We start from the raw sequence: 49,251 nt of genomic DNA on the forward strand, positions 1-49,251 counted from the left end.
CCGATCTCGCCGAATGAAATATGCCGGAACAGTTCGCCGAACCCCTCCACGGTTTTGTCGAACAGTGGCAGCAGTGCCTCCGGGGTGGAGTCGCGATCGGTAAACCCGGTGCCGCCGGTGACCAGCACCACCTGGATCTGCGGCTCGGCGATCCAGCGCGAGATCACCGCGCGCAGCTGGTACACATCGTCGGGGGCGATCAGTTTTTCCATCAGCCGGTGGCCCGCGTGCTGCAGCGCATCCACCAGATAGGCGCCGGAGGTGTCGTTGTCGCTGGTGCGGGTGTCGGACACGGTCAACACCGCGATATTGAGGGGCTCGAAAGTTTGTTCAGCGTGTCCAGCCATAATGCGTCCGTCCGTTCAGTCTGATTCAGGTAAAAGTTGTTGCGGGTAGTTCGCCGCGTATTCGGCGGGGGTATTCATGTTGCTGAAGCTCTGCGCACGCACAGGCATCGTCAGCTGGCGCGCGCCACAACTGGTGAACTGCCGGGACACCGTTCAGCCTCCCAGCATCGCCAGGTTGCGGGTGGCACCGGTAAAGCCGCTGGCCAGCTGGTGACTGGCATTCTTGCCACACACGGCGGCGCGGATCTGCTCCGCCAGCGCCTGGTGATCGCCGCCGCCGATGGCATCGCGCAGATCGATGCCCTGCTCTGCAAACAGGCACAGGTGCAGCGCGCCCTGGGCAGACATGCGCAGCCGGTTGCAACTGACACAGAAATCTTTGCTATAGGGCATGATCAGGCCAATGCGACCGGCATAGTCCGGATGGGCGTATTCTTTCGCCGGCCCGGCATCGCGGGGACGCACCACCTGCTCCCAGCCGGTGCGCAGCAGCAGCTTTTCGATATCGCTGCCGGCTACATGGTTGCTGGCAAAGAAATCGCGGTTGTCGCCGGTGCGCATCAGCTCGATAAAGCGAAGGCTCACCGGTGTGACCCGGATCCACTCGAGAAAGTGATTGAACTCGGCGAAGTTGTGCTCGCGCAGTAACACCGCATTGACTTTGGTGGGAATGCCCAGTGCCAGCGCGCGGTCGATACCACACAGGATTGTATCCAGCTTGTCGTGGCCGGTAATTGCCCGGAATTGCTGCGGGTCCAGGCTGTCGATACTGACGTTGAGTTGATCCAGCCCGGCGCGCTGCCAGGCGTCGATTTCCATGGGGAGTCTGTAGCCGTTGGTAGTGATGGCCACACGACCGATGCCGTCGACGCTTTTGACGGTTTCGATCAGCTGCTCCAGATCTTTACGCAGCGACGGTTCTCCGCCGGTAAGGCGTACCTTTTCCGTGCCGAGGGAAGCAAAGGCTCCTACCACCGTGCCCACCTCGACAACGCTGAGCGGATTTTCCCGCGCACTCGACTGGCCGCACTGATAGCCATCCGGCAGGCAGTAATTGCAGCGGAAATTGCAGATGTCGGTCACGGACAGGCGCAGGTAGTAGAACCTGCGCCCAAAACTGTCTTGTAACATTAAACGCCTTTCCAGATTCAGGAGGCCGCGCGGTTTCCCGCGCAACCCTGGTGGCCGGTATGGCCACGGTCCCGGCACCCTGCGGCAGTGGCCGTGTAGGTAAAGGGACTCGGTGTTTAAACCGCAGTCAGTGTATCAACACCGTATTATTCCGCTCGGGGCAATGGTGGTACTCCCGGGGGAGGAGTGTATGTCGCGAGCAGGAGAGCCCCGTTTTAGCGGCTTGTTGAAAAACGTCATCCACAACCTTTTACAACCCGGGTTTGCGCTTCAGAAATTCGCAGTGAACATCAGCCACACTTTGTCGGTATCCACGCTGAAGGTGTCGGCACGGTAACTGGCGTACTTGATTTCGCCACTCAACTGCTCGGTCAGTTTGCGTGCAAAGCTGAGGTCCCACTCACCGCCGTAATCCGCCCCACCCTCGCTGGCGCTGAAGCTGTGATAGGTTATGTCGAGGTTGCCTCCTGCAACCTTCATGGCGACACCGACATACAGATCCTCGACGCCATCTGCCGGTGTTGCCAGGAACTTGTCGGCGAAGCCCTGATATTTGTGCAATGTGGCGAGCGGCGTGGCAAAGCCGCTGCCGTTGTCGGCCCCCAGCACTTCGCCGCCAACCCACATGTTTACCGTGCCCAGCGCCGCACCAAGTTCCGCCAGATAGTAGGGGGCACTGTACGCCAGGGCGCTGTCGCCGGTTTCGGTTTGTCTGGCGTAGCTTAGCCTGGCCTTGAGCGGGCCGAAGCCACCCTTGTAGTCGACGCCCAGAGTTCGGCTGGATGCGTTTGCCGCGCGGTCGAAGTCCAGCTCGTAGACAAACGCGCTGAGCCTGTGGCGCTCTGTCACCGGGTAACTTCCATGGAACAGCTGGATATCGCCGCTGAGGTCGGCATTGACGCTGTCTTCGCCGAAAATCCGGTTGACGTTGTATACGTAGCTGTAATCCAGCTGCAGGCTCTTTTCCGAGCCGTACTGGTAGCGGTATCCGTCATAGGTCTGCTCGTTCTGGCGCCAGCCCACACCGCCGACAAAGCGCTGACCGTCGAGATTGATACGCTGGCGACCGGCGGTTGCCACGGAGTTTTCCCCGCGGTATCGGATATAGGCCTGATTGACTTCGGTCCCCACTGGGTCCGCTACCACCGGGTAGGTGCTGTTGTCGTTGATGGTGGAGTTGTAGTGTTGATTGCCGATGGCGCTGACATCATCCAGTTCCAGCACGCCGGTGAAGCCGCGGTAGTCGCCGCTCGTCCAGGTGAGACGCGAGCGCAGGCTGGAGGCGCTCGCGTCCTCGCTGAAATTGTCCTGATCCACGCCTTCGAAGCGGTAGCGGAGCCCCAGGCACACGTCGCCGCCCATCAGGGCATCGGTGACAGTGTTCACGGTCTCCGCGACGGCGGGCAGGGTAACGACACTGCCGGCGGCGATGAACAGGGTGTGGCGGACGGCATGGGCAAGACGGCATGTTTTCATGGGGTTTCCTCAGCGGCGATGACAGTTCCGGGTAGGGAAACTATCGCGACCGCGCCGTGCGGGAAATTCACCCGAAAGTGGCACAGCGCTGCGCCGCTACTCCCCCGGTCGCGCCACGCTACTCCCGAAGGGGCAGATCCGGCAGCGTATCGGCGTCGTGCAGAAAGTTATGCGCACGGGCAAACATCAGCCGCTCCCGCGTGCGCTCGCGTTTAAGCGCCAGATACATCACCAGCATGCAGCAGGCCAGTATGCCGTAAAGCACCATGAACGCGGCGCTGTGAATACCCACAATGTCCTGTGCCATACCGAACAACACCGGCAGGCTGAAACCGCCGAGTGCGCCGATGGAAGACACCAGCCCGCTGACACTGCCCATCTGCCGCGGATACTTGTCGAACACGATGCGGTACACCGAAGCGCGCCCGAAGCCCTGGGCAATACCGATTACCAGAATCAACAGGGTAAACAGTTCAATGCCCACCTCGATATTCAGCTGCACGTCGCGCTCGACACCGTGGATGGTCATGCTGGTGGGCGGGTAACTGAGGAAGAACAGGCACACCAGACAGGTCCAGAACACGCTCCAGTTCACCGCGCGCGCGCCAAAACGGTCGGCAAACCAGCCGCCCACCGCGCGCACCGAACTCGACAGGGTGGCGAACAGCAGCGTCAGCAAAAAGGCGGTTTTGGTGTCCGCGCCGTAGGCGGACACGTAATAGCGCGGCAGCCACAATAGCAGCGCGAGAAAACTGCCGAAGACAAAAAAATAATACAGCCCGAAGCGCAACACCCGCAGATCGGTAAGCGGCTCGAGATGGAACGACAGCGACGGCTGCCGGCGGCTGCGCATATAGGGTGTTTCCTCCGGCGCCCACAGCGCGAACAGCAACGTCACCAGCAGTAAACCGGTGGCGAATACCGGCCCAACCATCGCGTCGCCCAGCCAGTTGGCCACCGCCGGCGCGCAGGCGAGCGCAATGGCCGCCCCCACATTGCCGGCACCAAATACGCCGAGCGCAAAACCCTGATTGCGCGACTCGAACCAGGAGCTCAGGTAGCGAACCCCCAACACAAAGCTCACCCCCGCAATCCCCAGCCACAGCCCGAGCCACAACAACGCTACATAACCATGCACCCGCGGCAGCAACAGCAGCGCGGGTACCAGCAGCAGCGATTGCCACACCAGCAGCCGGCGCGCGGAACAGCGTTCACTGAGCAGACCCGCCGGGTAGCGCAGCAGTGCGCCGCTCAGCATCGGCGCCGCCAACAGCACACCGAACTCGGTGGCGGACAACGCGAGGTGCGTGGCGAAATCCAGCCCGATCACCGCGTACAGAATCCACACGGAGAAATTGGCAGTGAACAGGGCAGTGGCGGCGATCAGGGCGCGGCCGGCCAGCTGTTGCGTGTAGTGCATGGGGCGTATTCCTCGGGAATAAAGCAGGTCGGGAATATGTTACGCAGCCGTGCGGTTGGCGACCCCACTTTACCCCCAATGACACCGCACCCACCTCTCCGGCCTACCTCCTTCAGGGTAGGCGCCTACGTTTTTGCGGTATTTTTCCCGCGATTTGCCCCCACGCCACCTCTCCCCAAGTGGGTAGTTCCACCCCAGCCGCCACCAGAGTTACCACTCCCGCGCGCTTTTCCTCCGCCGCCAACGCTCTAGCATCGGCGCGAACCTGCTGATTTTTTTCTTCCAGAATTCACAAGGAGCTGCGCGGTGATGAAGACAGACGATGGCCACTTTCAATTTTTTTCGTTGCGAGACCCGAAGATAAAAACGCTGCACATCACCTGGTTTGCATTTTTCCTGACATTTCTGGTGTGGTTCAGCCACGCGCCGCTGATGGTGTTCATCAAGGAGGCCTTCGAGCTCAGCAGCCAGCAGATCAAGGCGCTGCTGATCCTGAACGTGGCGCTGACGATTCCCGCGCGCATCGTGATCGGCATTCTCGTCGACCGCTTCGGGCCGCGGCACATCTTCAGTATGCTGCTGATCATTTCCTCCTTCCTGTGCATGGGATTCGCATTTGCCAGCAGCTATGAGGCGCTGGCACTGTTCCGCTTCCTGCTGGGGTTTGTGGGCGCGGGCTTCGTGATCGGCATCCGCATGGTGGGCGAGTGGTTCCCAGCCAAACAGGTGGGCCTCGCCGAAGGCATCTACGGTGGCTGGGGCAATTTCGGTTCCGCCGCCGGCGCCATGACCCTGCCGACCCTGGCGCTGCTGTTTGGTGGCGACGATGGCTGGCGCTACGCGCTGGCCTCTACCGGCGTGCTGACCTTCTTCTACGGTATCGTCTACTTCCGTATCGCGCGCAACACCCCCAAGGGCTCCACCTACTTCAAGCCGAAGAAAAGCGGCGGCCTCGAAGTCACCAGCAAGCGGGACTTCCATTTTTACCTGCTGATGAACATCCCCATGTACCTGGCGCTGGCACTGCTTGTCTACAAACTGTCACCGGTCGGGGTGGCACTGCTCAGCCAGCAGACGACCTATCTGTTGTGGACAGTGCTGGCCCTGCTGTTCGCGTTCCAGACCCAGCAGATCTGGCGGGTGAACAAGGACAACCTCAGACACGGCGTGCCGGAGCTGGAGAAGTACCAATTCAAGCAGGTAGCGATTCTCAACCTTGCCTACTTCGTCACCTTCGGTTCCGAGCTCGCGGTGGTGTCCATGCTACCGCTGTTTTTCCTAGATACCTTTGAAGGGCTGTCTGCGGTGAGCGCCGGCCTGCTGGCCTCCGGCTTCGCGTTCATGAACCTGGTATCTCGCCCCACCGGCGGCTACTTCAGTGACAAGCTCGGCCGCCGCCGCAGCCTGATGGTGCTGATCTGCGGGCTCGCCGCGGGCTACCTTGTGCTGAGTCAGATCACCGGCACCTGGTGGATCTGGATCGCGGTGCTCGCCACCATGAGCTGCTCTTTCTTCGTACAGGCCGGCGAGGGCGCGGTGTTCGCGATCGTGCCGCTGGTGAAGCGCCGCATGACCGGCCAGATCGCCGGCATGACCGGAGCCTATGGCAACGTGGGCGGCGTGGTGTACCTGGCCGCGCTGTCCTACGTCGACTACAGCAACTTCTTCCTGATTATCGCCGCGTCCGCCGCGGTCATCGCCGGGATCTGCTGGTTCCTCGACGAGCCCGCCGGCACCATCGCCGAGACCCTGCCGGACGGCAGTGTGCAACTGATCAATGTGGAATAAACCGGAGACGGAGCATGACGCAGGGCGTGGTGCGAAAAGGGGTCGTGAACAGTATGCAGGGAGCGAAACCCGCTCCGTCAAAAGACAGCGGCGGCAGCGCGCCACTGCTCGAAAGTGGCCTCGCCACACTCGCCGGGCGCAAGCCCGACAATGAGGATGCGGCGATATTCCACTGGCCGGACGATCCACACCTGCGCGAATACCTGGGCGCGGTGGCGGCGGTAGCCGACGGCGTGAGCTCCGCCGAGGCCGGCGCCCACGCCAGCAAAACCGCCACCCGCCAGTTCGTCAGCGACTACTTCAACGTGCCCGATACCTGGCCGGTGGCGCGCGCCGGCGAGAAGGCGCTCACCAGTATCAACAGCAAGCTCTACCGCCTGAGCCACGCCTTCACCCAGCAGGAGAAGGGTTACCTGTGCACCTTTTCCGCACTGGTGATCAAGAGCCGCACCGCGCACTATTTCCACGTCGGCGACAGCCGCATCTACCACATGCGCGGCGCCGAGCTGCGCCAGGCCAGTCGCGACCACACCGTGATACTCGGGCGCCAGCGCCAGATGCTGGTGCGCGCCCTCGGTATGGATACCGCACTGCAGGTGGATTACGGCCGTATAGATCTCGCCCCCGGTGACCGGTTACTGCTCACCAGCGACGGCGTGCACGATTTCCTGCCCGAGGAAACTCTGCGCGGTATTCTCAGCGCGCCCGATGCCAGCGCCCAGCACATGGCGAACGCCTTAGTGCAGCAGGCGCTGCTCGCCGGCAGCGACGACAACCTGAGTGCGGTGGTGCTGGAGATCATTGCACTGCCCGCCACCACACTCGACGAGTACAGCCGCCAGCTCACCCGCCTGCCGTTCCCGCCCCCCCTGGAACCCGGCATGCGCCTGGACGGCTTCCTGGTCGAGCGCGAACTTTACGCCTCCCCGCGCAGCCAGCTTTACCTGGTGCGCGATACCGCCAGCGGCGAGCAACTGGTGATGAAGACTCCGTCGGCGAACTATGCCGACGACTTGCACTACATCGACCGTTTCGTGCAGGAGGAGTGGGTGGGACTGCGTATCCAGCACCCGCGGGTGGCGCGCGTGCTCCGCCAGCAGCGGCCGCGCACCGCGCTCTACTACCTGATGGAATACATCCAAGGCGAAACCCTGGCACAGTGGATGCAACACAACCGCTTCCCCAAACCGACGCGCGCCTTCCGTCTGCTGCAGGAGATCGCCGCTGGCCTGCAGGCATTCCACGACCAGGAGACGGTGCACCAGGACCTGCGCCCCGCCAATATCCTGATCGACCGCGACGACCACGCCCGCATCGTCGACTTCGGCTCGGTGTACATAGCCGGCTCCGCGGAGATCTTCCGCCCGCTGCAGCACAGCAGCGCACTCGGCACGGCGAGTTATTCCGACCCGCACACCCTGCTTGGCCGCAATACCGGCATCCGCGGCGATCTCTACGCGCTCGCCACCATCGCCTACGAACTGTTCACCGGCCAGCTGCCCTACGGCGAAGAAATCAACGACTGCCGCGCGCGCGGTGACTACGAGCGCCTGCGTTACCGCGATGCGCGCCAATTCAACCCGGTGATCCCGCTGTGGTTCGACCGCGCCCTGGCGCGCGGCTGCGCCATTGATCTGGAACAGCGCTACCACACGCTCGACGACTTCATGGCGGACCTGGCAAACCCCAACCCGCGGTATCTGCGGGACGACCCCTCCGACCTGCACCACCAGCATGCCTCCCTGTTCTGGAAACTGCTGTGTGCCCTATGGGGCGTGACCCTGTTGGCGCTGCTGGCACTGTTCTCTTCGCCCTGACGCCACGCATTCAAAAATCACAACATGTTGTGTTCGAAAAACAAAAAAACACCATATATGGTGACCCAGATCAATCCTCGCCGCAAGCGCGCCGCTAACATGGCCAAAAACAGTGAGAGAGAGTTCCCCATGCCCGACCCCACGCCTGCTTCCGCCAACGCTCCCACCCCTGCCGCAGGATCACCCGGCGGCGCACCGCGCACGGGCGGCACCGGCAAATACCTGGTGCGCAAACGCGATGGCCGCACCCTGGCGTTTGACCGCCATCGCATCACCCGCGCCATTCTCGCCGCCGGCCAGGCCGCCGGTGCTTTCGGGCAGGATGAGGCGGAGCTGCTGTCGGCCCAGGTGGTCAAGGTCATCGGCCACCGCTACGACGGCGACACGCCGGTGGATATCGAGGCCATCCAGAACATCGTCGAGCAGGTGTTGATCAGCAACAACCATCTGGACACCGCACGCGGCTACATCGCCCATCGCAGCCGCCACCAGCAACTGCGCGCCGACCGCCAGACCCTGGTGGACGTAGGGGCCTCCATCGACGAATACCTGCAGCAGGCGGACTGGCGCGTGGCTGCCAATGCCAACCAGGGTTACTCCCTCGGCGGCCTGATCCTGAACAGCGCAGGCAAGATGATCGCCAACTACTGGCTCAACCACGTCTACACCCCGGAGATCGGCGCCGCCCACCGCGACGGCGACCTGCACATCCACGATCTCGACATGCTCGCCGGCTACTGCGCCGGCTGGTCCCTGCGCACCCTGTTGAACGAGGGCCTGAACGGCGTGCCCGGCAAAGTGGAGTCCGCACCGCCCAGGCACCTGTCCAGCGCCGTGGGCCAGATCGTCAACTTCCTCGGCACCCTGCAGAACGAGTGGGCCGGCGCCCAGGCGTTCAGCTCCTTCGATACCTACATGGCGCCGTTCGTGCGCAAGGATCAGCTGAGTTATGCACAAGTGCGCCAGTGCATGCAGGAGCTGATCTTCAATCTCAACGTACCCTCGCGCTGGGGTACCCAGACTCCATTTACCAACCTCACCTTCGACTGGGTGTGCCCGGAAGACCTGCGCCAACAGGTGCCGGTGATTGGCGGCAAGGAAATGCCATTCACTTACGGCGAGCTCCAGCAGGAAATGGATCTCATCAACCGCGCCTACATCGAAGTGATGAGCGAGGGCGACGCCCGCGGCCGCGTGTTCACTTTCCCCATTCCCACCTACAACATCGCCCCGGACTTTCCCTGGCACAGCGAAAATGCCGAGCGCTTGTTCGAGATGACCGCGCGCTACGGACTGCCCTATTTCCAGAACTTTTTGAACTCCGACCTGAGTCCGAACATGGTGCGCTCCATGTGTTGCCGCCTGCAGCTCGACCTGCGGGAACTGCTGAAACGCGGCAACGGCCTGTTCGGCTCTGCCGAGCAGACCGGCTCCCTCGGCGTAGTGACCATCAACTGCGCGCGCCTCGGCTACCGGCACGCCGGCGACGAAGCCGCCCTGATAAAAGCCCTCGACCAACTGATGGCACTCGCGCGCGATTCCCTCGAAGTCAAACGCAAGGTCATTCAACGCCACATGGACGCCGGCCTCTTCCCCTACAGCAAGCGCTATCTGGGCACATTGCGCAATCACTTCAGCACCATTGGCGTCAACGGCATCAACGAAATGATCCGCAACTTCAGCGCCGGTCGCGACGACATCACAAGCCCAGAAGGCCACGCCTTCGCCGAGCGGCTGCTGCAACATATCCGCACGCGCATGACCGAATTCCAGGAAGCCACTGGCCACCTCTACAACCTCGAAGCCACTCCCGCCGAAGGCACCACCTACCGCTTCGCCCGCGAGGACAAAAAGCGCTACCCGGATATCCTGCAGGCCGGCAGCGAACAGGCGCCCTACTACACCAACTCCTCCCAGTTGCCCGTCGGCTTCACCGACGACCCGTTTGAGGCCCTCCGCCGCCAGGAATCCCTGCAGGTCCTCTACACCGGCGGCACCGTGTTGCACCTGTACCTGGGCGAACGCCTGCCCGACGCCAACAGCTGCCGCACCCTCGTGCGCCGCGCCCTGGAAAACTTCCGCCTGCCGTACATCACCGTCACGCCGACCTTTTCCATCTGCCCCAAACACGGCTACCTGAGCGGCGAACACCCATTTTGCCCGCTGTGCGACGAAGAGCTGATCGCACAGAAACGCAAATGCGGCGAACACTGATGGACCCCACGCTGACCCCAACCACAGCAAACAAAAGAGGAAAAACCATGGAAACCAAAACGATCACGCTCCGCGATGAAGAGCGCACCCCCTGCGAAGTATGGAGCCGCGTAATGGGCTACCACCGCCCGGTGTCATTCTGGAATCCGGGCAAGCAGTCGGAGCATGCGGAGCGACAGTATTTTGTCGCGGAAAAGAAAGCCGGCTGACACACGCGATTGAACGGGCTGTGGAAAAACAGCCCGTTCAACCGGGTCAAGGATGGCCCGGCTGCAGCACACCATAGAACGCGCGATAGAACCGCCACCGGATTGACGCCCATACGATGAAAGAACAACTACGCGTAGGCGGATTCACTCCCTTCACCGCCATCGACTTCCCCGGCGCGCTGTCGGCCGTCGTCTTCTGCCAGGGCTGCCCCTGGCGCTGCCGCTACTGCCACAACGGCGGCCTGCTACCGGCAAAAAACGACGACCTCTACCAGTGGCCACAACTGCTGCAACACCTGGAACAAAAACGCGGCCTGCTCGACGCTGTGGTCTTCTCCGGCGGTGAACCCACCGCACAAGGCGCCCTCGAAACCGCCATTGACCAGGTCGCCGCCATGGGCTTCAAAATCGGCCTGCACACCGCCGGCATCTACCCGCGACGACTGCAAACACTCATTCCCAAACTCCACTGGGTAGGCCTCGATATCAAAGCCCTGCCACAGAACTACGCCGCCATCACCAGGGTGCGCAACAGCGGCCAAGCCGCCTGGCAAAGCGCCAGACTCCTGGCGGATGCACGGGTCCCCCTGCAGATCCGCTTGACCCGCCACCCGTCCCTCACCACTGAGAAAGAAATCGCACAGATACGGTACGAACTGAAAAAAATCGGAATTGATGAACTGGTCGTGCAGAAGTGCAACACCGAAAACTGTCTCGACCCCGCACTGCACCGCGCACTTATCCACCGCCAGTAAACCCACCGGCGCTTACTTGTCCTCGAGCTCCGCCAGCCGCGGCGAGATCACCGTTTGCAGTATCCGCTCGATTTCTTCCGGGGCGGGATCGGTGTGCATTTTTTTGCGCACACCTTCCTGCGACAGGTCTATGTGTACGTCGGGCACGATGCCCTGGCGGCTGAGACAGCTGCTGGCGCAGTGCAGGGGGCAGCCGTCCAGTACCAGTTTGCGACGGCCGGATCTGGCAATCCGCAACAGTGCCGGCACTTCGCCGCCGACGCCGGAAATGCAGGACATTTCCGCAAGTTTCATGCGGTCCAGCTTGACCGCCAGTGCGTTGGTGAGTTGTGCGGCGCTGGAGCAGCCGGAACAGGCATAGACCAGTGGCAACTCGCGATAACTCTTTTTGTCGGTCATAGGCAACCTCCCCCGGTGGCGGGCGCTATCACCCAGCGCACGCGCTCGAATCAACAGGGCCGAATCATGGATTCGACCCCGGCTGTGTTTACTCTGGATTGGAGATCTGACTCAGTTCGGTATTCCCGCCTCCGCCAGCATATCAATCCCCCCAATCTCCGCCGCGGCCACCAGGCCGTGCATATAGGCATCCAGCGCCGCGCGGCGACGGCGTTCGGCCAGATACTCGCGGATTTTTTCTTCCACATAGTCGAATTCCAGCTGACGGCCGAGCTGGACCTGCTCCACGTAAATCAGGTGCCAACCGTATTCGGTGCGCACCGGATGGGGGACCAGGCCGGTATTGCCGGTGAAGACGGCCTGGTCGAAGGCACGCACCATTTGGCCGCCGCTGACCTGCCCGAGGCTGCCGCCGGTTTTGGCGGACTCGCAGGCGGAATCCGCGCGCGCGCGATTGCAGAAAGTCACCAGCGGATCGTCGGCGAGGGTGATTTCCTGCAACAGCTTTTGCGCCAGCGTCTCTTGTGCATCGACCGCCGCATCGTCACCGGGGGTGACCGGGAGCAGGATATGCCGGACTTCCGCCAGTGGGGACGACAGGAAGTGGTGGCGGTTGTTGGTGTAGAAATCTTCGCGCTCGGCGCGGCTGCTTTCCGCGATATCCAGTGACTGTGCCAGCAGTTGCTCCACGACGGACTCGAAAGCTTCGCCGTTGATGTCTTCGTTTTCGGCACACAATCCCTGTGCGGCGGCCTCGGCGCGCAGCAGGTGGCCGAGTACCAGCGCGCGGGCGGCGCGGTACGCTGCCTCCTGCAGGGTGGGTGCGGGGTAGTACTGCATTTCCGCATAAATGTGCGCGTGTGGAATCTCGATTCCATTGACGGTGACCGGGGCGAAGAACAGTTGCTGCTCCGCGGTTTTGTCGCTTGCCAATAGTGGGCTCATAAGAATCTCCAGTAGTGTGTCCGGAAACGGAGAGCGAACGCTCAGCCCGATGCAATCAGGTCAAAGCCGCACTGGCCGCGCCAGTAACCATCGACGCCGAGGAGTAACAATGTCAGATCGGTGTCGCCATTTCGGGCGCGGTCGAAGGCATCGATCACCGCCCGCATGTCGTGTACCTGCGGCGACAGGCGCAGCAGGTCGACGCCAGTGGTGCGCAGGCTGTCCATCTGTCTCAGCAGGTTTACGGGTTCGCCAGACAGGGTCTGGATGCCGTTCATTACAAACAGCGATTGATCCTCCTGCGAGGTGAGCGGGATACCACTGGCGAATTCGATGCAGCGGCGGCCGCAGTTGTCTTTGCTGAGCCCGAGATGGCGGGCGGTAAAGCAGCGCGCAGAATAGGCCAGGGGCAGCAGGCCGTGGGCGAGCACTTCGACCTCGGGTTTGTGCGTGAGCCGGGTCAATACTTCACCCAGTTGGTGACCGCTCATTTCCACCGGCGCGGTCCAGCGCTGCATGCCCATAGTCATCAGTTGCGCCACCGCACGGTGGTTGTACAGATTGATCGCCGGGCCACAGGTAAATGGCAGGCCGGCCTCCGCCAGCAGTTCCACCGCGGCCATATCGTTGGCCTCCACCAGCAGGCGACCGTTGTCGCAGACCTTGCGCACCCAGCTGAAGTCCGCACCGGATTCCAGCAGCGCGAGGGTGGACAGCACCACCTGTTTGTCCGAGTTGTCGGCGAGTGCACAGGCCAATTCGATCCAGTCGGCCGCGCGCAGTTCATCGCGCTTGCCGCACACCACTTCGCCGAGATAGATCACATCCAGCGGAGTTTCGAGCATCTGTTCATAGAACAGGTTGATATCGGTACGACGCCAGTAAAATTGGTTGGGTCCCAGGGACAGGCGCATAAAAAACTTCTCCGCAATCCGGTTACCGCCAGGGGCGTTCGATTATTGCCAGGGGCGCTCATAGGCCCCGAGGGTGGTCTGCTTGCCTTCCGAGTTCCGACTGAGGGTATCCGCCCAACGCGGATCGATGTGGAATTCGCCCCCGCGGGCCAGCCGGTCGATGGCCTCGCGCCAGGTGCGCACCACCTGCGCCACATAGGAAGGGCTGCGCTGGCGGCCCTCGATTTTGATTGCCTTTATGCCGGCGGCACACAACGCTGGCAGCAGCGCCATGCTGTTGAGGCTGACCGGCTCCTCCAGCGCGTGGCCGGTGCGGTCGTCGGCCACAAAGCGGCCCTTGCACAGGGTGGGGTAGCCGGCGTTTTCACCGGCGCCGAAGCGGTCGATCAGCACACCATTAAGACGTGCATCCAGCCCGGCCGGCGTCGGTTGCCACTCCACCGCTTTTGCCGGCGAGCACACACCGTTCATATTCGGCGATTCACCGGTGACGTAGGAGCTGAGATGGCAGCGGCCCTCGGCCATGATGCACAGGCTGCCGAAGCCGAACACCTCCAGCTCCACCGGACTTGTCCGAGCCAGCTGCTGCACCTGTTTCAGTGACAGCACCCGTGGCAGCACCGCGCGGCGGATGCCGAAATTGCGCCGGTAAAACGACAGCGCTGCGGCGCTGGTGGCCGAGGCCTGCACCGACAGGTGCAGGGCGAGATCCGGGTAGCGTTCGGCGGCGTAATCCATCAGGCCGATATCCGCGAGGATCACCGCATCCGCGCCGAGATCCACGGCGCGGTCCACAGCACTCTGCCAGCGGCTGAACCTGTCCGGGCGCGCATAGGTATTGATGGCGACGAACAGGCGGCGGCCGCGCGCGCGGATTTTGGCAAGCGCCTGTTGCGCGCGGCGCTCATCAAAATTGAGACCGCCGAAGTGCCGTGCGTTGGTCTCGTCGCGAAAGCCGATGTAGACCGCATCGGCACCGTTGTCGATGGCGGCTTCCAGGGCCGGCAGACTGCCGGCGGGACACACCAGTTCCATATTTTTCTCCGACGTTTTATGCAACCCGGTTGCTATGCCACACGGGGCGCAAGGGATTCCGCCATTGCACGGATGGCGCGCTGCAGCGCCGGCGGTATGCGACCGCGGTCGATGGCGTCGAGGCGGTTCTTGGCGGTGAGCCCGAGCTCGGTGTCACCGCTGATGGTCAGGCGGCGCTGGAAAAAGAGGGTATCCGGGTCCTCACGGCCGCTGACGATCGCGAGAAAGTCCGCCGCGCAGGCGGCAATGGTGGCGTCGGCGCGACACTCGGGTTTCGCGCGGGGTAACGCCACCAGGGACGCCGCGCGCTTGCCAATGCGCAGTTGCAGGCCGAGATCGGTGACGGCGATATCAAGCTGGCGCCCGTCGAGAAAATCGAACTCCCCGGCAATAAGCTCCTCTGCCAGCTGGCGGTTCAGCATGGTCACCGCCGCCAGCTCCAGCGGCCGCGATGGCAGCCGCTTCGCCACGGTTACGCCGAGCCTGAAGCCTGTTCTGAGAACATTGCTGTGCATACGCATCGCCGGTTACAGCTCGCTCACACGGCGCGCGCGCACCACCTGGTAATTGCGACGGAAGTACTGCACCGGCACGCTCCACACATGCACCAGGCGGCTGAACGGGAACAGCAGGAAAAGGGTCATACCGAGGAACACGTGCACCTTGTAAATCCAGTGCACACCGCTGATGGAGGCCGCCGCGGCGCCGCCGTTCAGGGTGACGATGGACTGGGCCCAGCTCATCAGGTGCAACATTTCCTCGCCGTCGAGATGTCCGGCAGAGACGAAAATACTGAGCAGGCCGAGAATCAGCTGCACATACAGCAACAGCAGAATGGCGATATCCATGCGCGAGGAAGTGGCGCGCACCCGCGGGTTGGTGAGGCGGCGATGGATCAGGATGGTCATGCCGATAAAGCAGATGGTACCGAACAGGCCGCCGGCGCCCATCGCCAGCATCTGCTTGGCAGAGGCGGAGACGCCGAGTAAATGCCACACCGCTTTCGGCGTGAGCAGGCCGACAAAGTGTCCGGCAAGCACCGCCAGCACCCCGACGTGGAACAGGATGCTGCCGATGCGCAACTGGCGCGCTTCCAGCAGCTGGCTGGAGCCGGTACGCCAGGTGTACTGGTCGCGGTCGTAGCGCACCAGGCTGCCGAGCAGGAATACGGTGAGGGCGATATACGGGTAAATGCCGAACAGAAGTGTATTGAGATAATTCATGCTGAACTCCTATTGACCGCCGGTAACGTTGGCGGCCGGGCTGGTGCTGGCAGCGTCCGCCTCCACCCAGTTGAGTGCGCTGTCGTCGCGGTATTGCCGGGCATCGGGGCGGCTGAGAGCCTGGTCGCAGGTGCTCGCCTGGTTCGCGCTGAAGGTGACCATCTCCACCTCCCACACCTTGTCGATAGCTTCCGGGGTGTCGTCAGGCTCTTCACCGCGCACTTTTTGTGTGAGCGCCTCCATGTCCACCGATACTTCAGCCAGCGACATCAGCACTGCGTAAAGCTCGGCGTAGGGAGAATTTTTTTCCTGCAGGCGCGCGGCCACCAGTGCCAGCACGTGGCCCACATCGGCGAGCCAGCCCAGGGCCTGTTCACCCTGGGTGGCACAGAATTCGAGGTAGGTGGGCAGGAAGTCCGGCAGCTCGCGCTCCGCCAGATCCAGCCCCGCCGCGCGGTACTCCGCCATCAAGTCCACCATCGCCTGGCCGCGGTCGCGGGACTCGCCGTGAATATGCTCGAACAGGTGCAGCGAGACGGCGCGGCCGCGCTCGAACAGGCCGTCGTACTCGCTCTGCCAGTCGAGCAGGTCGTACTGTTTGAAATGGTCGACAAAGCGCAGGAGCGGCTCCCGCACCCTGTCGACAAGCTCCTGTGAGTGCAGGAATGCAGTGACCTCGGGGAGCCCCCGATACAGTGCCTTGTCCGGGTAATCCAGCAGCCGCGATACCAGCCGCAAAATTCTCATGGTGTTTTCCACAGTCATCTCCTCAGTCGACCATTTTCGCGGGAATCACCTGGCGCACGGTCTGGGACTTGCCACCAAAAATGTTCACGCTGTCGTTGCCGGTGCCGCAGCCGTTGCCGAAGCTGAAACCGCAGGAGGACTTGATGTCGTAGGCATTTTCCGCGTAAGCCTTGTGGCTGGAAGGCACCACGAAGCGGTCCTCGTAGTTGGCCAGCGCCATATAACGGTACATTTCCTCCACCTGCTGTACGCTCATACCGGCTTCCTCTAGTAGTTCACGATCCTGCACTCCGTCCACGTGGATGCCGCGCATATAGGCGCGCATCACAATCATGCGCTCGAGTGCGCGTGCCACCGGTTGCTCATCGCCGGCGGTGAGCAGGTTGGCGAGATACTTGAGTGGAATGCGCAGGTTGGAAAGATCCGGAATCTCCGCGTTGCGACCCACGGTGATGGTCTCGACGTGCCCAGCCTGCACCGCATTCTGGATCGGTGACAGCGGCGGCACGTACCACACCATCGGCAGGGTGCGGTATTCCGGGTGCAGCGGCAGTGCGATCTGCCAGTCGATGGCCATCTTGTACACCGGTGAATTCTGCGCGGCCTCAAGCCATGCCTCGGGAATACCCTCGGCGCGCGCGGCTTCCTGCACATTCGGATCGAACGGGTCGAGGAAAATATCGCACTGGGCCTTGTACAGGTCTTTGTCATTTTCCACTGCGGCGGCTTCCTCGATGCGGTCGGCGTCGTACAGCAACACACCGAGGTAACGGATACGGCCGACACAGGTTTCCGAGCACACGGTGGGCTGGCCGGACTCGATGCGCGGGTAGCAGAAAATACACTTCTCGGATTTGCCGGTTTTCCAGTTGTAGTAAATCTTCTTGTAAGGACAGCCGGACACGCACATGCGCCAGCCGCGGCACTTGTCCTGATCGATCAGCACGATGCCGTCTTCTTCGCGTTTGTAGATGGCACCACTCGGGCAGCTCGCCACACACGCCGGGTTCAGGCAGTGCTCGCACAGCCGCGGCAGGTACATCATGAAGGTGTTTTCAAATTCACCGTAAATATCTGCCTGCACCTGCTCGAAGTTTTTGTCCTTTTTGCGCTTTTCAAATTCGGTGCCGAGGATTTCCTCCCAGTTGGGACCCCAGTCGATTTTTTCCATGCGCTGGCCACTGATCAGCGAGCGCGGACGGGCCACCGGCTGGTGCTTCTGCTCCGGTGCCTTGTGCAGTGTCTGGTAATCGAAATCGAACGGCTCGTAATAGTCGTCAATCTCCGGCATGTTGGGGTTGCCGAAAATATTTGCCAGCACACGGTGCTTGCCACCCTGGCGGGGTTCCAGCTTGCCATTCTTTTTGCGCACCCAACCACCCTGATATTTGTCCTGGTTTTCCCAGTCTTTGGGGTAGCCGATGCCGGGCTTGGTTTCGACATTATTGAACCAGGCGTACTCGACTCCCTCGCGGGAGGTCCACACGTTTTTACAGGTGACGGAACAGGTGTGACAGCCGATGCACTTGTCGAGGTTCAGCACCATGCCGATCTGGGCTCTTACTTTCATTGTGTTACCTCCGCAGTGTCCGGGGCCTCTTTCACGACTTCACCGTCGTGCCATTCGATCTTGTTCATTTTCCTGACGATCACGAATTCATCCCGGTTACAGCCCACGGTGCCGTAGTAGTTGAAACCGTAGGACTGCTGCGCGTATCCGCCAATCATATGCGTGGGTTTCATCACCGCGCGGGTTACTGAATTGTGGATACCGCCGCGGGTGCCGGTGGTTTCCGCCCCCGGGGTGTTCACGATCCGCTCCTGGGCGTGGTACATCATCGCCATGCCGTCCGGCACCCGTTGCGACACCACCGCGCGCGCGGCGATGGCCCCGTTGACGTTGAAGATTTCGATCCAGTCGTTGTCCTCGATACCGGCGAGTTTTGCGTCGGTTTCGCTCATCCATACGATGGGACCACCGCGGGACAGCGTCAGCATCAGCAGATTGTCGGAATAGGTGCTGTGGATACCCCACTTCTGGTGCGGGGTGATCCAGTTCAACAGGATTTCCTTGTTGCCGTTGGACTTTTTGTTCAACACCGGTGCCACTGTTTTGAGGTTGATCGGCGGTTTGTACACACACAGGTTCTCGCCGAAATCGCGCATCCATTCGTGGTCCTGGTAGAACTGCTGGCGGCCGGTAATGGTGCGCCATGGAATATGTTCGTGCACGTTGGTGTAGCCGGCGTTGTAACTCACATGTTCGTCTTCGAGCCCGGACCAGGTGGGCGAGGAAATGATTTTGCGCGGCTGCGCCACAATATCGCGGAAGCGGATTTTTTCCTCTTCCTTGGGCCTGGCCAGATGAGTGTGGTCGCGGCCGGTAAATTCTCCCAGCGCTTTCCACGCCTTCACCGCCACCTGGCCGTTGGTTTCCGGCGCCAGTGACAGGATCATCTCCGCGGCGTCGATGGCGCTGTCGATGCGCGCGCGGCCGTCGCGGTCAGAATCTTCGCTGTAAGTGCGGTTCAGTTTTTTCAGGAAATCCACTTCCGCATCGGTATTCCAGCTGATGCCCTTGCCGCCGTTGCCGAGTTTTTCCAGCAGCGGGCCGATGGAAGTGAATCGGTTGTAGGTGTTGGGGAAATCCCGCTCCACCACAACCAGGCTCGGCGCGGTAACGCCAGGCACCAGATCGCACTCGCCCTTCCACCAGGCGTTTACGCCGAACGGCTGCGCGATTTCTGCGGGTGTGTCGTGGTGGATCGGCAGGGTCACCAGATCTTTCTCGACACCCAGATGACCGGGGCAAAGTTCGGAGAATTTCTTTGCCACGCCCTTGAAGATTTCCCAGTCGCTGCGCGCCTCCCACGCCGGGTCCACCGCTTTGCTGAGCGGGTGGATGAACGGGTGCATATCGGAGGTGTTCATGTCGTCCTTTTCGTACCAGGTGGCGGTGGGCAGGACGATGTCGGAATAGAGGCAGGTGGTGGACATGCGAAAATCCAGGGTTACCAGCAGATCCACCTTGCCCTCGGCGGCCTGGTCGCGCCAGCTGACGTCTTCCGGTTTCTTGCCACCGGACTCGCCGAGATCCTTGCCCATCAACCCGTGGCGAGTGCCCAGCAGGTGCCGCAGCATGTACTCGTGGCCTTTGCCGGAGGAGCCCAACAGATTGGAGCGCCAGATAAACAGGTTGCGCGGAAAGTTCTGCGGGCTGTCCGGGTCTTCACAGGCAAATTTCAGTGCGCCACTTTTCAGTTGTTGCACCGTGTAGTCCTGCGCGCTCATGCCGGCGGCCTCGGCGTCGCGCACCAGTTGCAGCGGGTTCACACTCAACTGCGGCGCGGACGGCAGCCAGCCCATACGCTCAGCACGGCTGTTGAAGTCGATGATGGAGCCACTCCACTTGGACCGGTCGGCCAGCGGTGAAATCACCTCCTCCATGTCCAGTTTTTCGTAGCGCCACTGGCTGGCGTGATTGTAGAAAAACGAGGTGCCGTTCATGTGCCGCGGCGGACGCTGCCAGTCAAGAGCGAAGGCGAGCGGGGTCCAGCCGGTCTGCGGGCGCAGTTTCTCCTGCCCGACATAATGCGCCCAGCCGCCGCCGCTCTGGCCGATACAACCGCACAGCATCAGCATGTTGATGAGGCCGCGGTAGTTCATGTCCATGTGGTACCAGTGGTTCAGAGCCGCACCGACGATCACCATGGAACGGCCGCGGGTCTTGTCTGCGGTGCTGGCGAACTCGCGGGCCACACGGATCACGTCACTGCGGTTGACGCCGGTGACGCGCTCCTGCCAGGCCGGGGTGTAGGGTTTGTCGTCGTCGTAACTGGATGCACAGTTGGGATCGCCGAGGCCGTGTTCCACGCCATAGTTGGCCAGCGTCAGGTCAAACACGCTGGCCACCAGAATGTCGCGTCCATCGGCACCGACGATTTTTTTCACCGGTACCCGGTGCTGGATCACGTCACTGTGATCGGTGTGCTGGAAATAGTCGTACTCGTGGGTCTGGCCACCAAAATAGGGGAAGGCCACATCGCGCGCGTCATCGGCGCAGTCTTTCAGACTGAGCTTCAGTTGCAGCTCAGAACCGTCGGCGCCGTCGCGCTGTTCGATATTCCACTTCCCTTTTTCACCCCAGCGATAACCCACGGAACCCTGCGGGGAAACCAGGCGGCCGTCGTCGTTGATGGCGATGGTTTTCCACTCGGGGTTGTTGGCCTGGCCCAGGTTGTCCACCAGGTCGGAGGCGCGCAGAAAGCGATCCTGTACCAGTTGGCCATCGCGCTCTACCAGCGTCACCAGCATCGGCATATCGGTGGTGGTGCGCACGTATTCGGTAAAGTAGGCGCTCGGCTTGTCTACGTGGAATTCCTTCAGGATGACGTGGCCGAAGGCCATGGCCAGGGCGGCGTCGGTGCCCTGGCGCGGCGCCAGCCAGGTGTCGCCGAATTTCGAGCACTCGGAGTAGTCGGAGGTGATGACGCAGGTCTTGGCTCCCTTGTAGCGCACTTCACTCAGGAAATGGGCGTCCGGGGTGCGGGTCTGGGGCACGTTGGAGCCCCACACGATCAGGTAGTTGGAGTTGTACCAGTCGGCGGACTCCGGCACGTCGGTCTGCTCGCCCCAGATCTGCGGCGAGGCCGGCGGCAGGTCGCAGTACCAGTCGTAGAAACTCAGGCAGTTGCCGCCGATCAGTGACAGGTAACGGGCGCCGGCGGCGTAGGACACCATGGACATGGCCGGAATCGGTGAGAAGCCGGATACCCGATCGGGCCCGTAGACCTTGGCGGTGTAGACGTTGGACGCGGCGATGATCTCGTTCACTTCGTCCCAGCGCGCGCGCACGAAGCCGCCCATCCCGCGCCGCTCCTTGTAGGACTTCGCCTTGGCCGGGTTCTCGACGATGCTGGCCCAGGCGTTCACCGGGTCGCTGTGTTGTACCTTGGCCTCGCGCCACAGGCGCAGCAGGCGCTTGCGCACCTTGGGGTATTTGAGGCGATTGGCAGAGTACATGTACCAGGAGTAGCTGGCACCGCGCGGGCAGCCGCGGGGTTCGTGGTTCGGCAGGTCCGGGCGGGTGCGCGGATAGTCGGTCTGCTGGGTCTCCCACGTGACCAGGCCATCCTTCACATAGATTTTCCAGCTGCAGGAACCGGTACAGTTGACGCCGTGAGTGGAGCGCACGATCTTGTCGAACTGCCAGCGGCGGCGATAGCCATCTTCCCAGCTGCGGTCATCCTGGTTTTTTTCACCGTGACCATTGGCGAAGGGTTCAGTACGTTTTTTGAAATATTTGAGTCGATCCAGAAAGTGGCTCATGGGGCCTCCAAGACGAACAAACGGGCCAGAAATGGCGAGCTGGGGCCGACTATAAATTTCGTCTCGGGAAGAGGCACTGCACCAAAAGTGGTACAATTCCGCCGTATTACCGGCCCGCCCTACCCCTTTGTGGGTAGGGAAATATGAATGACCGGTGCTGGAAATCCAGTAAGCGCGCCGCCGGCCGCCCGCCTCCGTCGCGCCTGCCACTGAGCGGAAGATATATGGCTCATTAGAGGTACTCCCTCTAACCACAACCTTTGGCAGAATAGGCCAGTTGCCTTCGGAGGCCTGCCCATGCCCACTCGAGTTTTCAACCGCATCCGTCAATCCGTGGTGTTCCGCATCGGAGCGCTGATGCTCGCCACTGCATTGGTGGCGGTCAGCTCAATGGTGGCCTCCTACGTTATTTCCGATGCTGCCGAAAACGACGCCGCCGCGGTCAACCAGTCCGGTTCGGTGCGCATGCTCGCCTATAAACTCGCCGCCAGCGCCATCAACACCAATCCCGATACTGCGCGCCTGGCGGCCGATGAACTGACCAGCCGGCTCAATAAAATCGGTGGCATTTCTGATCTCAACGGCAACGACCGCCAGGCCGGGGCCGAACAATTCGCGCGCGTGCGCGCGCAGTGGGAAACACAGATCCGCCCCTACATGCTCGCGATTGCCAGCGGTGAACAGGTATCGGACCACGAAGCTGTCATCGCCGTAGCGGAACATTTTGTCGACGAGGTGGATGCGCTGGTGTTGGCTTTTCAGCACTCCGCCGAGGCCACCGTGGGACTGCTGCGACTGATGCAACTGGGTTCACTGTTCGCCACGGTTACCCTGGTGTACCTGTCCCTGTTCACCCTGTCGCGTTCAGTGGAGCAGCCGCTGAAACAGCTCACCGACTGCTGCGCCAACATCGCGCGCGGCAATTTCCAGTACAACCTGGAACTGAAAAGTGACGACGAGCTCGGCCTGCTCGCGGACACCATCAGCGGCATGAGCAAAGTGATCGAGGAAACCCATCGCGATCTCGCCAAACGCGTGAAAATCAAGACCACGGAGCTGCAGCACAGCCACCGCATTCTGAATTTCCAGTTCCGGCTCGCCAGTGCCATCAGCGAGGGCGAAATCAGTCATAGCGGCCTGCAGCAGTGGCTGGAGGAGTTCAGTGAAGTGACGGGCCTGGATAATCTCGACTTGTGCCTGATGACCCCGGAGGGCGACACGCCCTACAGCCACCTGACACACGGCGATGACAATGCCGCCTGTGGTACCGTCGACTGCCAGAGCTGCGCGCGCGGCTGTGATATCGAAATGCCGGACGAGGCCAACGTCTACCGCTTCCCACTGGAGAGTGGCGCGCGCAATTACGGGGTGCTGGTGTGCAGCCAGCCCCCGGGGCAGAAGCTGCCGTGGCAACAGGTACAGCACCTGAGTGCGTTTGCCAATGCGCTGACCACCGCCAGCACCTTGCGCGAGCGTGGCGAGCAGGAGCGGCGCGCGGCACTGTTGGATGAGCGCAGCATCATCGCGCGCGAATTGCACGACTCACTGGCGCAGTCGCTGTCGTACCTGAAAATCCAGGTGGCACGCCTCAACCGTTGCAACAAGTCCGAGGACACCAGCCGGGAGGACATCAGCGAAATCATCGAGGAACTAAAGCGCGGCTTGCAGAATTCCTACCGCCAGTTGCGCGAATTGCTCACCACCTTCCGCTTGCAGATTGCCGACGGCGGTCTGCGCGGCGCGCTGCTGAAAGCGATCGAGCACTACCGCGAGCAACACCCGGAAATCGGCATCGAACTGGAGTACAACCTGGCGGAAGTGCCGCTCACTCCGCAGGAGGAAATCCATCTTCTGCAGCTGGTGCGTGAAGCCTCACAGAACGCGGTGTACCACTCCCACGGCGATCACATCAAGATCCGCCTGAACATGGATTTTTACGGTGAGATCCACGTGCACGTGGAGGACAATGGTATCGGTATCGGCGAATCCCCGGAGAAGCGCGATCACTTCGGCATGTCGATCATGCGCGAGCGCGCCCACAGCCTGGCAGGCTCCATCGAAATCTGCCAACGCGCCGAAGGCGGCACCGCGGTGCAGTTTCACTTCACCCCGGACTATGCGCGCGAGCGCAAGCTGCACTGGCATGCCTGACACACCGCAACCCGATCGAGAAGTTCCGTGGATTACCCGACCCTGAAAACCCTGCACATCACTCTGGCGCTGCTCTCCGGCACTGGCCTCGCGCTGCGCATCGGCGCACACCTGGGGAATGCCAATTGGATCAAACATCGCGCCGCGCGCGCGCTGCCACACCTGCTCGATACCGCGCTGCTGGCAAGCGCCATCGGGTTGCTGTGGATGTGGCAGTGGATACCGCTTACCCAGCCCTGGCTGCAGGCGAAGCTGGTGGCGCTGGTGGGATATGTGATGTGCGGGGCTGCGGCGCTACGCAGCTCACCGCAACAGCTGTCACGCTGTCTCGCGTTCACCACCGCGGCGGCGGTGTGTTTCATGTTCATCATTTCCGCAGCCATCAGCAAACGCGTCCTGCCCATTGGCTGACTATTAACCGGCAATCAAATATTTCGTCGTGAACTATTTGATTGTCGCCCTTGAAATACCGGCAAAGATGCGTGGATTTTTTGTATTTCAGGGCTCGCGTCAGACTGCGGCACATCCTTGTGCCGCAGAAATTACACAAATGGAGTCGCCGATGAACCCGGAGACCAGACCCTCGGCAAAACCGGATACCAGCACCGCAATCCGCCAGATCATCAAACAGGCGCGCGACACGCTGCCGTTCACCATGCCCGCCGCCGAACTCTGCGCCGGTCCCTGCAAGGGCTGTGCGAAAAAACTGCTGGAACTGCTGGATGGGGAAATCGTGGACTGGGAACAGAAACTGGACCGCGGTGAAATTCCCACCCTCGGCGACGTCAACAAATTCGGCCGCCTGTGCCAGAAAATCTATCGCGCCATTGCTGCCAACGGGCTGATCAAAACCGCCTGAATCCCTTATTCACGACGCGGCGTTGATAAAAAGCAGCTCCTGCACCGCCGCCTTGCGCTTCCCGCCCACCAGGTCCTGCAGGGTGTAGGCATCCAGGGTGCGAAAAAAATTTTCCATCGCCTCGGCAAACATGGCCTTCAACTGGCAGGCCGGGGTAATCGTGCACTGGTTGTCGCTGCCGAAGCATTCCACCAGTTTGCTGCCCTGCTCAAAGGTCCGTACCAACGACCCGATATTGATGGTGTCTATATCCGCATTCAGGCGGAGCCCGCCGTTTTTTCCGCGAACCGCCAACAGATAGCCCCGGGCATTGAGGTCCTGGACGATCTTCATCAGGTGGTTTTTGGAAATGTCGTAACTCTTGGCTATTTCGCCAATAGTGCAGAGTTTGCCGTCGTTGGCGGCCAGGTAGATCAGTACACGCAGTGAGTAATCGGTGTAACGGGTAATGTGCATAAGTGTCTCCGCCCGGAATTTTCTGATCCGGATTATTTCCGTTCCTGGGGCGAAGTGCCCAATCCAGATTCAATGGTCGTGGGGAGGCGCCAGATAAAACCCAGCACCGCGCAAAACAGTAACGTCACCCCCAGCAAGAGCAGCGGACGGACTCCGAGCGCCAGCAGTGCCAGCCAGTTGAGCAGCAACAGCGCGCCGATCAGACGTTTGGTCCCCAGCGGAATGCTTCGCTCCCGCCGCCAGCGTCTGATAAGCGGGCCGAAACGGCGATGCCGGAGCAGCCATATTGCCAATGCCGACCTGCCCTTGAAACTGAACCACAGGCTGCACAGCAGGAACGGCGTGGTCGGTACCAGCGGCAACACCACCTCCACACAAGCGAGCGCCAGACAACACCAGGCCAATACCACGTAAAGGTGCCGGTAGCCCGGGGTCGCCAGCATCGATGCCCGGTGCCGATCTGGCGTGTCGCGCTTTCTGTTCATCGCATACCCACAAATACCCGCCAACTAAACATGCATTGATTTTACATCTTTAAACCACAGGCGTACACTCGCACACAAAGATGCAAATCAAATACATCTTTTTTGAAGACTGACGACCATCTCCCGCAACCTTCCACCGCGCCCCGCGGCGCACAAGGAGAAAGTATGGATCTACTGGATATCCCCATCGCCACACTCGCCCGGGAGCTGCCCGGCGCCACGGCGCTGTTCAATCGTCACAACCTTTCCTCCTGCTGCGGCGGGAACAAGACCCTGCGCGGGATATTTGCCGGTGATACCCCCGGTCTCGATCGGGACCAACTACTGGGCGAGCTGCATACCCTCATCGCCCAGCCGGTGGCCGAGCGCGACGAAAAAAACTGGCACGAGGCCGACGACCACGAGCTGATCGAACACCTGTTGCAGCGCTACCACGAAGTGCACCGCCGGCAACTGCGGGACCTGGTGCACCTCGCGCAAAAAGTGGAGCACACCCACTTCGAGCACCCCGCCTGTCCCATCGGCCTCGCCGATCACCTGCGCAACATGGCCGTGGAGCTCGAGCAGCACATGCAGAAAGAGGAGCTGATCCTGTTTCCGATGTTGAGTCGCGGCCAGGGTGCCATGGCCGGTGGGCCTATCCGGGTGATGCTAGGCGAACACGATGACCACACCGCGGCCATTGAGCGCATCGACGCACTCACCGACACCATCACTACACCGGACGGTGTCTGCAACAGCTGGCGCGGACTGTACACGGGGCTGCAAGCGTTCAAACGCGATCTGCAAAAACACATCCAACTGGAAAACGACATTCTGTTTGCACGCCACCTGGCGGCATAAGTTCAACCGAACACACAACATGGTTAAGGGGAAATTATGAACAGGTACTACAAACTCTGGTGGACGCTGATTGCGGTACTGGGGGTCACTTTCGGGATCTTGGGGTATGTCGGCAAAGAGGTGTACCGGGTAGCGCCGCCGATTCCGCAGACGGTGGTCTCGGAAAACGGCGCACCACTGATGACAAAAGACAGCATCCTCGACGGCCAGACCGCGTGGCAGTCTGTGGGCGGCATGCAGCTCGGTTCGATCTGGGGACACGGCGCCTATCAGGCACCGGACTGGACGGCCGACTGGTTGCACCGGGAGCTGCTCGCATGGCTGGACCTGGCAGCACAGGATGAATACGGCAGGTCCTACCGCGAACTGGAGCCCGCACAGCAGAATGCGTTGCAGTACCAGCTCAAGCAGGCCTACCGCCACAACAGCTATGACGCGGCCAGCGATACTCTGGTATTGAGCGAGCGCCGGGTAAAAGCGATCGAGACCACGGCCGATTACTACCATCGTCTGTTTGGCAGCGCGCCGGAACTACAGCAGACCCGCAGCAGCTATGCGATGAAGGAGGATACGCTGCCGAGTGCGGAGCGCCGTGAGCGCCTGGGTGAGTTTTTCTTCTGGACCGCCTGGGCGGCCGCCACCGAGCGCACCCCCGGTGAGGCCACCTACACCAATAACTGGCCTCATGAGCCGCTGATCGACAACGTGCCCACGGCAGAAAACGTGGTCTGGTCCATTGTCAGTGTGGTGCTGTTGATCGCCGGGATCGGCGGGCTGGTGTGGGGCTGGGCCTTTATGCGCGGCGAGGATGAAATAGAACCGACCCCGCCACACAGAGATCCGCTCACCACTATCGCGCTGACACCCTCGCAGAAAGCGCTGGGCAAATATCTGTTTATCGTGGTGGCGCTGTTTACCCTGCAGGTCTTTCTCGGCGGTCTCACCGCCCACTACACGGTAGAGGGACAGGGGTTCTACGGCATTGAACTGTCCAAATGGTTCCCCTACAGCCTGGTGCGCACCTGGCATATTCAGGCGGCACTGTTCTGGATCGCCACCGGCTTCCTCGCCGCGGGTCTGTTTCTGGCGCCCATTATCAATGGAGGCCGGGATCCGAAATTCCAGAAGCTCGGTGTCAACATCCTGTTCTGGGCGCTGGTGACGGTGGTTGCAGGCTCCTTTATCGGCAACTATCTGGCCATCGCGCAGATCATGCCGGAGAACTGGAATTTCTGGCTCGGCCACCAGGGTTACGAGTATGTGGATCTCGGCCGCCTGTGGCAGATCGGCAAGTTCACCGGCATCGCCTTCTGGCTGGTGCTGATGTTGCGCGCGATCGTGCCGGCACTGCGCCAGCCCGGCGACAAGCACCTGCTGGTCCTGCTCACTGCCTCTGTCGCCGCCATCGGTCTGTTCTACGGCGCCGGCTTCTTCTATGGCGAGCGCACACATATTTCCATCATGGAGTACTGGCGCTGGTGGATCGTGCACCTGTGGGTAGAAGGCTTCTTTGAAGTGTTCGCCACTGCTGCACTGGCATTCATCTTCTGCAGTATGGGGCTGATATCCAAGCGCATAGCCACTATCGCCTCACTGGCTTCCGCCTCACTGTTTATGCTCGGCGGCGTACCCGGCACCTTCCACCACCTGTATTTCTCCGGCACCACCACACCTGTAATGGCGGTGGGCGCGACCTTCAGTGCGCTGGAAGTGGTGCCCCTGATCGTGCTCGGTTACGAGGCCTGGGAGCACTACCGCCTGCAACACCGCGTGGAGTGGATGCAGCGGTTGAAGTGGCCGCTCATGTTCTTCGTCGCCGTGGCCTTCTGGAACATGCTCGGAGCCGGCGTGCTGGGCTTCTCCATTAACCCGCCGATCTCGCTGTACTACGTGCAGGGGCTGAACACCACCGCCACCCACGCACACGCGGCGCTGTTCGGAGTCTACGGATTCCTCGCCCTCGGTTTTGTACTGCTGATACTGCGTTATATCCGCCCACATCTGGAATTCGGCGAACAGCTGATGAAAACCGCGTTCTGGTGGATGAATATAGGCCTCGGCATGATGCTGTTCACCAGCCTGTTGCCGGTGGGTATCATCCAGTTTGTTGCCAGCGCTTCAGAAGGTCTGTGGTATGCGCGCAGCGAAGGATTCATGCAGGGCGACCTGCTACAGACGCTGCGCTGGATACGTACCATCGGTGATGTGGTGTTTATCATCGGTGCACTGGCGGTAAGCTGGCAGGTGGTGAAAGGATTGCTCAATATCGGCGTCCAGCCGCCGGTAGTTTCAAACGACGTCCAAGCCTCTAATATCCTGTAAATACGGATTACCATCACAGCCCCGTGGAGACCCGGGGCTGTCACTCACAGGACTTGCTGCACCGATAGAATATCCGTGCAGCTTTTTTTTGCGTGATCGTTCAGGCGCTGTGGCGCATCAGCAGGGTGAAACCACTGCCTGATGTCGGCAATGCATGTGGCAGTGGCAGCCGTACCTGGTGGCCGGAACCGGGAGCGACAATCAGCGATTCGCCGCTGTGACTTTGCAGCTGCTGCAGGCGAAAGCGGTGATTGCCCGCGGGAGAAATCAGCTCCAGTTCATCCCCCAGTTCAAACCGGTTTTTAACCGCCACGGTTATCCAGCCGTCGCGCACCTCCAGCGCCTCCCCCACAAACTGTTGTCTGGGGTTAGTGGATACGCCCTTTTCGTAATTCTGGAATTCACCCGGCAGGTGACGGCGATAAAAGCCCTCCGTATAACCGCGGTTGGCCAGGTGCTCAAGGTCTTCCATCAGGGAAAAATCGAATGGCAGACCGGCGATGGCATCGTCGATAGCGCGACGGTAGACCTGCGCAGTGCGCGCTACGTAGTAGTGGGATTTGGTGCGGCCTTCAATTTTCAGCGAGTGAACCCCCATATCGACCAGGCGCTGTACATGTTGTACCGCACGCAGGTCTCTGGAATTCATGATGTAGGTACCGTGTGCATCCTCGTACACCGGAATCAGCTCTTCGGGGCGATTCTTTTCCTGCAACAGCATTGGGGCGGGATCGGTGTTGGGCGGCTGCGCGACGACGAGGTCGCCAGTCTCGGTCTCCCGCGCCGAGTGGGCGTTGTATTCCCAGCGGCAGGCATTGGTGCAGGCGCCCTGGTTTGCATCCCGGTGATTGATATAACCGGACAGCAGGCAGCGCCCGGAATAGGCCATGCACAGTGCGCCGTGCACAAAGACTTCCAGCTCCATCTCCGGGCAGCGCATGCGGATCTCCTCAATCTCGTCGAGAGACAGCTCCCGCGACAGGATCACCCGCGTCAGCCCCTGGCGCTGCCAGAATTTTACCGTCGCCCAATTGACCGCGTTCGCCTGCACCGACAGGTGCACCGGCATGTCCGGCCAGCGCTCGCGCACCAGCAGGATCAGCCCGGGATCGGACATGATCAGCGCATCCGGGCCCATGGCGACCACCGGTTCCATGTCCCGCAGGTAGCTGCGCAGCTTGTCATTGTGCGGCGCCACGTTGCTGGCCACATAGATTTTCCTGCCCAGGGCGTGAGCCTCATCAATCGCCGCGGCGAGATTCTGCGGGCGGTTGAATTCGTTGTTTCGCACTCGCAGGCTGTAGCGCGGCTGCCCCACATACACCGCGTCGGCACCGTAGGCGAAGGCAAAACGCAGGCTTTTGAGGGTGCCGGCGGGGGAGAGAAGCTCCGTCATCCCGGTTGCCCATCGGTGCGCGGCGCCAGCAGCATGGGGCCGTAACGCCAAAGGAAGATGCCGTACCCCAGCAGCCACAGGGCGGTGGAAAGCCAGTAGGCCACCATTGCCGGCGCCAGCAGTACCCGCGCCAACACCGCCGCCAGCAACAGCACAAACGCCAGGGCGGTGGCGGATGGCGGTTGCATTGGCGAACGCCCGGTGTGCCCGAGGGTGACGCGACAGATCATCGACAGGATCACGCTACCAATGCCGCCCACCGCCATGGTGTGAATTGCAGCGCTCTCCAGCAGAAACATGTTGACCGGCAACAGCCCACACCAGGCGACGCCCAACAGCAGAAGCCCGCACACCAGTGACCAGTACCCGATATGCAGTGACCACAGCATCGGCTCGCGCCAGATCAATGCCACCCGCCAGCGCGCGCAGCGCAGTATCTGGATAAGCCCCAACACCAGTGCCGCGCACCCCGCCCAGGCTTTCGGCAACGACAGTGCCACCGCCAGTAGCAGGGCAATGCACAGGCCGTGGCCGGCGAATTCGAGCCACGTCCATTTGGCCCGCGCCGTTTCCCCAAAGCGGCGCGCAGTAAAAAACGGAATCACCCGGCCGCCGAACACCAACACCATGGAAGTCACCAGCAGCAGCGCCAGCACGGCCACCGAATGCGATTGCGTCTGCGCCAGTGCATGCCATGCGGACAGCCCGGCGAATGCGAGCAGCGCGGGGATCAGGAACAGATTGCGCCACTGGCGCACGGCGATCACCCGGCGCCCCACCGCCCAGGCGGCACCGGCAAAAAACGCCAGTTCCGCCGCCACTGGCAGCCACAGCGGCACCGCCCAGATCAGATACCCCAGCCTCGCCAGCAGCCAGCAACTGCTCAGGCCGACCAGCGCGCGTCCGCTTGGTGAACGCAATCCAGTCCAGGTCTGACTGGCGGTGCACACAAAACCCACCACCACCGCGCCGGCAAAACCGAACAGCATTTCATGTGCGTGCCACTGCGGGCTCACACGCAAAACGGCGCTACCCTGTCCCAACAGGGTCAGCAGCCAGAGCGCCAGCGCCACACAGCTCCATATCGCGGCCCCAAGAAACAGCGGCCGAAACGGCATGCGCCACAACGGGTCGAGCGCATTCTCCTTCGCCTTGTCGGTGATCTGTAACATCGAACCAGCTCTCCGGAAAAATAAAAAAGGGGGAGATTCCTCTCCCCAAAGACGACACCGTTTAAAACGAGTCAGGGATTGTAGAATTCTCCGTTTTTACGCAGGTAGAACCCCTGGTTCAGTACAATGCACGCTGCGTAAAAAACCGCAAAACCGATCAGCGCGTACTCCGGGGTGGTGGCAGCAATCTGCTCACCCAGCACCTGCGGAATATAGAAAGCGCCATAGGCGGCCACCGCGGAAGTCCACCCCAGCACCGGGCCCGCCTGTTCTTTCGGGAACACCATGGCGATGGTGCGGAAGGTGGAACCATTGCCAATTCCGGTCGCTGCGAACAACAGCAGGAACACCAGGAAAAAAGGCACAAAATATTCTTCCGGGGTCGCCGAAGCGTAGGCCGCCTTCATGTAATAGGCCGCGGCCAGCGCGCACAGGGTTATCACCACCGCGCACACCTGAGTCACCAGCGCACCGCCGAGACGGTCGGCAATCCAGCCACCCACCGGCCGTACCAGGGCGCCGATGAACGGCGCCATCCACGCGTACATCAGTGCACTGGGGCCGTTGGGGTTGGCGGTGTCGTGGGTCAACACGCCGTCGACCATTACGTGGCTGTATCCGAAGATTACCTTGATCGCGAGGGGAAAGGCCGCAGAGAAACCGATAAAACTGCCAAAAGTCATGGTGTAGATCACACTCATCACCCAGGTGTGTTTGTTGCGGAAAATACCGTACTGACGGTTGAGGCTGCTGCGGATTTCTCCCGGCAGCGCCTTCATGCCATACAGGGTGCCGAGTATCACCAGCACCAGCACCAGCTCCTTGGGAATACCCCAGCCCGATCCGTTGGCGCTTTCCGGCAGCAGCAGCCACAGTCCCAGCACTGCCATCACCAATCCGATCATCAGCATGCCGGTCATCCTGGCAAAACTGCCGAGTGAGCTGCCGATATCCGGCGACACCTCTTCGGTGCGGATGTTGTTCATGCCAAACCAGACCGCAGCGATCAACGGCAGCAACAACAGCAGCCACACGAACCCGGCGTTCTGAATCCAGGCCTCGGTGCCGGCGGGAATCTTGCCAATCAGGGTCCCCGAGCTGTTTACCAGCACCATCGGGTCACCACCGAGCGCGCCAAAGGCGCCAAAGGTCATGAACAGCGGCACGATGATCTGCATGGTGGTCACGCCAAAATTGCCGAGCCCCGCATTCAATCCCAGCGCCAATCCCTGTTTTTCCCGCGGGAAAAAGAAACTGATGTTAGACATGGACGAGGCAAAATTACCTCCGCCAAAACCACTCAGCAGTGCCAGCAACTGGAACATCCACAGCGGGGTGTGCGGATTCTGCAGCGCGAGCCCGGTGCCAAGCGCGGGGATAATCAACAGCGCGGTGGTAAACAGGATGGTGTTGCGCCCGCCGCACAGGCGAATAAAAAAACTGCTGGGAATTCGCAGGGTGGCACCAGTAAGACCCGCAATCGCTGTGAGGGAAAACAATTCCGCCTTGGCGATGGGAAATCCGAGATTGAGCATCTGCACCGTGATGATGCCCCAGTACAACCACACCGCAAATCCGCTCAACAGGCATGGAATGGAAATCCACAGATTGCGATTGGCGATCGTTTTTCCGCTGGATTGCCAGAAGTGGCGATCCTCCGGGGACCAGACATGAATATCGGACACTGTTGCGCCTCCTGGGTGGCAAACCGTTATAGATTCGACTTTGGCAGCTCGCCCCGCCGCGCTCAATTACCATCAGTAAGTACCTATTTTTCTCCCAGCATTTTTCCGCTCATGCACTTGCCGGGACGCCCGGCTTCCGCGCCATGCAAACCGCCCGGTCATGTCGCCCGATGCAAACAAAAGCACCGCCACTTACCCTGACGACACCACGGCGGCAACGGAATACCCCATTGGGGTTAGCTGCAATTTTGTGCCAACCGCTGTGATACCATGCACCCATCACTGATTCGCATACATCCGGTAGTCGACAGGGATCTGATACAGGGAAAAAGCCATGCCCTCAACTGCACGCGTAATGATGGTCGATGACCACCCCCTGTTTCGCAAAGGGCTGGTGCAGCTCATCAGCCTGGAACCGAAACTGGAACTGGTGGGCGAAGCCTGCAGCGGCGAAAGCGCACTGGCGCTGGTAGCAGAGTGCGACCCCGACATCATCCTGCTGGATCTCAACATGCGCGGCATGGACGGCCTCGACACCCTGCGCGCAATGCGCGCCGCCGACGTTACCGCACGCATCGTGATGCTCACGGTTTCCGACAACAACGCCGATGTGGTCGCCTGCATCCGCGCAGGGGCCGATGGCTACCTGCTGAAGGATATGGACCCGGAAGAAATCCTCGACCAGATCCTCGCCGCGACCCACGGCAAGCTCGCCATCAGCCAGCGCCTCACCGAAATTCTCGCCACCGCCCTGCGCAAACCCGACCGGACCGGTGCCGATCTGCTGTCCACACTCACCAGTCGCGAACTGGAAATCCTGCAGCTGATTGCCGACGGTCTCAGCAACAAACTGATCGCCCGCGAACTCGGCATCTCCGACGCCACCGTCAAGGTGCATGTAAAACACCTGTTGAAAAAACTGGGCATGCGCTCGCGTGTGGAAGCGGCGGTATGGATGGTGAATCAGAAGCGCAACCAGGGCGCCCACTGACAGCAATCGCTGCGACAACAATATGTTTCGCGAGGTAATCTTCCATGATGGACTGCTGTAGCCAGCCCGGACTGATGCCCATAGAGACGGCGCGCAGCCGCCTGCTTGCGGAAATCAAACCGGTAGCGGGAGTGGAGACTGTTTCGCTGAAAAATGCCGTCGGCAGGATTCTGGCCGTTGGTGTGCGCTCCGCCGTCGACCTGCCGCCCTGTGATAACTCGGCGATGGACGGCTACGCGCTGCATAGCACCGACCTGGATGCGCAGGCGCCGCTACGGCAGATCGGCAAATCGTTCGCCGGTGCGCCGTTTACCGGTGAAGTGTTGCCGGGAACCTGCGTGCGTATCATGACTGGCGCGGTGCTGCCCGCGGGTACCGATGCGGTAGTGATGCAGGAACATGTCAGCGCAGACGGCGATGACATTCATATTCACGGCGCGGTGCGCCGCGGTGCGCATATCCGCCGCCGCGGCGAGGACGTGTCCGCAGGCGAGATACTGCTCGGCGCAGGCGTGCGTATTTCAGTGCCGCATATTGCGCTGTTGGCCGCCGCCGGCATCGCTACGCTGAACGTGGTACGACGCCCCAAAATAGGCGTTTTCTCCAGCGGCGATGAACTCAGGCAGCCCGGAGACTCCCTTGGTAAGGGTGACATATACGACAGCAATCGCACCGCCCTATTGGCTGCGTTATCCGAACTGAAACTCGACATACTCGACCTGGGCATACTCCCGGATGATAAAAACGTTATCCGGGAAAAGCTCGCGCAGGCCGCCCGCGAGGCGGACGCCATCGTCACCTCGGGTGGCGTATCCGTGGGCGAAGCGGATTACACCCGGGAAGTACTGGAGGAAATGGGAGAAATCGGATTCTGGAAGGTTGCCATGAAACCCGGGAAACCCTTTGCCTTTGGGCGACTGGCCGGTATCCCATTTTTTGGTCTGCCGGGAAACCCGGTATCAGCGCTGGTGACGTTCTACCAGCTGGTGGTACCCGCGTTGGAAACGATGCAGGGGGGAAGCTGGTCCGGTGCGCCGACTCTGCGGGCGAAACTGCTCAAACCGGTGGAAAAAAAGCCGGGGCGAACCGACTTCCAGCGCGGTTTTTATTGCAACGATCCAACCACTGGTCTGTGCGTCGAGCCGATGGGTACACAGGGTAGCCACATTCTCTCCGGCTTGGCCGCCGCCAACTGCTTTATTGTGTTGGAGCAGGACAGCGGCTCAGTGGAAACCGGCGACCTGGTCACCATCGAACCCCTCCGCCCCCCACTTGGCGGTTAACGCAATCTCGCCCAGATTCCGAATCGCCGTATTTCGAACAGCCTGGCCTTTTCGGTGCGCCACACATTGCGGCTTTGTGTCATCGCGGTAATTTCCCGGTTGTCTCGAGCACCCACGATAAAAAATCCGGCGGCATGTCGGGAAGCGGCCGCGTCGCCTGGCCGGGCATCGTTCGAGGGACTGTCACAGCCCGGTCACAAGGCCGTATCAATTCATCACTAACATCCGGCTTTTCGCACCACTCACGATAAAAGCTGGAGTTATCATGAACCATCCGTTGAAGGGAACATTCCCCCTGTCCATCCTGGCAACACTGGTTGCCGCAGCGGCACTGCCCCTGCAGGCGCAAACTGCACCGGAAAACCTTGAAGAAGTGATCGTCACCGCGCAGAAGCGCGCGCAATCCATTGTGGATGTGCCCGTAACCATCAGCAGTCTGGACGGAGATACTCTGGAGGCCCTGGGCATCGATCGCTTCGACACCCTGTCCGATATGGTACCGGGACTGGTGGTGCAGCAGCAGAGCGTGAACAACAACGGTTACGTGATCCGCGGTATCACCTCCGATGACGGGAGCGCACCCGGTGCGGCGCGAGTATCGGTGTACCTGAACGGGACCGATGTATCCCGCTCGCGCGCCTCCTATTTCGAGGTGTACGACATGGAGCGGGTGGAGGTGGTGAAGGGCCCGCAGGCAACGCTGTTCGGCACCGCCGCCTCCATCGGCGCCATGAGCTTTATCACCGCAAAACCGCTGCAGGACTTTGCCTCTTCGCTGACCGTGGGCGCGGGTAATTACGATATGCGCAAGCTCGAGGGTATGGTCACCGGCGGCAATGCAATGGTTCAGGGCCGGCTGGCGTTCACTACCCGCGAGCGCGCGGGTTACGTTGAAAATACCAGTGGCGAGGCGGACCTGAACGGCTACGAACGCGAGGCGTTCCGCCCGAGCCTGCGCATCACCCCCAGCGAAGACCTGACCATCGATCTGGTTTACAACTACGACAAGGCGACAGACCCCGGCACTGCCTTTGTCAGCCGCGAGCTGCTGTTTACCGACGACGCCGCGCTGAGTGTGCCCGACAACAACGTGCTGGGCATGAACGACGTGGGCGTGGACCGCACGGTAAAAGACTTCAATGCGACCGTGAGCTGGGATATCAACGACCAGTTGGTGCTCACCTATATCGGCGCACAGCGGGATTACGATTCCCTGGAAGCATTCGACGCGGATGGCACCGGGTTTGAAATGCTGAATTTTTCCGAGGACGCCAGCGGCGACCAGACCAGCCACGAACTGCGCCTGAATTTCAGCGGTGAGCGTATCAACGGTTTTGTCGGTGCCAGCTACTTTGAAGAGAGCGCCGACCAGTTTGTGGGCTTCGCCAGTGAAGAGGGCACCTTCCTCAGCTGCGCCGGTGCACTGGCATCCGCCGGCATCCCCACTTGCAACCCGGACACCACATCCCTGCTGACCAACGGCGCCATTCCCGCACTCGCGTATGAAAGCCACTATGCCAACAGCGCGGACAACAGCAATCTCAATCTGTTCGCGGATATCGCCTACCAGGTGACGCCGAGCCTGGAAGCCACGGTAGGCGCCCGGCTGGTGCGAGAGGAGCGTGAATCCGGCTATTCCAGCAGCCTGCCAGGCTCCGCGATCCTCGCTTCGCAGGGAATCAACAGCGATCTGTTCTTCGGTTTGATTCCCAATACCGGCGGCGAGACGCTCCGTGGCGATACCGACAACTCCGCGTTGCTGCCGCGCTTCAACCTGCTCTACGCTCTGAACGACAACGTCAATGTGTACGGCACCATTTCCCGCGGCGAACGCTCTAAAGTTATCGACATGTCTTCCGGTATCAAAAGTGTTCTGCCCTCCGAGGAAATCGACAACTACGAGCTGGGTATCAAGGGGCGTCTCGCCGACATACCGCTCGACTATACCCTGGCGGCGTTTTACCAGAATTATGACAACTTCCAGGTTAACGTGATCGACCAGGAAAGCGGGCAGACCCGCACGGAAAATGCCGGTTCCGCCACCAACACAGGCCTGGAAGCGGAGCTGCGCTGGTACCCGACGGAGCAGTTGCAACTGCTGGCCAACGCCGCGTGGATCGATGCGGGGATCGACGACGACGCCGACAATGGCGCCTATGCGGGTAATCAGTTCCGCCTGCAGCCTGAGCTGACCGCAGCCGTGGGTTACGTATACGAAACTCCAATCAGTGGAGCGCTGTTGCTGACCAGCAGCGGCAACTGGAGTTACCGCTCGTCGGTGTACTTCGATATTGCCAACCAGTACGAAGAAGACGCGGTGGACCTGCTGAGCCTGCGCGCGGGCATCGCTGCCAGTGATCGCAACTGGGCGCTGACCCTGGCGGCTACCAATCTGCTGGATGAAGAGTACATCATGGATGCCGGGAATACCGGCGGCTCCTTCGGCTTTCCCACCTATATTGCTGGTGCGCCGCGAATGGTGAGTGTCGAGTTCAACAAACGCTTCAGCGCATTCTGAGCGGCACCTGCAAACAAGAATGCCCGCGCGTTACCGCGCGGGCATTCTTGCTGCTATGAATCCGCTTGTGCGCTGTAGGAGCTTGCTTGCAGGCGAACAGGAGATGCGACACAAACCTTCGCCTGCAAGCAGGCTCCTACAGCGCGCCCGTTTATTCCTAAGTATTTTGCAGCAGACTGTGATTAACCTTGTGGCTGCCTGCCTCCGCGAACTCGATGCTGTCGATATTGTCCACGTACTTCCACTCCACCTCGATGCCATCGCGACGGAATGTAAGCGACATATAACCGCGCTGGTGCAAATTGCAGTATTGCAGGTCATCCACCAGTAGCGACATGCCATCGGCTAGTTCCCGCGCCGCCTGCTCGTCGAGTTTGAGATAGGTTTCCATCCCTGGCGAGGTCACACTGGGGGTAGCGAATTCCAACCCCACCATGTGCCCATCGCCGTCTTTTAGGTGGTTAAACCACGCGTTGTGGGTATCCCCGGCCACCACCACGATGTTTTTGTTCAGCGCGCGCATGTGCCGGTACAGTTCTTCGCGCTCCGCGGCGTAACCGTCCCAGGCATCGAGATTGTATGGCACCTGCCGCTGCAGCCTTGCCAACTGCGCAGGAGTCAGGGATTCGCCGCGCAGGCTCGCGGCTTTGAGACGGATCAACTCCCCGGTGAGATTTTCATTTCCGCCCCGGTAAAAGCTGGTCATCAGTTCCACCGGCAGATGCATTTTCCCCATCAGGACCTGCTGGCCGAGCAATTGCCAGTGTGCGCCGGATTCGCTGAGAGTCTGCTGCAACCATTCGCGCTGGCTTTTCCCAAGCAGGGTGCGCGTCGGACTGGCCATGTCCGCGGCAAACGTCTCGGCATCGAGATTGCCGCTTTCATCCAGGTAGGAGGAGAACTGCAGTTGCTGGTCGCGGCCAATCACACGGGTATCCAGCATATGCAGGTCGAGCAGGTCGCCGAAGCGGAAGCTGCGATAGATCTGCGGGTTGCGCTCTCCCATTGGTGGGCGGATCGGCAGCCACTCGTAATACGCCTGCACCGCGGCCGCGCGACGCGCAAAGAAATCGCCCTCTTCCGCACTGTGGTTTTCCGCCCCGCCTTTCCATGTGTCGTTGGTGATTTCGTGATCATCCCACACGACGATAAACGGTGCTGCCGCGTGCAGTGCCTGCAGGCCGGCGTCGGTGCGGTACAACGCGTAGCGCTTGCGGTAATCCGTGAGGCTGAGGATTTCCCCGTTGTTGTCTGCGGGAAGCGCGCGACCAATTTGCTCGGATTTCTCCGTTGCGTAACCACCCGCGCCGTATTCGTAGATGTAGTCTCCCAGATGCAACACTGCGTCCCAGTCGTCTGCCCGCGCGGCGAGCTGATAGGCATTGAAGTAACCGGCGGGATAATTGGAGCAGGAAAACACAGCGAGCTTGACCTGCTCCACGCCTTCCGCGGGGAGGGTTTTGGTGCGCCCAATCGGGCTCTGCGCACTGCCACCAATAAACCGGTAGTAGTAGCTGGTATCCGGCTCTAGACCGCGCACGTCGATCTTGGCGGTGTAGTCCCGCGCGAGATCGGTCTCCACACTACCACGGCGAACTATCCGTCTGAACTCCGCATCAGCAGCCAGTTCCCAGGTGATTTTCAATGGTCCGCTGGGATTGTTGTCCAGCGGCGTTGCCCGGGTCCACAGGATCACGGCGTCCTGCAACGGATCGCCGCTGGCTACGCCGTAATCGAAGGCGACCTCGGAGGGCAGTTGCGGCCGGGTCATGGCCTGCAATGGCGTGGATACGGCAACACTGCCGGTGGTGGCGAGTATGGCTTTGAGAAAACGGCGGCGAGCGGAGCTGGTCACGTTGGCGGTTCCCTTTCATGGAATTTGGTGCCTCACCGTAGCGCACTTTTGTGACAGAACGGGAACAGAAACGCGGCTTCTGTGCCGCGCCCATCAGTGCTTCTGGAATGCAGACCTGCGTTATGGATTTTGCAGGGACTGCGCCACCGCCGCCACCGCATCCATCACCCGCATCAGGTTACCACCCCACAGCGCCGCGATGTCCTCTTTGCTGTATCCGCGGGCGAGAAGTTCCTGCGTCACTGCCGGAGTTTCGGAAGCGTCGTTCCAGCCGGATACACCGCCGCCGCCGTCAAAATCCGAGCTGATGCCCACATGCTCGATACCGATTTTTTTCACCAGATAGTCGATGTGATCGACGAAGTCTTTGACATTTACCGGCGGTACCAGAGGGTCAACTTCCCTCTCAACCAAGGGTGCTACCTGGGTGCGCAGTTTCATAAAGCCATGTATATATTCGTGGCGGGCATCGTGGTCCAGCTTTTTGACTTCGTTCCAGTCGAGGATCTTGAAGCCGGTTTTTCCCGCCTCCCGGGCCATTACTTCCATGGCTTTTTCTTTCCACGCAGCGTCCTTGTTGCTGTCGAGATAGGAGGAAAATGCCACCGCCTGCACTACCCCTCCATTTTTTCTGATTGCCAGCAGCTCTTCGTCATCGAGGTTGCGGCTGACATCATTGAGCGCGCGTGCGGAAGAGTGCGACGCTATCACCGGTGCTTTGGTCAGACGCAGGGTTTCCATGTTTGCGGCTTTCGACGGGTGCGAAAGGTCGATAATGATACCCACCCGGTTCATTTCCTTTATCAGATCCCGTCCCAGATCGCTCAAACCACCATGCAACCACTCATCATTTTCCTCACCGGTGTTGGAGTCAGCGAACTGGCTGTGACCATTGTGTGCCAGCGACATATAACGTGCGCCGTGGTCGTAAAAGTTCTGTACCAGGCTCAGGTCGGTACCTAGTGGATAGGCGTTTTCCACACCAATCAGCGCCGCCAGTTTGCCTTCGGCATTCAGCGTCCGCACCTCATGAGAAGTGGTAGCGAAGCCGATTCTTCCGGGGGCAATTTCCTCGGTCAGGCGGTGCACCGCATCGAACTTGGCCAGCGCATTGTCCAGTGCTTTCGCATAGCCCGCGTCATTCAGTTCCCCCTGGCCGGTGTACACGCTAAACCAGATTGCATCCAGCCCGCCCTGCTCCGCCTTCTGCAGATCGACCTGGGTGCCAAGATCGCGAGTGTAATTGCGCGTGGTGGTAAAGTTGGCCACGTCGATGTCCACATGGGTATCCATGGTGAGCAGGCTGTCGTGCAGCTGCAACGTGTCCTGATCGACCTTTGTTTTACCAAGTACACCGCCGGCACTACCAGCGAGCACAGCACTGAGCGCCAGACTAAGCAGATTATTTTTGTACATCGTGTTTACTTCCGATTAGAAATTGTAGGTAACGGTGGCCTGGAAAGTGCGCGGACTCAGTGGACGATAATAGGGAGATCCCGCATACACGAACGACAGTGCTTCAGTGTTGAATACGTTATCGAGGTTCATACGCAGACTGGTATTACTGAATCCGAATTCATCCCCAGTGATATCCACGTAGGCACTGGCCACGGTGTAGTCGTCCATCTCAAATTGCTGGGCATAATCCGCGTAGCGCGTGCCGGTATATTTCACAGAGAAGTTAGCCACCATCCACAGCGTGGGCTCCCATGTGATGCCACCGGTAAACAGCCATTCCGGGCTATCCGCCAGTAGGCTGCCCGCGGGGTTACTGCCAAATCCATCGGATAGCTCCGCGTGGTTGTAACTCAGGTTGGCGTTAAAGTAGAGCTGTTCCTCAAATATCGCTGGCATATACACGCCGGACAGCTCCATACCCCAGGCGGTGGTCTCACCCGCATTCACATAAAAGGACTCCGGTTCTCCAGTGGCGGGGTTCAGGATATTGCCGACCACCAGTCGATTGTCGAAAGTGGTGTAGTACGCAGATAGTGCGCCGTTGTATTGAGCGCGACTGGTACGGAAACCGAACTCGATATTTTCCGCAGTCTCTCCCGCCGGTGCCGGTGCCTCAAAACTAGTGGCCACGGAGAAGATATCGTCTGCCCCTTTCGGCAGCGCGAAGCTCTCGGACCACGAAGCGAAGAACTGGTCGGTGTCATTCAGGTTGTACACGGCACCAATCATGGGCAGAAAACTGTCGGAATATTCCGCTGTGATCGTTTGCGGACCGTACCCGGGGGCACCGTCGATCTCGTAGTCAGCGTAATCGCGGTAACCATCGAGACGGTAATCGATAGCCAGTGCTTTTGCGCCCACCTCAATGTTGAGGCGATCATCCAGCAGTGCGATGGTGTCCTTGAGATACAGCTGCACAGTTTCGCGTACGCTGGTGTAGTTGCGACGATAATACGCGACTTCATCCCAGATCACTTTGCCATCGGCACTGCCGCCGGTCTTGTTGTAACGCAGCTGGGTGCGGTTGTAGGTTTCGTCTTCGTACCAGCCTCCAAAGCTGAGGGTGTGCTGGCCGAGGTACCAGTCGATACCGGTAACGAAACCCTGGCGCTCGCCACCCACACCGGAGTAACCGTATTGCACACCGCGAGGATGAATCACGTCCAGCCCTGCGGCAGCCTGTTCCTGGTAGATGGACAGGGAATTGGTGTAACTGTCCGGGGATACACCGAAGCCATCCTTGTCTTCCAGATACCAGATGCTGTTGAGATATATATCCTGGCCGAGATCAGTGGACAGTGACAGGGAATAGAGTTTGTCCTTGCGTATGTTCACCCGGTCTTCGTAGTAGGAAGTACAGTTGCCACCGGTATTGACTGGGGTGAAGTCCTGATCGTCGATAGTGCCGTCGCCGTTGTAGTCGTACACGCCGGGTTGCGGGTTGATACAGCCTTCCGGCAATGCGCCTTCGTAGGCGTAATAGTAATCCGTATCGAACTGAGCTTCGGTACCGGAGGGCGAGTCGTAATCGTGGAAATCGTTGCTGACCAGCGCCGCCTGAATGTAGGTGTCTTCATCGAACTCGTAACGCGCCTTGCCCTCGATATGTTCGCGGTCGATGGTACCGGGGCCACGCCACAGGTCGCTGTCGGTTTTGGAACGGCTCAGGTAAGCGCTGAAACCGTTGATATCACCGGTGTCCAGCCGCAGGAAACTGCGCAGCAGATTGTCGTCACCGCCGGTCAGCGACACCACGCCGCCGGCCTCTTTGTCGGGTTCGGTGGTGCTGTAGGAGACAATGGGACCGAGGGAGGAGTAGCTCGGCATGGAGACGTCGCCGGCACCTGGTGAGGCAAGTACCGATCCCAGGTTTTCATTGTCTACGTAGCGGAAAATCGGGCTGCCGCCAAAGGCGTCGGAGCGGCCCATGGGTACGCCGTCCAGCACAAAGCCAATTTGGGACAGGCTGAATGCGCGCACTTGCACCGAGTTGCCAAATTCATACAGACCAAGCGCACCGTCGGTTTGTACATTGAATCCGGGCAGGCTTTCCAGCATTTTCAGACCCGAAATGCCCGCCGGCGCAGAGAGCAGTTCGTCGCGCGTCACGCCCACGGTCTGACTCACTTCATTTTCACCAATGGCCAGATCCGCCTGTGAAGTGCGCCGCGCTTGCACCACCACCTCCTCCATCTGCCCGGCCTCCGCCTTCGCCTCCTGCGCCACGGTCGGCAGCGCCCCCAGCGCACCACTCAGGGCCACTGCAGATATTGATACCGATACCGCCGGATGGATTCTTCGTGTCATTTCCCCGCCCTCTTTTGTGCTGTTGTGTAAAGAGGGCGTAGCAACATGTATGCCACGAAAAACAGGAAAGTGCGGCGTTTGCGTTCAGCCGCCCGCGCAGACAAGAGGAATTTTTTGCCCGACTCTCATTATTTTCTATCGACAGGCGCCAACTGCCATCAGATATTCAGGCCTTCAAACATCAACGAGCGGTGCGCCGCGACCCCAGCCATGGCACCGTCTGCCATGGCAAAGGTGACATTGCCCGCGGCGCGCGCGGAATCACCGCAGGCAAACACACCGGCTATGGATGTCGCCTGCATAGCGTCGGTCTGGATAACGGCGCCCATCGGTGTTTCCTCGAATGCGCAGCCGAGCTGGTCTGCCAGTGGGTGTGGGTGCCGAAGCTGTGTTGCGACAAACAGTCCAGACAGCTCGATGATGCGACCGTCCTGCAGATTAGCGGCGGCACGCCCACCGGTAATTTTTTCAACCGGCGTTCGCTCCACCGTGACGTTGCGCTGGACCAGCTGACGCAACTGATCCGCGCTCGGCTCAAAGGCGCCATTGATAAAGAAAGTGGTGGGCCCCCAGTCCGGGAGTATCAACGCTTGGTGCATAGAAATTTCACCCACCGCGAGAACGCCAAGCGGCGCCTCGTCCAGTTCGTATCCGTGGCAGTAAGGACAGTGGAATACTGCTCTGCCCCAGCGCTCCCGCAGGCCAGGAATATTCGGGAGCTCATCACTGACGCCAGTGGCGAGTATCACACGCGATGCGTGGTAGACCTCCCCCTGCTGTGTCTGCAACTGAAAATCATCAGCGGTTTTTTCTATCGACTCCACCGTGGCTTCCACACAGGTGACGTTGGGATAACGCAACAACTGGGCGCGACCATCCGCAGCGATCTCCGCCGGTGGGCGACCGTCCTGACCGAGAATGCCATAGGCATGGGTCGCAAATCGGTTGCGCCGCTGCCCGGCATCTACCACCAGTACTTTGCGGCGACCGCGGGCCAATTGCAGGGCCGCGGTCATACCGGCATAGCTACCACCGATAACAGCGACATCAAATTGGGACATTGGAGCACCTCCAGTAACTGAAAGGGTTGGGAGTCAGGATGTATGGTCGGACCCGGTGCAAACCTGCATCCGCTGATGAAAGTCGCGGCTTAGCGACGCCAGGGTGATCTCGCGGAATCGCGCGAGCAAGAGCGCTTCCGCCGCGTTGAAGGCCTCACCCATGGCGTTGTTCACCGCCTGCTCTATCAGGCAGCCCGGCGCTTCGGTGCGATGCCCGAGGGCGAGTACCCCGGGAGAACCAAGGGCGATGTGAATGTCGTACAGGGTGACGCTTTCCAGGTCTTTTGCCAGTCGCCAGCCGCCGCCGTGCCCCTTTTCCGAACGCACCAGTCCCTGATTGCGCAGGCCCGCCAGAATCCGCCGGATCACCACCGGGTTGGTCTGCATCATGTCCGCCAGTGACTCGGAAGTCGCCGGCCCGTCGATCTCGGCCATATGCAGGAGCACGTGCAATACGCCAGATAATCTGCTGTCTCTTTTCATGTAACTTACAGTATTACATGAATTGACACCGCGCAATACCGCACTGCGCCAACCGCGAAAAAGACGCGACGGCCGGAGAGTCACGAATGATCCGGGCAGGTCTGGGAGCTGGGTAGGCCGGGGGTAGATGGGCGCCCGCGGTCAGAGCGTATCAGCCAGTAGCGCCGCGCCCGAGAATGACATCAGGGTGGCGCCGAGGAGTGGAGCCCCCAGAACAGGGGCTGCCGTTGAGCAACTCCGATGGTCAGCTATCGCCCCGTGGAAGATCGAACCAGAGTGCCGTCACGCCGCCCGCGCCAGCTTCCAGTGACAGCGGCTCGTCCAGTGTTCCGAGGCCGTCGCCGGCGCTGAGGTGGTTGCCATTTGCCTCCACATCCCCCTCAAGCAGGTGTAAATAACCCACGCCTTTTTCCGCACTGAGGGCAAAGCTTGCCCCAGCGGGCAACTGAAGACGGTGCATGCTCGCCTCCTGGTGAACCGTTAGCGAGCCATCGCGACCATCCGGTGTGACCAGCGGGGTGAGCGGTCCACGTTGCGGAATCGCTTTCTGCTCATAGCCCGGTTCCAGACCGCGTTGGTTTGGAATAATCCAGATTTGCAAAAACTTCAGCGGGTCGGTCTTTGAGTCGTTGTACTCCGAGTGGGTCACCCCGGTACCTGCGGTCATACGCTGCACGTCACCCGCCGGAACGACAAACTGATTGCCCATGCTGTCTTTGTGGGCAATAGCGCCGGACAGCACGTAGGAAATAATTTCCATATCCCGGTGCCCGTGGGTACCGAACCCCGCACCCGGTGCGACCGTATCGTCATTGATCACCCGCAGGGCGGAAAACCCCATATGTTTCGGATCGTGGTAATGGCCGAAGGAAAAGCTGTGGCGGGATTCCAGCCAGCCAAAGTCTGCTTTGCCGCGCTCGTCGGCACGCCGTAAATAAAGCATTCTGCCCTCCTCACTTGTGGTGGATTGGCGCCACTATACGAGCGGGCGGAGCCGGGAAAAATCGCATTATTCTGGATATATCGTTCGATTTCGGGATTGGGATTCCCGCTGCCGGGTAGCAAACGCAAATTAGGCCCCGTTACCATTGCCGGGGCCCTCTGCCGTTAACTTTTGCTTTTCGCGATGAACCGCTCCATCTGCACTTCCAGCATTTCCATCGGTAGCGCACCGTTGGCAAGTACCGCGTCGTGGAAAGCCCGGATATCAAACTGCTCACCCATTTCCTTTTCCGCGGCTGCCCGCAGTTCGCGAATTTTGATTTCACCCATTTTGTAGGACAGTGCCTGGCCCGGCCATGAGATGTAGCGGTCGACTTCCGCGCGCACGTTCGCTTTGGACAGGGATGTATTATCAGCGAGGAAATCCAACGCCTGTTGGCGGCTCCAACCCTGGGAGTGAATACCGGTATCGATCACCAGGCGTGCAGCGCGCCACATTTCGTAACTGAGCCTGCCGAACTGCTGATAGGCATTTTCGTAAACCCCCATTTCCACGCCGAGACGCTCGCTATACAGGGCCCAGCCCTCGCCAAAGGCGCTCAGGTACAGGTTGCGCCGGAAGTCCGGTACATGCCCCAACTCCTGTGACAATGCGCCCTGCAAGTGGTGGCCCGGAACGGCTTCGTGCAGGGTCAGAGCTACCAGTTCGTATAGCGGGCGCTGGTCGAGAGCGTAGCTATTCACCCAGTAAGCACCACCGCGGGTACCACCGATGGCGGCGGGATTGTAAGACGCCGTGGTGTAGTTTGGGGCGATTTCATCGGGGACCGGCACCACTCCGTACGGAAGGCGCGGCAGCTTGCCAAAAAACTCCGGCAGGCGGTAATCGATCCGCTTGGCGATATATGAGGCCTCACTCAAAAGCTCCCGGGGAGACTTCGCATAAAACTGGGGATCGGTGCGCAGAAACTCGGTAAATTCCTCGAAACCGCCGTCGAACTCGCCCTCTTTATTCAAGCGGGTTATCAGCGCATCCATTTCACCGCGAATTCGCTTCACTTCCGCGAGCCCGATGCGATGAATTTCTGACGGGTCCATATCCATCGTCACATAGGTGCGGATTGCATGGCGGTAGTAGTCCTTGCCGCCGGGCAGATCTTCCGCAGCGAGTGAATCGGTGGCCGCATCCATATAATCGCCTTCGAGGAAGGTCGCAACACGATCAAAGGCGGGAACCGCGTAGTTGGCAATGGCTTCTTTACCCTGCTTCTGCAGACGCGTTTTATCTTTCGAGGAAAATGTTTCCGGCAAATTTCTGAAGGGCTCGTAGAGGCTGCTTTTGGCCGGATCATCGTATACCTGAGCGCGCACCGTAGGCGCTATGCCCTCGACCACAATCTTTGGCAGCACAAATCCATCTTTAATACCTACGCGCATATTAGCCAGATTCTCATCAAAGTATCGGCCGAAATCCTGTATGCGCTTTATATAGTCTTCGTAGTCAGCAAGCTGCGACATAGTGAGGCCACTGCTGGCATCCAGTGCAGCATTCCAGAAGCTGTAGAAGGTATTGACCGGGATACGATCCAGGTACAACTCATTCGCCTCTGTGGAGTTTTTCAACACCCAGATCAATAGATCCCAGTTGACCCGCTCAGACGCGTTCAGCGCATTAGCGTCGATTTGCTGCAGGCGGTCGACAAACTGCCGCTCCGCGTGCAAGCGGCGGGCACGGTCCTTTCCCGACACTCCAGGCAAGCGGTCAGCATAACCCTCCTGCCCCATGCGACTGGCGGTGATGGGGTCCTCGCGCAGGCTGTATTGCCAGTGATCGTCTATCACTGCTTGTAACTGCTGGGCGGCGGTAGCGGCCTGCGCTGCTGGTATCAGCTGCCAACCTGCGACTATGATCAGGAAAAGAGTACGGGCGAACCTCGGTATCATTGAGCATTCCCTCAGTGAATATTCGGTAGTTTGGATACGCGGTGAACCATAGCACGACAGCGGAGACTCCTGCCTGCAAGTAACCCTCCGCCTCGCGGCTTCTACCGCAAAAATATTGAATGGAGTCAGATCGTGAAAGATGTTTGTGTCGGTGCAATACAAATGGTCAGCGGTGATAACGTTTCTGCCAACCTCGCGCGCGCATATGAACTACTCATACAAGCGGCAGATCATGGCGCGCAACTGGTGCTACTGCCGGAAAACTTTGCGCACCTCGCAGACGCAGGCAGCTTTTCCGCGGCCGAGCCATTTGCCCGCGGTGCGGCCAGCCCGGAGCGGCATCCCGTGCAATTTGCCCTGGAACGCTGGTCCCGCGAACTGGGCCTCTGGATCGCGGCCGGTGCCGTTTCCCTGGTACAGCGTGCCGATGGCACCGGGGTACCCGGAAAGCGCAGCCGCTCCGCTTTCTTGCTCTATGACGACTGTGGCGAATGCCGTGCACGCTACGACAAAATGCACCTGTTCGATGTACAGGTCGCCGATGCCGCCGGTCGTTATACAGAGTCAGCGACTATTGAACCTGGCGATACCCCGGTGTGTACCGCTACGCCATGGGCAACCTTGGGGCTCAGCATCTGCTTCGACCTGCGCTTTCCCGAACTCTACCGGCAATTGGCAGCGACCGGAGCCGAATTGTTCATGGTCCCCGCCGCCTTCACCCACACCACCGGAGAGGCGCACTGGATGACCTTACTGCGCGCGCGCGCGATTGAAAACGGCTGCTTCATCATCGCCGCGGCACAAGGAGGGCAACACTCTCCCAAACGCCGCACTTGGGGACATTCTGCGATCATTGATCCGTGGGGAGAAATTCTTGCAGAAATGGGAGAGGGAGAGGGTGTAATCACCGCGGTGCTGAAGGCGGACAAGCTCAACACGATACGCAGGAACATGCCTTTACTTTCCATGCGCCGTCTGTGAATTACCCCTGTGGATTACAAAGTTTCCCACAGAATTCATGGATATAGCTGGGGATAAGTTTGGGATATTGAGGCTGAAGCCCGTGGTTGCTGGGGTTGGGGAGGCGTTTAAAAAAGCGTCGGTGGTGGGCGGGTGATTGAGCGGTAATAAAAAGGCCCTGAGCGCGCTGGCGGTCAGGGCCTTTTTGCTTTTGTTCGGGGGACGGTGAAGCGGGGAGCGCGATGACCTACAGTGGGTGGCGAGCGGTGCTCGCCATCGCGGTGCGACGCCCTGCGGGCGCCCCAAGCCCGCACCTTTGGTGCTGCCGGGGT

General features: G+C 60.4%; 39 protein-coding genes and 1 riboswitch (1 of these 40 only partly in view). Of the genes, 14 read left to right on the top strand and 25 right to left on the bottom strand.

Features of this window, described 5'->3' with window-relative positions:
• The 4 genes from moaB to FDY93_RS17965 form a co-directional block, all read right to left on the bottom strand.
• Positions 1-347 carry the 5' portion of a molybdenum cofactor biosynthesis protein B gene (gene moaB, locus FDY93_RS17950; RefSeq protein WP_138237129.1) on the bottom strand. 196 nt of this gene lie to the left of the window's left edge, so 347 of the gene's 543 nt are visible here — the first part of the coding sequence; it begins with the start codon at positions 345-347; its stop codon lies off the left edge, out of view.
• A 153-nt stretch (positions 348-500) separates the two neighbouring features.
• The gene (gene moaA / locus FDY93_RS17955; RefSeq protein ID WP_138237130.1) at positions 501-1,478 is read right to left on the bottom strand and encodes a GTP 3',8-cyclase MoaA; all 978 of its coding nucleotides are present in this window, start codon (positions 1,476-1,478) and stop codon (positions 501-503) included.
• Positions 1,467-1,605, bottom strand: a riboswitch (molybdenum cofactor riboswitch). (Overlaps the previous gene by 12 nt.)
• A gap of 143 nt (positions 1,606-1,748) precedes the next feature.
• Positions 1,749-2,954 carry an alginate export family protein gene (locus tag FDY93_RS17960; protein ID WP_138237131.1) on the bottom strand — a complete coding sequence of 402 codons (1,206 nt, stop codon included), beginning with the start codon at positions 2,952-2,954 and terminating at the stop codon, positions 1,749-1,751.
• Positions 2,955-3,072: 118 nt separating this feature from the next.
• On the bottom strand, positions 3,073-4,374 hold the full coding sequence (locus tag FDY93_RS17965) for an MFS transporter (RefSeq protein WP_138237132.1): 1,302 nt from the start codon (positions 4,372-4,374) through the stop codon (positions 3,073-3,075).
• A gap of 309 nt (positions 4,375-4,683) precedes the next feature.
• Between FDY93_RS17965 and FDY93_RS17970 the strand changes: the two genes are divergently transcribed.
• The 5 genes from FDY93_RS17970 (at position 4,684) to FDY93_RS17990 (ending at position 11,157) form a co-directional block, all read left to right on the top strand.
• Positions 4,684-6,162: a NarK family nitrate/nitrite MFS transporter gene (locus FDY93_RS17970; RefSeq protein WP_138237167.1), complete on the top strand. Its 1,479-nt coding sequence runs from the start codon at positions 4,684-4,686 to the stop codon at positions 6,160-6,162.
• Positions 6,163-6,176: 14 nt separating this feature from the next.
• A complete protein-coding gene (locus FDY93_RS17975; protein ID WP_246068638.1) occupies positions 6,177-7,979 on the top strand; it encodes a bifunctional protein-serine/threonine kinase/phosphatase in 1,803 nt (600 codons plus the stop codon).
• A 129-nt stretch (positions 7,980-8,108) separates the two neighbouring features.
• Entirely contained in the window at positions 8,109-10,193 is a 2,085-nt protein-coding gene (locus tag FDY93_RS17980) for a ribonucleoside triphosphate reductase (RefSeq protein WP_138237133.1), read from the top strand.
• A 47-nt stretch (positions 10,194-10,240) separates the two neighbouring features.
• Positions 10,241-10,402, top strand: a complete 162-nt coding sequence (gene nrdD / locus FDY93_RS17985; RefSeq protein ID WP_138237134.1) for an anaerobic ribonucleoside-triphosphate reductase — start codon at positions 10,241-10,243, stop codon at positions 10,400-10,402.
• Positions 10,403-10,518: 116 nt separating this feature from the next.
• Complete coding sequence (locus FDY93_RS17990) at positions 10,519-11,157, top strand: anaerobic ribonucleoside-triphosphate reductase activating protein (RefSeq protein WP_138237135.1); 639 nt, start codon at positions 10,519-10,521, stop codon at positions 11,155-11,157.
• A gap of 12 nt (positions 11,158-11,169) precedes the next feature.
• On the opposite strand, the gene FDY93_RS17995 is transcribed toward FDY93_RS17990, so the two are convergent.
• From FDY93_RS17995 to FDY93_RS18035, 9 genes are all read right to left on the bottom strand, one after another.
• Complete coding sequence (locus FDY93_RS17995) at positions 11,170-11,556, bottom strand: putative zinc-binding protein (protein WP_138237136.1); 387 nt, start codon at positions 11,554-11,556, stop codon at positions 11,170-11,172.
• A 111-nt stretch (positions 11,557-11,667) separates the two neighbouring features.
• A complete protein-coding gene (locus tag FDY93_RS18000) occupies positions 11,668-12,501 on the bottom strand; it encodes a peptidylprolyl isomerase (RefSeq protein WP_138237137.1) in 834 nt (277 codons plus the stop codon).
• Between the two features lie 41 nt (positions 12,502-12,542).
• Positions 12,543-13,415 carry a U32 family peptidase gene (locus tag FDY93_RS18005; protein WP_138237138.1) on the bottom strand — a complete coding sequence of 291 codons (873 nt, stop codon included), beginning with the start codon at positions 13,413-13,415 and terminating at the stop codon, positions 12,543-12,545.
• Between the two features lie 42 nt (positions 13,416-13,457).
• Complete coding sequence (ubiU, locus tag FDY93_RS18010) at positions 13,458-14,450, bottom strand: ubiquinone anaerobic biosynthesis protein UbiU (protein WP_138237139.1); 993 nt, start codon at positions 14,448-14,450, stop codon at positions 13,458-13,460.
• A 32-nt stretch (positions 14,451-14,482) separates the two neighbouring features.
• A complete protein-coding gene (gene ubiT / locus FDY93_RS18015) occupies positions 14,483-14,965 on the bottom strand; it encodes a ubiquinone anaerobic biosynthesis accessory factor UbiT (RefSeq protein ID WP_166218638.1) in 483 nt (160 codons plus the stop codon).
• A gap of 12 nt (positions 14,966-14,977) precedes the next feature.
• Entirely contained in the window at positions 14,978-15,673 is a 696-nt protein-coding gene (gene narI, locus FDY93_RS18020; protein ID WP_138237141.1) for a respiratory nitrate reductase subunit gamma, read from the bottom strand.
• 9 nt (positions 15,674-15,682) lie between these two features.
• A complete protein-coding gene (gene narJ / locus FDY93_RS18025) occupies positions 15,683-16,420 on the bottom strand; it encodes a nitrate reductase molybdenum cofactor assembly chaperone (RefSeq protein WP_138237142.1) in 738 nt (245 codons plus the stop codon).
• A 22-nt stretch (positions 16,421-16,442) separates the two neighbouring features.
• Positions 16,443-17,990, bottom strand: coding sequence for a nitrate reductase subunit beta (narH, locus tag FDY93_RS18030; RefSeq protein WP_138237143.1), 1,548 nt, complete (start codon positions 17,988-17,990; stop codon positions 16,443-16,445).
• Positions 17,987-21,748 carry a nitrate reductase subunit alpha gene (locus tag FDY93_RS18035; RefSeq protein ID WP_138237144.1) on the bottom strand — a complete coding sequence of 1,254 codons (3,762 nt, stop codon included), beginning with the start codon at positions 21,746-21,748 and terminating at the stop codon, positions 17,987-17,989. Before FDY93_RS18035 ends, narH begins: the two co-directional genes overlap by 4 nt.
• A 297-nt stretch (positions 21,749-22,045) precedes the next feature.
• On the opposite strand from FDY93_RS18035, the gene FDY93_RS18040 reads away from it, so the two are divergent.
• The 3 genes from FDY93_RS18040 to FDY93_RS18050 all read left to right on the top strand — a co-directional run bounded on the left by FDY93_RS18040 (position 22,046) and on the right by FDY93_RS18050 (position 24,758).
• Positions 22,046-23,899: an ATP-binding protein gene (locus tag FDY93_RS18040; RefSeq protein WP_138237145.1), complete on the top strand. Its 1,854-nt coding sequence runs from the start codon at positions 22,046-22,048 to the stop codon at positions 23,897-23,899.
• Positions 23,900-23,926: 27 nt separating this feature from the next.
• The gene (locus FDY93_RS18045) at positions 23,927-24,310 is read left to right on the top strand and encodes a SirB2 family protein (protein WP_138237146.1); all 384 of its coding nucleotides are present in this window, start codon (positions 23,927-23,929) and stop codon (positions 24,308-24,310) included.
• Positions 24,311-24,461: 151 nt separating this feature from the next.
• A complete protein-coding gene (locus FDY93_RS18050; protein ID WP_138237147.1) occupies positions 24,462-24,758 on the top strand; it encodes a hypothetical protein in 297 nt (98 codons plus the stop codon).
• A gap of 9 nt (positions 24,759-24,767) precedes the next feature.
• On the opposite strand, the gene FDY93_RS18055 is transcribed toward FDY93_RS18050, so the two are convergent.
• A complete protein-coding gene (locus tag FDY93_RS18055) occupies positions 24,768-25,214 on the bottom strand; it encodes an RrF2 family transcriptional regulator (protein WP_138237148.1) in 447 nt (148 codons plus the stop codon).
• Positions 25,215-25,246: 32 nt separating this feature from the next.
• On the bottom strand, positions 25,247-25,699 hold the full coding sequence (locus FDY93_RS18060; RefSeq protein ID WP_220446239.1) for a YbaN family protein: 453 nt from the start codon (positions 25,697-25,699) through the stop codon (positions 25,247-25,249).
• 165 nt (positions 25,700-25,864) lie between these two features.
• Between FDY93_RS18060 and ytfE the strand changes: the two genes are divergently transcribed.
• Both ytfE and FDY93_RS18070 read left to right on the top strand, forming a co-directional pair.
• The gene (gene ytfE, locus FDY93_RS18065) at positions 25,865-26,542 is read left to right on the top strand and encodes an iron-sulfur cluster repair protein YtfE (RefSeq protein ID WP_138237149.1); all 678 of its coding nucleotides are present in this window, start codon (positions 25,865-25,867) and stop codon (positions 26,540-26,542) included.
• A 36-nt stretch (positions 26,543-26,578) separates the two neighbouring features.
• On the top strand, positions 26,579-28,864 hold the full coding sequence (locus FDY93_RS18070) for a nitric-oxide reductase large subunit (protein WP_138237150.1): 2,286 nt from the start codon (positions 26,579-26,581) through the stop codon (positions 28,862-28,864).
• 100 nt (positions 28,865-28,964) lie between these two features.
• On the opposite strand, the gene trhP is transcribed toward FDY93_RS18070, so the two are convergent.
• From trhP to FDY93_RS18085, 3 genes are all read right to left on the bottom strand, one after another.
• The gene (gene trhP / locus FDY93_RS18075) at positions 28,965-30,260 is read right to left on the bottom strand and encodes a prephenate-dependent tRNA uridine(34) hydroxylase TrhP (RefSeq protein ID WP_138237151.1); all 1,296 of its coding nucleotides are present in this window, start codon (positions 30,258-30,260) and stop codon (positions 28,965-28,967) included.
• Positions 30,257-31,432, bottom strand: a complete 1,176-nt coding sequence (locus FDY93_RS18080) for an NnrS family protein (RefSeq protein ID WP_138237152.1) — start codon at positions 31,430-31,432, stop codon at positions 30,257-30,259. Before FDY93_RS18080 ends, trhP begins: the two co-directional genes overlap by 4 nt.
• Before the next feature lie 71 nt (positions 31,433-31,503).
• On the bottom strand, positions 31,504-33,117 hold the full coding sequence (locus FDY93_RS18085) for an MFS transporter (RefSeq protein WP_138237153.1): 1,614 nt from the start codon (positions 33,115-33,117) through the stop codon (positions 31,504-31,506).
• 334 nt (positions 33,118-33,451) lie between these two features.
• On the opposite strand from FDY93_RS18085, the gene narL reads away from it, so the two are divergent.
• From narL to FDY93_RS18100, 3 genes are all read left to right on the top strand, one after another.
• A complete protein-coding gene (narL, locus tag FDY93_RS18090; RefSeq protein WP_138237154.1) occupies positions 33,452-34,108 on the top strand; it encodes a two-component system response regulator NarL in 657 nt (218 codons plus the stop codon).
• A gap of 44 nt (positions 34,109-34,152) precedes the next feature.
• Positions 34,153-35,391, top strand: coding sequence for a molybdopterin molybdotransferase MoeA (moeA, locus tag FDY93_RS18095; protein ID WP_220446240.1), 1,239 nt, complete (start codon positions 34,153-34,155; stop codon positions 35,389-35,391).
• 265 nt (positions 35,392-35,656) lie between these two features.
• Positions 35,657-37,909 (top strand): TonB-dependent receptor, encoded by a 2,253-nt coding sequence (locus FDY93_RS18100; protein WP_138237155.1) that lies wholly within the window; start codon positions 35,657-35,659, stop codon positions 37,907-37,909.
• 157 nt (positions 37,910-38,066) lie between these two features.
• Here the strand turns inward: FDY93_RS18100 and FDY93_RS18105 are convergent, their stop codons facing one another.
• The 7 genes from FDY93_RS18105 to FDY93_RS18135 form a co-directional block, all read right to left on the bottom strand.
• Positions 38,067-39,764 (bottom strand): alkaline phosphatase D family protein, encoded by a 1,698-nt coding sequence (locus FDY93_RS18105; RefSeq protein WP_171019034.1) that lies wholly within the window; start codon positions 39,762-39,764, stop codon positions 38,067-38,069.
• Positions 39,765-39,884: 120 nt separating this feature from the next.
• A complete protein-coding gene (locus tag FDY93_RS18110; protein ID WP_138237156.1) occupies positions 39,885-41,180 on the bottom strand; it encodes a dipeptidase in 1,296 nt (431 codons plus the stop codon).
• Between the two features lie 15 nt (positions 41,181-41,195).
• Entirely contained in the window at positions 41,196-43,529 is a 2,334-nt protein-coding gene (locus FDY93_RS18115; protein ID WP_138237157.1) for a TonB-dependent receptor, read from the bottom strand.
• A gap of 158 nt (positions 43,530-43,687) precedes the next feature.
• Positions 43,688-44,590 carry an NAD(P)/FAD-dependent oxidoreductase gene (locus FDY93_RS18120; RefSeq protein WP_138237158.1) on the bottom strand — a complete coding sequence of 301 codons (903 nt, stop codon included), beginning with the start codon at positions 44,588-44,590 and terminating at the stop codon, positions 43,688-43,690.
• Positions 44,591-44,623: 33 nt separating this feature from the next.
• Positions 44,624-45,073, bottom strand: coding sequence for an Rrf2 family transcriptional regulator (locus FDY93_RS18125; RefSeq protein WP_138237159.1), 450 nt, complete (start codon positions 45,071-45,073; stop codon positions 44,624-44,626).
• A gap of 244 nt (positions 45,074-45,317) precedes the next feature.
• The gene (locus tag FDY93_RS18130; protein WP_138237160.1) at positions 45,318-46,016 is read right to left on the bottom strand and encodes a pirin family protein; all 699 of its coding nucleotides are present in this window, start codon (positions 46,014-46,016) and stop codon (positions 45,318-45,320) included.
• A 164-nt stretch (positions 46,017-46,180) separates the two neighbouring features.
• Positions 46,181-47,959 carry a DUF885 domain-containing protein gene (locus tag FDY93_RS18135; RefSeq protein WP_138237161.1) on the bottom strand — a complete coding sequence of 593 codons (1,779 nt, stop codon included), beginning with the start codon at positions 47,957-47,959 and terminating at the stop codon, positions 46,181-46,183.
• Between the two features lie 132 nt (positions 47,960-48,091).
• Between FDY93_RS18135 and FDY93_RS18140 the strand changes: the two genes are divergently transcribed.
• Entirely contained in the window at positions 48,092-48,940 is an 849-nt protein-coding gene (locus tag FDY93_RS18140; protein WP_220446241.1) for a carbon-nitrogen hydrolase family protein, read from the top strand.
• Positions 48,941-49,251 lie beyond the last annotated feature (311 nt).

This window comes from Microbulbifer harenosus, assembly GCF_005771435.1.
GTDB classification, from domain to species: Bacteria; Pseudomonadota; Gammaproteobacteria; order Pseudomonadales; family Cellvibrionaceae; genus Microbulbifer; species Microbulbifer harenosus.

Coding starts and splice junctions, on each gene's coding strand:
- moaA (WP_138237130.1), bottom strand. CDS start 1,478: ATGTTACAAGACAGTTTTGGGCGCAGGTTCTACTACCTGCGCCTGTCC.
- FDY93_RS17960 (WP_138237131.1), bottom strand. CDS start 2,954: ATGAAAACATGCCGTCTTGCCCATGCCGTCCGCCACACCCTGTTCATC.
- FDY93_RS17965 (WP_138237132.1), bottom strand. CDS start 4,374: ATGCACTACACGCAACAGCTGGCCGGCCGCGCCCTGATCGCCGCCACT.
- FDY93_RS17970 (WP_138237167.1), top strand. CDS start 4,684: ATGAAGACAGACGATGGCCACTTTCAATTTTTTTCGTTGCGAGACCCG.
- FDY93_RS17975 (WP_246068638.1), top strand. CDS start 6,177: ATGACGCAGGGCGTGGTGCGAAAAGGGGTCGTGAACAGTATGCAGGGA.
- FDY93_RS17980 (WP_138237133.1), top strand. CDS start 8,109: ATGCCCGACCCCACGCCTGCTTCCGCCAACGCTCCCACCCCTGCCGCA.
- nrdD (WP_138237134.1), top strand. CDS start 10,241: ATGGAAACCAAAACGATCACGCTCCGCGATGAAGAGCGCACCCCCTGC.
- FDY93_RS17990 (WP_138237135.1), top strand. CDS start 10,519: ATGAAAGAACAACTACGCGTAGGCGGATTCACTCCCTTCACCGCCATC.
- FDY93_RS17995 (WP_138237136.1), bottom strand. CDS start 11,556: ATGACCGACAAAAAGAGTTATCGCGAGTTGCCACTGGTCTATGCCTGT.
- FDY93_RS18000 (WP_138237137.1), bottom strand. CDS start 12,501: ATGAGCCCACTATTGGCAAGCGACAAAACCGCGGAGCAGCAACTGTTC.
- FDY93_RS18005 (WP_138237138.1), bottom strand. CDS start 13,415: ATGCGCCTGTCCCTGGGACCCAACCAATTTTACTGGCGTCGTACCGAT.
- ubiU (WP_138237139.1), bottom strand. CDS start 14,450: ATGGAACTGGTGTGTCCCGCCGGCAGTCTGCCGGCCCTGGAAGCCGCC.
- ubiT (WP_166218638.1), bottom strand. CDS start 14,965: ATGCACAGCAATGTTCTCAGAACAGGCTTCAGGCTCGGCGTAACCGTG.
- narI (WP_138237141.1), bottom strand. CDS start 15,673: ATGAATTATCTCAATACACTTCTGTTCGGCATTTACCCGTATATCGCC.
- narJ (WP_138237142.1), bottom strand. CDS start 16,420: ATGAGAATTTTGCGGCTGGTATCGCGGCTGCTGGATTACCCGGACAAG.
- narH (WP_138237143.1), bottom strand. CDS start 17,990: ATGAAAGTAAGAGCCCAGATCGGCATGGTGCTGAACCTCGACAAGTGC.
- FDY93_RS18035 (WP_138237144.1), bottom strand. CDS start 21,748: ATGAGCCACTTTCTGGATCGACTCAAATATTTCAAAAAACGTACTGAA.
- FDY93_RS18040 (WP_138237145.1), top strand. CDS start 22,046: ATGCCCACTCGAGTTTTCAACCGCATCCGTCAATCCGTGGTGTTCCGC.
- FDY93_RS18050 (WP_138237147.1), top strand. CDS start 24,462: ATGAACCCGGAGACCAGACCCTCGGCAAAACCGGATACCAGCACCGCA.
- FDY93_RS18055 (WP_138237148.1), bottom strand. CDS start 25,214: ATGCACATTACCCGTTACACCGATTACTCACTGCGTGTACTGATCTAC.
- FDY93_RS18060 (WP_220446239.1), bottom strand. CDS start 25,699: ATGAACAGAAAGCGCGACACGCCAGATCGGCACCGGGCATCGATGCTG.
- ytfE (WP_138237149.1), top strand. CDS start 25,865: ATGGATCTACTGGATATCCCCATCGCCACACTCGCCCGGGAGCTGCCC.
- FDY93_RS18070 (WP_138237150.1), top strand. CDS start 26,579: ATGAACAGGTACTACAAACTCTGGTGGACGCTGATTGCGGTACTGGGG.
- trhP (WP_138237151.1), bottom strand. CDS start 30,260: ATGACGGAGCTTCTCTCCCCCGCCGGCACCCTCAAAAGCCTGCGTTTT.
- FDY93_RS18080 (WP_138237152.1), bottom strand. CDS start 31,432: ATGTTACAGATCACCGACAAGGCGAAGGAGAATGCGCTCGACCCGTTG.
- narL (WP_138237154.1), top strand. CDS start 33,452: ATGCCCTCAACTGCACGCGTAATGATGGTCGATGACCACCCCCTGTTT.
- moeA (WP_220446240.1), top strand. CDS start 34,153: ATGATGGACTGCTGTAGCCAGCCCGGACTGATGCCCATAGAGACGGCG.
- FDY93_RS18100 (WP_138237155.1), top strand. CDS start 35,657: ATGAACCATCCGTTGAAGGGAACATTCCCCCTGTCCATCCTGGCAACA.
- FDY93_RS18110 (WP_138237156.1), bottom strand. CDS start 41,180: ATGTACAAAAATAATCTGCTTAGTCTGGCGCTCAGTGCTGTGCTCGCT.
- FDY93_RS18115 (WP_138237157.1), bottom strand. CDS start 43,529: ATGACACGAAGAATCCATCCGGCGGTATCGGTATCAATATCTGCAGTG.
- FDY93_RS18120 (WP_138237158.1), bottom strand. CDS start 44,590: ATGTCCCAATTTGATGTCGCTGTTATCGGTGGTAGCTATGCCGGTATG.
- FDY93_RS18125 (WP_138237159.1), bottom strand. CDS start 45,073: ATGAAAAGAGACAGCAGATTATCTGGCGTATTGCACGTGCTCCTGCAT.
- FDY93_RS18130 (WP_138237160.1), bottom strand. CDS start 46,016: ATGCTTTATTTACGGCGTGCCGACGAGCGCGGCAAAGCAGACTTTGGC.
- FDY93_RS18135 (WP_138237161.1), bottom strand. CDS start 47,959: ATGATACCGAGGTTCGCCCGTACTCTTTTCCTGATCATAGTCGCAGGT.